This is a genomic window from Exiguobacterium sp. s91, from assembly GCF_018618915.1.
Lineage (GTDB): Bacteria > Bacillota > Bacilli > Exiguobacteriales > Exiguobacteriaceae > Exiguobacterium_A > Exiguobacterium_A abrahamii.
The window spans coordinates 1,256,392-1,312,915 of record NZ_JACSMZ010000001.1 but is presented as its reverse complement, the minus strand read 5'-3'; the positions used below and the strand labels follow the sequence as shown (position 1 = coordinate 1,312,915).

Below are 56,524 nucleotides of genomic sequence, written 5' to 3'. Positions count from 1 at the left end.
CTAAAGAAATGTTGATTATTTTTTCAAAAAGTTGGGAATAAGGGAATGTCTCACCAAATCAAAACATAGGGGGTCTATCATGAAACGATTCTTATCCGCATTGCTCGTAGCGGCTGTCATCGTTGGGGTACTCAGCCCTTCGTTGATCGCTGAGGCCGCGACGAAATTGACCGTGACGACGGATGTCTTGCGCGTCCGCGAGAAACCGTCGACATCGAGTAAGATTCTCGGTAACGTCTACAAAGGGAACGTCTACACATCAAAGGGAACGTCCGGCAGCTGGTATAAAATCAGCTACAAATCCCGCACAGGCTACATACACAAGAACTACGTCAAATCGTCCTCGTCGAAATATACGTCGACGGGAACGAAGTATACGACGGTCGGCACACTCAACGTCCGGACGGGTGCTGGAACGAAGTATAAAGTCGTAGGACAGCTGAATAAAGGGGTTGCCGTTGCGACATACGGCACGTCAGGGAGCTGGACACGGATTCTCTACAAGGGAAGCTACCGCTATATCTCGACGCAATACGTTTCGAAGTCAAAACCATCGACGACGACGAAAAAGTTAAATGTTCCGTACTACAACCAATATTCACTCGGGTATCCATCTGGTTGTGAGTTCGTCTCGTTGAAGATGGCACTCGAATACAAGAAAAAAGCCGTCTCTGCTGCGTCACTCTATAATCAAATGCCGAAAAGCATGAAGAACGCGACGTATAAGAACGGAAAGTATTACTGGGCAGATCCAGAAAAAATGTTCACGGGGAATCCAGCCGGAACGCTCGATTACTACAAGAACTGGGGCATCTATCCGAAAGGGATCCTACCACTTGCGAAAAAATACCGCAGTGGTGCCGTTGATATCTCGAAACAAGGCGTCTCGAAAATTGAGAGTGAGATTCGTAGCGGTAACCCGGTCATCGTCTGGGCAACGGTCGATTTCAAGAATCCATATGGCTACTTCTCTTGGATCAAACCGGACGGTAAAACATTTACTGGTTACCGGAACTATCACGTCATGCTCGTGACAGGTGTCTCAAGCGGTTCGTTCTACGTCTCGGACCCATACCGCGGCAAGTACAGTGTCAGTCGCTCGCAGTTCACATCCGTTTTCAATCAAACGGGACAATATGCGTTATCTGTTCGTTAAACCCTCATCCGGTCGCTCCCACGCGACCGGATTTTTGTCATTTTCAGGCATATCGATACGAAATCTACTGTAAAATGAAGGAGTTCACCTGCTAGGTGTGTAAAAGAATGACAATGTATCTATGAAAGGAAGTGAAGAGATGGAAGATCCACGGATCACGCGTCTCGAGCAGGAGGTCGCGGCGTTACGACAACGAGTAGCTGCCCTTGAAGGACAGCACACTTCGCCTGTCGCACCTGAACCGAGCGAACCAGAAGTAAGTACAGTCGCTCGCCCAGCTCCACGCCCTGCTTATACGAAACGAAAACCGGTTGTTCCTCCACCAACATTTAAGGAAAAACGCTCCCGCGAAGAATGGGAACAGGTCATCGCGACCGTTTGGTTACCCCGGATTGGAGCGATATTCGCTGCACTCGGAGCCTTGTTCCTGTTCTCCTACGCCTCGGTTGCCGGTCTGATCAGTCCGCCTGTCCGCATCGGAAGTGGGGTCTTGATCGGTCTACTCGTCATCGCCCTTGGAGAATACCAGTATGAGAAGAAACGACGTGAGCTCGGGGTCGGACTCGTCGCGACCGGTACGATCGTCGCGTTGGCGGCACTGTTCGCCGGGATGGCCTTATATCAATTCTATCCACCGTCTTTAGCCTTCTTACTTGAGCTCGTCGTCGTCTTCATCGCGTACGGTCTGATGCTCTGGATGCGATCGCAAGCCTTGCTCGTCCTCGTATCCATCACCGGTTTCTTATTACCGTATCTACAATTATCGGACGACCCGAACTTACCGCTCTTCTTATTGTACGAAGTCGTCCTGTTCGCAGCGATCTTCTTTGCGGTTGACCGACTGAAGGCCAAAAAAGCGTTCGTCTTCGCTTGGGTGATCTTTACGATCGCACTCGCGTTCGGCCTACTCTCGTTAGAGCTCTACTGGCTTGATGAACAGGTACCACGACTTGATGAATGGTCTCTCTTACTTGCGACATTCTTCGGTTACGGTGCGACATCGTTCGTCGGACGACGCATCCAGTTTCAGCCAAACGTGCCAAGCTGGCTTGCCGGGATTGTCGTCTTACTGACGTTACTGATCCTCGATTGGTCGTTCGGGACGCTTGTAGCGATTCTGTTCGCCGGAATTGCCTACGTGCTTGCGGATCGATTAAAGGATCCGGCTCAAAACGGCGTCGGTCACGTCGCCTTACTCGTCGCTGTCCTCTTGATTCCGGCAGATGCCCTCAGCTGGACGTATCAACTGCGCTACTTCTTGATTGCCGGGTTGATCGCCGCATTTTGGTTCGTTCCGCGGGCGCGAATGCCGCATCAACGGTTGTTTAACGTCGGGTTGTATGTCGTCTTTATCTTTTCAGCCGTCGTTGATTATGAATCTTATCAAAGCATAGGGCTGTCGTATGCGTTGACGGTGCTCGCGATGGTCATTGCTTCGACGGCATTCGTCTTGCTCCTCGTTCAGACACATCGTGATCCGGTTTGGAAAGGGTCGTGGCAACTTGTCCTCGTCTTAGCTGCAATCGGTGTCTTTACGACATACACGTTGATCATCATGGAGTTACCATTCTACCGCGGTCTTGAAGAGACGGCGCGTAGTACGACGTTGTCCGCGGCCTATATCGTCCTCGCACTCGTCCTTGTCGCGATTGGTCGGATGCGGACGTCGTCGACGTGGCGATTATCCGGGTTGTTGCTACTGACTATCAGTGCCGTCAAGCTTTTACTATTCGATTTGTCGTTCCTGAGCTTATTCCAAAAAGCATTCGTCTTCATTGGCTTCGGAATCGTCACGTTCATCATTTCACGGACGTACTTCAAAAAACGCAAAGAACAAGCCTGACAAAACGCTTGAATCGGTTGAAATGAACCGGTTCAAGCGTTTTTAATTGCTCAAAAATTTTTATTGATAACGATTATCATTGTCGTCTATACTATTTAAGGAACTGACTTAATTAGTAACAGGGGGAACTATACATGAAACAAGTATTATTGATGACAGGGGCGCTCGCCGTCGTTTTAGCAGGTTGCAGTGAAGCGAAACAAGCGGAGACACCAGCACCGAAAAAGACGAATTTTGACCAGGTCGTCACGGATTACCGGACGTATGCGATCAACGAAATCGATACGTTCGTCCGCGAGACGGAAAAGTTCACGGATGCCGTACAAGCGGGAAAGCTTGAAGAAGCGAAAGCGTTGTACGCACCGACGCGGATGTATTACGAACGCGCAGAACCAATCGCGGAAGTATTCGGTGACCTTGATCCGAAGATCGATGCGCGAGCAGGCGACGTGAAAGCGTCGGAGTGGGGTGGCTACCACCGGATCGAGCAAGGATTATTCGAAAAGGGAACGACAAAAGGTTATGAAGCATACGCGAAACAATTGATGAAGGACGTCCACTTACTGCGGGCAAAGGTCGAGACGGTCGAGGTGACACCAGAATTACTCGTCACGGGGGCGACGGATCTATTGAACGAAGTCTCGACGTCAAAAGTGACAGGGGAAGAAGACCGTTATTCGCATACCGATTTATATGACTTCGCGGCAAACGTCGAAGGGGCTGAAAAGATTTACGAACTGTTAAACCCGGCGCTAAAAAAACAAGATGCGGCGTTATCAAAAGAGATTGCTGCTCGCTTCAAGGATGTCCACGCGTTACTCGATGCGAAGAAACAGGGTGACGGCTATGTTCTCTATACGAGTCTCTCGAAACAAGACGTCAAACAGATGAGTGTCGCCATCAATGAACTCGCGGAACCGCTCTCGAAGATGGGCATCGTACTGGAGGGATAAGCATGAAACCAATCCAAGAAGGCGTCACGCGGCGTGACGTCCTGAAGGTCGCAGGCTTGACGAGTCTCGGGGCCGCCCTGTATGCCAGTGGTCTTGAGAAGTTTCTTCCACGGACATTGACTGTTGAAGCAAGTGATCAAGAGCCGTTCTACGGGACGTATCAAGCGGGAATTCTGACACCACCACAAAATCACGTCCAAGTCGTGGCGTTTGATATCAAGACGGAGCGCCGCGATGAATTGGTCGATTTATTAAAACGCTGGACGCGGTTATGTGCCAGACTTGCTGCCGGGTTACCATACGGCGATTCCGACTCCCGTTACGTGCCACCGGAAGATACGGGGGAAGCGGACGGACTATCGGCCGGTCACTTGACGTTTACGTTCGGGTGCGGTCCAAGTCTGTTTGACGGTCGCTTCGGCATCCGTCATAAACGACCGGATGCACTTCAACCGCTGCCGGCGTTCGACCTCGATCGTCTGGACGAAAAATGGAGTGGAGGCGACCTCGTCGTCCAAGTCTGTGGTGATGATGCCCAAGTCGTCTTCCATGCGATCCGTAACCTCGTCCGTGTCGGGCGCGGGACGGTCGCGATGCGTTGGTCCCAAGCTGGTTTCCAGCGCAGTAAAGCAGCAGATGCCTCTGGTGGGACGCCGCGCAATCTTTTCGGCTTCAAGGACGGCACGGGGAATCCTGACGTCTCGAAGAAGCAAGTCCGGAAAGAATCGGTCTTTTGTCAGTGGCAAGACGGTACACCGTGGTTGACGAACGGCTCGTTCCTTGTCGTCCGTCGCATCCAGATGCATCTCGAAGTCTGGGACCGGACGATCCTAAAAGAGCAAGAACGGACCTTCGGGCGCGAACGTGCTTCCGGAGCTCCGCTCGGCTCAACAGACGAATTCGCTTCCGTCACACCGGCGAAACGACAAGCTCGTGGCGAAGCTGCCTTACCGGTTGACTCGCATACCGCTGTCGCGCACGGGGACGGAAAGACAGCGATCTTACGCCGTTCCTACTCGTATCAAGACGGCATCGATGAGAAGACAGGTGCCCTTGATGCGGGTCTACTCTTCTTATCGTATCAGCGTTCACCGAAACAATTCATCGAGATTCAGCGCCGTCTTGCCGCACAGGACCGATTGAATGAATACATCACGCACCGTGGAAGTGCCATCTTCGCTTGCTTCGGTGGAATCTCGAAAGGAGGCTACATCGGTGATGCGTTATTTGCGTAATCTCGTCCTTGTACTTGTATTTCTTGTAGCTGGTCAACAAACGGTGCCTGTCCATGCTGCTTCGACGGATGATCTCTATGTCACGATCGGACAAGCCCTGTCTGCCGTCGCAAGTAAAGATCGCGCAGCACTGAATCAAGCGATTGATGAACTAGGACAAGCTGCTCAAGACTTACCTGATCAACAAGCGGCAATCACGAAAGCCGTCAAACAGGTCGATGCGAAACGGTCGGCAACGTTTCCGGAAGTCCGCGAGCAACTGACAGCACTCTCTGCTGCTGTCCGGAAGCAGGAAGAAGCAACGAAACCGAAGACGGACCCGATTGCGAAAGCAAAAGTGAAGCAATTGCTTTCGTTGACGAAAGAGATGCGGCAGGTCAAGGCGAGCGATCGTCCGGCAGCGGAGCAACGGTTGTTGACCGCATGGGCGACGCACGAGAGTCTTGTTCGCAACGACAGTGTCGGTCATTATGGCAACATCGAGATGGCACTTGCGTCGATCCGGATCGCGGCGGCGCGTGATTCCGCGGATACGAAGGAATGGAAAGCCGCACTTGATCAGTTCGATACGGCCGTTCAGTCTTTCCTCGACGGAGAGAAAGTCCAGGCGAAGAAAACGGGACTGCAGTCGCTGCTGACGCCACTCGAGGAGGCGCAAACCGCGCTAGCTGCAAATGATCTGCCGGAAGCAAAAGAAGCGCTAGAAGCATTTCTCAAGACTTGGCCGCGAGCGGAAGGTGAGGTCCGGACACGTAATGAAGGGCTCTATTCCCAGCTTGAATCAGACGTACCACTGTTACTTGCCCGACTGACGCCGGAAACTCGGGAAAAAACGGCACAAGAACTCCAGTCGTTTGAGAATGCTATCGCACAATTACAAACGAAGACGCATTATACGTTCGTCGATGCAATGCTCGTCATGCTGCGGGAAGGTCTCGAAGCATTATTGATCGTCAGTGCGCTTGTTGCCTTCGCGCGGAAAAGTCGATCGAAACAAGAAGGGAAGGTTTGGGCAGGCGCTGGGCTTGGTCTGATCGCAAGCGGTCTGTTAGCGCTCATCCTCCAGACCGTTTTTCAGGCCTCGTTCGCAGCGACAGGTCGGGAACAAATCGAAGGCTACACAGGAATCGTCGCGGTCGTTGTCATGTTGTTCGTCGGCTACTGGTTGCACTCGAAAAGCGCCGTCGCCAAACGAAAACACTTTTTGTCGACGCTTTCGACGACGTCCTTGTTCTTCGTCAGCTTCTTGACGATCTTCCGAGAAGGCGCCGAGACGTTGTTATTTTATATCGGAATGGCACCAGCGATGACGAAAACTGCCTTGTTATCCGGAATCGGTCTCGCGATCATCATCATCGGTCTCGTCTCGTATGCGGTCATTCAGATTGGTATTCGTTTACCGATTCATCGTCTGTTCCAAGTCGCGTCCTGGTTGATTTATGTGATGGCGTTCAAGATTCTTGGTACGAGTCTGCACGCGTTGCAGCTGACGAACGTCTTACCGATTCATCCGATCAATGGACTCGGAACCGCCGGCTGGATTGGTTTCTACCCAACGCTCGAGACGCTTATCCCGCAAGTCGTCCTGATGATTCTGATTGCCTTGTTTACGATCTGGCAAAAGCGGCGCACAGCAGAAATCCAGACTGCTGCTTGATCCATTTTTCAATTTCAGGTTTCAACTATTATGTTTCGGGTATAACTTCTTATCAGCAGCTTGCTGCATGAAAGAGAGGGATTTTTATGCTTGAAACACGCATCGTACGAAACATGACCGCTGTCGACGCAGAAGTGACGAGCCTCAAATCAAGTGGCTATTCGAATAAACAGATTTACATCTTTGCGAAAGACGAAGAACTCGCGGAACGGATCGCGAATGACACGCAGACGTTACCGTACCGCGTAACGAAGAAGTCATTCTTCGAGACGTTATTATCAGCCGTCCGCAGTAACCGTAATGATCGGATTGCTCAATTGTCCGAGCTTGGCATGACGAAGGATGTCGCTGAGGATCTAGAAGATGAAGTCCGACACGGGCGGATCGTCATCGTCGGTTCGAAGTCCGATTTACTGAATCCAGCGTTCGCGGCGTCTTACGTGACGGATGAAGCAACCGATTATGGTGCTGGCGTACCAAAACTTGAAGACGAGGAAACGACGACGACGTTACCAGCCGATCAAAACGTCAAGTTAAAAGATGAATGATACATAAGCCTCCTGTTTCTCAGCGTAGAGACAGGAGGCTTTTGTTTAGCCTTCTCATGGAAGGGAATGGGAAAATTGAGAGGAGGAAAGACAATGCAATTCTTATATGTCGGTTATTACGATGCTGAGCGGATGGATGCTTTATCGAAGGAAGAGATCGATGCTTTGATGTCGCGTTGTGATGCGTTGATGAACACCTTCAATGAACAAGTCGATGTCCTATCAGACTGGCACCCGGGACTTACGACACAAGCATTTTACTGGCAGGATGGGGTCGTACAGAAGAATGTAGAGCCGGATCGAACGCATGGAGAGCAGATTGGCAGTTTGATTGTCTTTGAAGCACGTGATTTGGATCATGCGATGGAACTGGCTTCCCTTCATCCGACGACTCAAGTCGCAGAAGGGGAATCTTACGGTTGGCGCGCAGAAATCCGTCCATTATCAGGTACCTCTTGATGTATGGATTATGGACGACATTTACGACTCAAGCCGGACAACGCGACCACGTCATCGCCCTGTTACTTGAAGCTGCGGCTTCTTTAGAAACTCATCCGAGTTGTCTACACTACATCATCAGTAGTTCTGACGAACCGGATGTGCTACATGTCCGTGAAATCTGGACGGATGCCGCTGCACACCTCGCGTCTTTAGAGTTACCGGTAACGCGGCGTTTGATTACGCAAGCGCGTCCGTTGCTCGAGCATGTTGAACGCGTGCTCGAAGACCACCCGCTCGGTGGCAAAGGACTCATGTAAACCAAAAACCCCTCCTCTAGTCGAGAAGGGGTTACATGCTGTTAGGTTGTCGTCCACTGGATATCGATGACGTCCGACGCTCGCACCATCCGGCGCATACCTGTCGATGTGACGAGTTCAATCGTTCCGCGGTCATGAAAAATCGCTTGGATCGAACCGGATACCGTATCGAGTTGTTTTAATCGGACGTGGACCGTCTGTCCGGTCCGGACTGCACGTTCCATGATGTGTTGTAAGGAGAGGCGATCACGAACAATCGTCTCTTCGCGTGATTGATACAGATGTTCAAGATGAAGGATATGCTGGCGTGAAGTCAGTTGTTTCCACTTGCGATTCGATCGTTTTTTAGATGCGAACATGGCTGACCACCTCCTGAATTGAGTCGTACGCTAGATAGTCGTGCGCTCTGCTTTAGTTATTTCCCTTCACGAACAGTGCTTAAACACGTGCTCCTGACATTTTTTCACGAAACGCCTCGATTGCGGCAATCGCTTCTTGATCGTACTCGACCTCACCTGGTGCATTTCCTTCGGCAAGAATCGCTGTCTCAAGCGTCGCGCCAAGGAACGATGCGATATGCTCGAACTGCGTGACGAGCGCTTGTCCTTTAACGCGTGGATTGTCTCCTCCGACCGCGATCAAGTGGAATCGTTTCCCCGCCATCCGGCTTTTGAAGTCGAGCTCTTCGTCGCGCAGTGACTCGCTGAATCGATCGATGAATAATTTCATCTTCGTCGACATCGAGTACCAATAAATCGGAGTGATGAACAGGATGTCATCGTGTTCAAGCATTTCTTCGACAATATGCCGATAGTCATCGCCAATCGGTAAAAAGCCTCCATGATGACGGCGGTCTTCAATCGGCTGAATCGAGACGTTCGCCAAATCGACAGCAACATGAGGGATTCCTTTCAATGCTTGTTCCCCGAGCCATTCACTGTTTCCTTTACGTGAGCTACCAAAAATCGTATACATATCGTGCATCTCCTTTTGAATTCGATTGTTCTATTCTATTCCAAACTGCACTGTCAATACACCGATATGCTCACAATTGGTTTTGAATAAGGGTTTTGCGGAAAAAGACAAGAAGACGAAAAACAAATAGGGGAGGAACGGTCGAATGGAGAGAAGCACGCTCATTGCGCTAGAAAAACACTTATATGCCATCCACCTCGAGATGGATGGACTGGCGCGACTCATTACGAAACAATTGATTCATTTGAGCCAAGTGGCTGCATCCGTCGAACATTTTCGACGGATGAGCTTTGATATCTATAAACATCGGACGTCACTCGAGCAGATCCCGTCACAAGTCTTGTATGAGACGGCACTCGACTACGAAGACTGGCTCGAGGAAGAGTTTGATGAGATTCCTGCTAGCTGGCAACTGGCGACGAAAGAAGAGGAGGCACTCGAGCAGCTTTGGTGGTTCGAATTCTCACGAATTCAAGCGGAGCTCGAAGAATGGCTTAGTCTCTATCTGATTCGCCGGATTCGAGAAGACGTTCGTTACATGCCACCGGTGATCGAGAAAAATGCCTATGCTTTATCAGAGGATGCCCGTCACGTCTTTTGGCGCCTCTTACAACGCTCCGTCGCGAAGCCTTCATCAAAGATCAAGGCGAACCAACTGTCATGTCGGATGGGCATCGCTGAGATTGCCCGCTGTGCCCGACTTAATCAAGACCGGACGCGTCGTGCGATTGGTGAACTAACGCGTCGTGGTCTGATTGCGATCGAGGAGGATGATGAGAAGCTAAAAATGCGGCTCCGCCTTCAAGTCATCTGATTAAAAGCGATGAACCGTTCGATCATCCGTTCATCCCGACGCGCGGATGGACCGATCCAAATCAGGTGACCGGGACTTTTCGATTCAATGAACTGCGCGTGAGGAATGCTCCGTCGTGCGTGTTCCGCATGCTCGAACGGAACAGCACGGTCTGACTTCGAATGGACGATCAAGACGGGACACGTGACGGCTTCAAGCCGTTCTCGTTCTAAGTCTTGCGTGATATCAAACAAGACACCTCGCCCAGGACCATTTTGAAGACCAACCTCATATAATAACGACGCATCCGTCTCACTAATGTGGGTACGGATCGTTTCACGTGGTAACAGACTCGTCATCTCGACCATCCGCACCGCTGCTTCTTCAGGAAACTTACGAATCTTATCCTTCACATACGTCCAAAGCCCCCACTGGATGAACTGCAGGGGACGTTGTAAGACCGGTTGGATCAAAAGACGGTGATACGGCAGCGAGATCCGGTGCGTCATCGCACACGCTAAGACGAGGGCATGAACGCCTGGATCCATTCCAGCAAGTGCAATTGCCGTCGGTCCACCGGCAGAGATGCCGTAAACGGTGTACTGTTCAATCTGGCGGGAAGCAAGCCACCCAGCGTAGAACGTTGCAAGCGCCTCTGGACTATCTGCGAGCTGAAGTGGTGTTCTTCCGTATCCCGGACGTGACGGTACGATAACACGATATCCTGCCGTGATTAACTTTTCGACATGGTAGACCTCCCGGTAATCCGACTGCGTACCATGAATCAAAAGAATGACGGGACCGCTCCCGCTATCTCGGTAATCAAAGCGCTGACCATTCCATTCTGCGATATAATGCATCCAAATTCTCCTATCTCTTAATTTTTACCATTTTATTGTTAATCTCGTGTTTATTTTCATGTATACTGTAAAGTATAACCAAACCATTGTGACTTAGGAAATGAGGATGCGTAGTGTCTAACGAAAAATTAACGAACCGTGACCGCTTACTTGCTGTACGAGAAATCTTCGAACGTCAGTCGGATGAAGACCATACGTTGACGCTTGAAGAATTGAGCATGGAACTCTCGAAACGAGGACTGATCGAGAAGCTATCCCGAAAATCGTTGAAGGATGATATTGCGGCACTTGCCAAATCAGGTTTTGACGTCGTGGCGGAAGAGACGAAGAATGGACTTGCCATTCCGTATCATCTCGTCAGTCGTCCCTTTGAGCATCATCAGCTCCGATTGCTCGTCGATGCCATCGCCAGTGCGAAGTTCATCTCGGAAAGTGAGACGACGTCGCTCGTTAAGACGATTCAGTCGTTGACGAGTGACAAGATGGCGGAGTCACTCCAACCGGTGCTACATACTGTCAAAAAACCAAAAGGAATGACGTCGCGCTCGATCGATACGATCCAGAAAGCAATTAGCGATGGGTTCGTCATCAGTTTCCAGTACCAAGGAAAGTTTAATGAACGGACGCGGAAGTTCGAGTTACGGAAGGATGGCGAGCATTACCTCGTTTCTCCGGCTCATCTGTTGATGGATAACGGAAATTACTATTTGATTGGACGCGATGAGCGGATCAAAGAGATCCGAACGTACCGAGTCGACCGAATCGTCGATTGTAAAGCGTTCGAACCGATGGAAGAACCGGTCCATGTCGAGCCGAGTTACTTAAGTAACATGTTCAACATGTACGGGGGAGAGAACGAGCAATTGACGCTTAAATTCCAGGAGAGTTTGATGCCAACCGTCGTCGACCGGTTCGGAACGGATATCCGCTGCCGTCGTCTCGATGACCTCTGGTTCGAGGTCAAGGTCGATGCGCTCTTTTCCGACGGTTTCATGATGTGGCTGATTCAGTTCGGCAACCAGGCGGAAATCATCGCGCCTGTCGAACGGCGGGAGACATTCAAGAACAAGGTGGCAGGTCTTGCGACGATGTACCAAGTCGAAACACCTGCTCTCTAAGGGCTGAAGCAAGGTTCACTTGACCGTGGATCTTGCTTTTTTTAATTGTCGAGAAAAAAACTTTTTGTCGTTTTTTGTCGGATATTCATATTTGAATATTTTAAGCGAATAGTTCCAGTTACTATTAAGGATATCTGATACTTATGTAGGAGGAACGACATGCAACAGATGGAAAAAAGCCAATCAAACGGGATGCGGAAACTAGCTGCTTTCCTCTTCTTCGTTTGTCTATCCTATACATCGTGGTACTTATTCTCACTTTTTGTCTTTCATCTCGTGTTTCCAGAAGATGTCGTGACATCCTTAGATATCGTCGTATTCGGATTCAGTCCGGTCGTCGCTCTTGTCGTCACCATCGGTTCGCTACGCTTGATCGAACGACGCATGAAACCTAAATTCACACCCCTTTTATTCATCGGATATACGCTCTCGACAAGTATCTTGATTTATTACGCGATCGTGAACGAACTTCTGCCCCGACTGTGACTTGCAACTCCCCAGCAATTGGCATATGCTACGCTTATAGCTTGCTAGGTAAGGGGGGATACGATGAACGCACAGTATATCCTCGACTGGATGCCGCTCGTGATTCCTGTCGGTGCCATCGTCTTTATTGTCGTCATTGCAAAAAAAGCTTCGAAAATCGATGCTGAAAAGTAAGGAGACTCCAATAAGGGAGTCTTTTTTTTGGCTTCTGTTGGTACTTTATTCACGCGATTTCCCTATTGTGCAAAAACATAACGTCACCCATTTCTATGGTATAAAGGAACTAGGCGAAAGACCTAATATTAGGAAATCATGGAGGGACAGATGAGACAAAGAACCGTCATGACTTTACTTGCACTCAGTCTACTGCTTACCGTATGTATGATGAAAAAACCAACGTTGACGCCAAAAGCCAGTACCATCGATCTCACCATCGCCGTCGTCGGAACTGCTCCAGTTCTTACGCAATCACCGGACTTCCACTCGATTGATCTGCAGGAGATCAAAGGAGATTTACGACGATACGACGCCGTCATGATTATGCCGGAGTACTTACATGAGGCAGCGGGACGTGACTATGCTACCGTCTACCGGAAGGCGCAGATTCCCTTTTTCTTTATCGGCTCTCAAAAATCCATCGAACCGTTTCTTGACCCGAGTCTATCCTATGAGGAAAGCATCTCGGTGCCGAATCCGACGTTTGCGGCTGGTATGCTCTATGACGATACACAAGAGACGACCTGGTTGTTTGGTGAGGGAATCGAACGACCGAATCGTTCAGAGCAACTGAAGATCTATCAATCAATCTTTCAAACGATTGAACAGAGTCACTTAGCAAAGTAACGCTTGAATGAAACAGACCGAAGCGCTCGGAAGTACATCTACTTCCAAACACTTCGATCTGTTTTTTCGTCAATCGAGTTGTTTCGTCGGGGCTAAGACGATTTCCCGGATGTTGACATGTTGCGGTTGCTCGAAGGCGAATAAGACAGTGTCCGCGACGACTTGCGGATCGAGTCCACCGTCAATCGACTGTTTCCATTCGTTGTAGCCGTCCTTAATCGCGTCATTTGTCGTATGACCGAGCAGTTCTGTCTCGACGACACCTGGTGCAATCGTCATGACGCGGACACCATGGGACGCGACTTCACCTCGGACGTTCTCACTCATCGCGTGGACGGCGAATTTCGTGCCGACGTACGCGGCGTGGTCTGCGAACGTCTTTTTACCGGCAATCGAGCTGATGTTGATGATCGTGCCGGTCTTCCGTTTCACCATCGAGGGAAGGACAGCTTGCATTCCGTGTAAGACACCGAGCGCGTTGACATCAAACATCTCTTCCCATTCTTCCGCATCTTGTGTCTCGATTTGACCGAGTAACATCCGACCCGCATTATTGATGATGGCTTCGACCGGTCCGAACGCTTCCGTCGCGTCTGCTAAAGCAGCATCGAGGGCAGCTCGGTCGGTGGCTGCGACTTGGCGAATCAAGACATCGTCTGAAGCAAGGCTCGCCAGACGATCAATTCGTCGTCCGAGCAATAAGACGCGGTACCCTTTCTGAATGAACGTTCGCGCAATCGCATGCCCGATTCCTGACGTCGCACCTGTGATGGCAATGAATCCTGTTTTCATGATATCGTCTCCTTATTTGATATGATAAATTGAAGATAACAGAGGGAAACCAATCCGAGAAGTACGCACTTTTAGGTCAGTCGGTTACCTTTTGGTAAGGGAGGGAACGGTATGCCGTATCTAAATGAGTTCGATGCGACGATGCGTCAGATTCAAGGCAAGTGGAAAGTGATGATCTTGTACGAGCTGCATGAGGAAGGTGCGGTACGTTTTAATACACTGGAGCGTTATATCCAGGACGTCTCACCGAAGACGCTGACACAGCAACTGAAGCAACTCGAACAAGATGGCTTGATTACGCGGACCGTCTACCCGGAAATCCCACCTCGTGTTGAGTATGCGTTAAGCGCGAAAGGTACGTCCTTGATTCCCTTACTCGATGCGATCTGCGACTGGGGTCTTGCGACGACACCACGCAACCAATTGATGCGCACCTTATGCGACGAGGAAGCCCCCGCTCCATGAGCAGGGGCTTTTCATTAGCGTTCGATTTGTTCGCGTACTTGACGGCGGAACGTCTGGATATCGTAGGCCGGTTCACTTGGACTGAACTCAATCCCGTCAATCAGACGAGCGTTTTGCACCGTATCCGGGAACTCGATCCGTGTCAGCCATTCAAGCGTCGTCTCTTCATGGCGTCTTGGGAAAGCTTGCTCGAGCTGAGAAGCAATCTTCAGAAGCGGATGATGACTATGCCGTTTTGGCGCATGTGCCCGTACTTGTTTGGAGTGCTTGACGGTTTGTTCTTTTTCGATCGCTATGACTTTTCGCTTCCGGATGACATAAAGCGTAACCGCAACTAAGATCACGGTCAGAAGTGTCGTTGCGATCCAAATCCAATCCGGTGTTCCTGCCTGGACGGCAGCTTGCTCCACGTCTTGAACACCTTTGATATTCTCTAGCCCCATTGCCCGGTTCGTCATCGTGTCCGCTTCCCGACCAAGTGGTTCCGTCCAAAGGAACAATGAACCGAATGCTTCAAATAGCGGACGAATCGCACTCGTGACGGATCCGACGAGCGCTTCTTTCGTGAGACGGAAGACAACAGCGATGATCAGCCCCGCGCTGAGGACTAACGCGATCGTCGGGAAGATACGCCGCCATTCTGTCATGTAGGTGACGACGAATGGATACGCAATGACGAAGACCAAAATTAAAAATGCGCCAATTGGTGGTGTCACTCCCGGGAACAATACCATCACGACGCCGATGACCATCGCACTCGTAGCGTAACGCCACGCCGAATCGACCGTATCAAGAAACGCGGTCCAGGCGACGAAGACAAGGGCTAAGACGCTAGCTACGGGAGAGAGGAAAAACAAGGATCCCGCCACGAGTAACTGTAATCCGATTCGAATCGAACGATGTGGCACGAAGGCGAGTGCCGGAAGAGCGAGCGCGAGATAGAACGGAACCGGTAACAGACTCGCAAGGAATATCCACCAGAGAATCATGCGCTCACTCCTTTCTGCCGGTGACCGAGATGAATCTCCGCCGTCGTCGACGGCACACTACGTTGCAGTCGCTTCGTGAAGTACCGGCGCTCGAGCGGTAGATCGTATTCGGAAATCCGGGCAAGGCATTCCATCGTCCGTAGGAATTGATGTTTTCCCATACCAGACGGAACATGGTACCACTGACCGGATCGATTGACCATCGAAATCCAGAGGCTGTAGGAAGCTCCTTGTTTCTCGAGTTCACGGATGATCGTCGCGGCACGCGATAGTAGTTTCTCGAAGTCCGAGCGGAGGGCGAGTCCGTCTGCGGACAAGCCATCGACGATGACGGCATAATCATGGTTACGTTTCCGATCATATTGATACGAGTACAGCTCATTCGTCTTCGCATAAGCGGACCAGTAGATCGACTTCGCATCTCCGGAGTAGGGGACGACGGAGTGGAAACTCGAGCGATCGGTGAACGGACTCGAGCGATCAATCGTCTCACCGGGAATCATCCGTTCATTCCACTCGACCGACGCTGGTGCAAAGTCAGGGAAGACGTGACCCAGCTCTTGGATATCAAGCGTCACATAGATTGTGATCAAATGAAACGGATCCGAGATCATGACGTCAAACGACTGAATTCGAATCGTTCCTCGGTGAGCGGCAATGACATCGATTGAAAACGGCACAATTGTCTGTTTGCTGACATATAAGTGTTGACGCCAAAATTGACTACTCGCATCAGGAAGCTTGATCTGATCCCCGAGCAAGCCAGAGATCGTGATGCGACCGAGTGGTAATTTCGTTGGGTTCGACAATTCGAACGGTATCTGGATCGTTTCCTCTCGAAAAGCGCGAACCGTCTCAAGGAGGCGGACGCGAATCCGCTTCGCAACGTATTCGAGATAATACGGCATCACCCAGCCATATAATGTATAGGCGAGTAATAAAGCCGCAATCCAGACAGGACCATAGAGTCCCACGATGACGCCGCTTGCACCTGTCATCGTAAGAATGATGAGGTTAAAGCCTTTTGGTATGATCAATTGCATGATTACACCTCAGTCGGAACAGTGAGTGAATCGAGGACCTGCTCGACGAGACGTTCGTTCGATAGCTTCAGCGTCGCTTCGAGCGTTAAGACGAGACGGTGGGCAAGCAATGGCGTCGCCAAGTGCTTGACGTCCTCTGGTGTGACGTACGTCCGCTCCTGCATCCAGGCCCGTGCTTTTGCTGCTTTTAAGAGTGCGAGCGTCGCTCGTGGACTCGGTCCGATCTCAACGTCACGATGGGCGCGGAGTGCGTCACAGACATCAAGTAAGTAGTTTTCGACGCTATCCTCGATTGAGACGGCAACGACTTCCTCTTTCCAGTCATTGAGTTGTTCGAGCGGAATCTGTAGTTCGGCTGCTGTTAAGTGCGCCCCGCGTAATAATGCTTTTTCCGCTTGACGTGTCAGCGGAGCGAACGACAACTTGAACAAGAAACGGTCGAGTTGGGCATGCGGTAATGGGAATGTACCGTGTCCATCGAACGGATTTTGTGTCGCGATGACAAGAAAGTGTTGCGGTAACGTATAAGATGTATCCCCGATCGTCACTTGCCCTTCCGCCATTGCCTCGAGCAATGCTGACTGTGTCCGTGGAGTCGTCCGGTTGATTTCATCGACGAGGACGATGTTCGCGAACAGCGGACCAAACCGTTGTTCAAACGATCCTGTCAGCGGGTTGAACAGCTCCATCCCAAGTAGGTCGGTCGGTAACGTATCCGCTGTACATTGAACACGTGAGAACTTCGCTTCGAGTGTCTGCGCCAGTGCTTTTGCTAATGTCGTCTTACCGGTCCCCGGACGGTCTTCGAGCAACACATGACCTTCTGCGAGCAAGCCCATCAATAAATGATCAATCACATCGTCCTGACCAAGGACAGATTGTTTGAGTGATGTACGTAACGTTTGAAACATGGATGATTCCCCCTTTAAGATGCATCGTATTTCTAAAGTGTACGAAAATTCAGAAAAAACTGCTAGTGATTTTCCAGGAATCACGCATAAAGAAATACGTCTATCTTTTATACTACCAGTTTCATCCAAAAGTTTCGTAAAATATCAAAAAAATTGAAACAGGATTATGAAGTTACTTAGCGAATAGAAGGATATAGTCATTGGAATAGGGAGGATGGACAGATGAAACCACATACTACCGAATCGAACTCTACTCTAAACCAGCAACAGGATGTTGCTCACAGTCCTATTGACGAGTATCAACGTATTGTTGCCGGAGGACCTCCGAATCGCCGAGCCTTTGCCGCGATTCGTCGGCTCCCATTCGGATTACGTTTGCTGACGTATACGCTCGGTTCCTTATTCACAGCAGGCATCATCGCTGGTCTCGTCATCAGTCTACTGGGTTAAAAAAGACTCCCTCAGCGTTCTAAGGGAGTCCCATCATTCTTCAAAGAGATCATCCATCAAATCGGTGATCTCTTTTTTACGTGCGTTCGTCTCATCGCGTAAGATCCGAATCGAGCGCCCGGTCCAGTCGAGTCGGTCGCCAATCGTCGCCTGGCGCGGCAAACGACTTTTCGGTAATGTGATCGTCTCGCGGTCGTCCGTCTCGCAAATCGCTAGATCGTCTTCAAAATCAGCTAGGGTCAATCGCATCTGATGCACCTCCACGTCTCGTTATTCTGGTCGTAAGTCGGTCCGGTTCGATTCCTTGATGCCGTCACCAGTCGAGATATACTGGATCGTTCCGCTTTGATCGGTTCGATCAATCGTGATCCGTTCTGTCTTCAGCTCCTGTAAGACGGAGGGACGTGGGTGACGATAGGCATTGTCCTTCCCGGCTGAGATCAACGCTCGCTTCGGATCAACGGCTTGTAGGAAGGGCAGGGAGGACGATGTGTCTGCTCCGTGATGTCCAAGCTTCAAGACATCGGCGCTAAGATCGACATCTGACTCAAGCAATTGTCGTTCCGTCCGGATCGGTGCGTCGCCCATGAAGAGGAACCGGTCCTGTCCATGTTCAACCCGCAGGACGGCACTCCAGCTGTTGAGATCCTGTGTCCCGTCCGTTAGGGGAGCAAGGAACGTAAAGCGTGCAGCTTCACTCGGTATCTCAAGACCTGCCTTAACCGACTTGATCGTCACCCCTTCGCGTTTGACGGCAAGGAGGAAATCGCGGTATGTCTCTGTCGTATGCGTGACACGCGGGGCATAGACGCTGTCGACTGGAAAGGCATCGAGGACGGTATCAAGTCCACCGATATGATCGGCGTCCGGATGTGTCGCAATGACTGCTGTTAAGCGTTTGACACCCAATTCTTGCAGGTAGCGGACGACATCCTCGCCTTTGCCGTTATTCCCGCCGTCAATCAAGATCGCGTCTTCCTTCGTCCGGATGAACGTACTATCTCCTTGACCGACGTCAAAACCGTAGACCTCCATCTGTCCCGCGGTTGGGGCTGGGGGCTCTTCGTCCCGTGTCGTATAGAAGATGACGATCAGGCAGAGTGCTAACAGAATCGTTGATCCCCATTTCAACATGTCGGTTCCTCTTTCTCGAACAGATACAGCATGCCGTTACGCGGATGACCGAACCGTGGCCCCCGGTAACCGCGCCGTTTCAAGGCAGCACGCATCAAAATCATCATACCGCCATGCCCGACGAGTAAGACCCGTTCATCATCCTCGAACATCAGTTGATTCAACAGGACCTCAATCCGTTCATTCGCTTCCTTGATCTCCGCTTGAATCCGTTTGCTGAACGGGGCTGCGAGTCGACCGAGGACCGCCCAGCCAAGAAACGGTAACCTTAGATTCGACTGAATCGTCGGAAACGGTACTTCCCGTAGTAGATCCGTCACGATGATCTCTTTATCGTAGACACTCTTCGCCGTCTGGACGGCACGCGGCATGCTACTGGCATAACAGACTGTCCAGTCGATCTGACCGAGCTCGACCGGTTGAATATCGATGTCTGACGTATCATACCGTTCAATCCATTTTTCAATATCGCTGGCGCTGATCCAGCCTTTCGTCGGGTATCCTTCCGTCACCCGGTGATGTCTCACTAATCCAATTTGTTTCATACTTCGTGCGACGGTCAAGACCGTCTCCCTCACTTTCATTCATCGTTTAGAGTGCGACGCGAATCGCGAGTCCACATAAAATCGCACCTAAGATACTGAGCAAGCTCCCGATGATGTAATATTCCGCAAAGCGGCGATCTTCAAACTGTTTAAAACGTGCCAGTGCCTTCAAAGCAATGATGAACCCGATGGCTCCGGTTGCGTTCGTGACGACGAGCAGGGTAATGATCGCCCGTTCGACGAGACCGATATAACGCCCGATTCCGTTTAATTCCGTCGTATAACTGCGCGCAGAATCTTCTACTTCATGTGTGACGGTCCGCGAAACGCCGTCTAATTGCTCCTTACGTGTCACTTTTCGCTCGAAATGCGCTTCGATCAAGCGCGGAGCAAATGGTGCGAGCATTAAAGCAATCCCGTGACCGAGTAACTCCGTCGTCACTAAACTAAAGCACAGAATCCACAAGACCTGCTCGGGTCGTGAGAACGACAACGACCAATCGATCGGGATGAATATCCATGTCAAAGCGATGATGGCAGCGATATGTAACGCTTGATCGATCCAGTACGCCGCCGCTTGCTTGACGCGACGTTTGAGCGGGGAGGCATCGAGTAGGGCGTGAAACACGAGAATACTTCCTCCAAGCCATCCGGCGATGTCGATGGTTAATCCCCCTCGGATGACGAAGAACGCAAGGACAAGTAGCATCAGAGCCGCATGAACGGCAATATGTTGGAATAAGATCCGTTGGTGTCGGTGTTTCAGTAGCGCCATCCGTCTCGTCTGTAATGGAAAATCAGCAAGTAGATGGACAAGTATAAGGCTAAGTAAGACGGTCACCGAATCGCCTCCCAGACTTGGAATTGCTCCAGTGCCTGTGTCAAGGCAGCTTCAAGACGCTTCCGTTGCTTTCGCTGCGAGCGGGAAACGAGTTTTGCGACATTCGCGCGGGCATCCTGTTCCTTAAAGCCCATCTTCAGACCAATCTCTTCATACGTATCATCCGGATATTGGTCCATCAACCGGTGCAGTTCAATCTGACGGTCCGTTTTCCCGAAATACGCCGGATAAAGCATTTCGAGATAGCCATTCAGCAGGGCGGTCGGTAAGTAGGGCGGTCCAGCAAAGGCGATCCGTGACGGAAGCGTCTTCGCCTGTTCTTGCGCTTCAAAAGCGTGAATGATCGCACTGCCATTGGCTTCTTCGGCTTGGGTCGTTGAAATCGTCTCATATTGACCAAATCCGATCCCAATGTAACCTGGTAATTCTTGATTCAATAAGTGCAGCATGACCGGATAACTAACCGGATAATCCGCAAATACCGCCAGTAAGCTATCACCGGATTTGATTTGGAACGGGACGATACTCGTAGGAAATGCCGTATTCAGATCATTCGCGAGTTCTCGGAGCGCTTGAAGTAATGCTTCTTTGCTCGGATAATCGCGGGAGCCTTTGACATCAAACGACAAGGCAACAGCTTGCATGACGATTCCTCCTGTTCATTTGTTGCCACAATCATGGAAACATTTTATTTGTTACCGTTAAACGGGTAACATTTGCAGTGTTACTGTTATTAGAGTAACAAAGAATGAAGAAGAAGACCAACAGGACAATAGACCGATTTTTACACGACAGGGGGGATGGATGAATCTGACTAAAAGATCATTTTTTTATTCAAGTTAACATAACATATATTATCAATAGTTATAAGATTTTGTCTCATAATCAGGGTAAACTTAAGATAGTGAGACAAAACAAAAAAACACGGAATTAACCGTGTTTTCGACAATCATACGGACGTGTCCGTTCCAATCGATGAATCAAACGATCCAGGAATATATGATGGCGGCGTTCAAGTTGCGTGATCCGATCAAGTGGCAACCACGCGAAATCAAAGAAATCACCGCAATCCTGACCGTCACCAGCCACACAATGCGTCCAGCGGTTCTCTTGGCATTCGATGTGCGCATGGTAGAAATACGTGTAATGCACCCGCATTCGCTCCGGATAGCGCATCTCTTCTTCGCCGATGTACTGGACGGATGCTAACGAGAGACCACTTTCCTCAAGCGTCTCACGGACAGCCGCTTCTTTTGCGATTTCAGCATCTTCGATCGTACCTGCGGGGATCTGCCAATCACTCTCAGGAGCCGATTGTGGATGAAAAACAAGTAGTTCCCATCCGTTAGGTTTTTCCCGAGTGATATAGATTGCTACTTTTTCGCGACGTCTGAATTTCATCTTCATCACCTCTCCAAGGTCGGCAGATTGCACAACAAGCAGCTAAAGGGACGGTCCCGTAGCTGCTTGATCAATTGACGCTATAAGCAAAGCTGCGGAGACGCGTGACCCGACGCTTGTTCGTGACGAATCGTGACCTGACTATTTCTTCTATTGTAGCCGTTATTGGTCAGTGTTTCAATTTGTAAACGATATTTATAGCGATAAATCTCAAAATTCCGAGCATTCGTCTCAAAATTCCCCTCTCCTGCCCCGCTAGATCTAAAAAAGCTCCCCCGTTATCCGGAGGAGCCTCGTCTTATCGTGTATACCAGTCGAGCAAGGGACCGAATTTCTCTTCATCGTAGGCAAATGAACCGTTCGATAAGCGGTCGAGGAACGATAACGAACCGATTTGGATCGTTTTCTCCTGCTCTTTTCCGCTGAGGACCAATTCTTTCGCTTGTGTGACGTCGATCAATGCTGCGACTTGGTGTGGTTTCGATTTCAAATCACGGAGTAACTGTAAGCCACGGAGCGCACGGCTCGAGACTTGGAACTGATCAGCGAGACGCATCTTCTTCAAGGCACCCCGTTGCGTCAAGAGAACGATCTGTGGTGCTTCCTTAAAGCCGATTGCACCCGCGACGACGTCTTGATCCTTCAGGTTGATCGCTTTAACACCAGCAGCCCGGACACCGACGACAGGAACGTCATCTTCCGTGAACCAAAGCCCGAAACCGTTCTGTGTCGCGAGGAACAGCTCCGTTTGCCCCGTTGAGACCTGAGCGTACAAGACTTCGTCGTCTGCCTTCAAACGGACACCTTGAAGTGGTTTTGACTTCCGCTGGGCGTTGTAGTCACTCAGTTTCGAACGCTTGACCATCCCTTGACGGGTGACGAACAAGCAATGGTGTGCTTCGTCGAACGAGCGGACGAGATCCGCTGAGAGGACCCGGTCGCCCGGTTCGAGTGGAACGAGGTTTGCGACGTGTTGACCGCCATCCTTCCATTTCGTATCCGGTAATTGGTGGACCGGAATCAGCAAGTAGTTCCCACGAACAGTCCAGACGATCAAGTGGTCGGTCGTCATCGCTTGCCCTTGGAGCAACGGACGATCCTGTTCCTTCAAGTCCGGCAAGTCGTTCGAGGCACCGAATGAACGAAGCGACGAGCGTTTGACGTAACCGTTTTTCGACAGGAAGACCATCGTTTCTTCGACAGCGATCATGACTTCCGTCTTCAGCTTCAGTTCTTCAACTTCCGCTTCAATCGTCGAGCGACGTTTGTCCGCGACTTGTTCCTTCAAGACTGTCAATTCCTTGATGATCAGACGATTCCGTGTCTTTTCATCGTTGAGGATCTTCTCGAGACGAGCGATCTCCTTCTCGAGTTTCGCTGCTTCTTCCTGCAACTCAACGATATCGGTGTTCGTTAACCGGTAAAGTTGAAGCATAACGACGGCTTCCGCTTGGCGATCCGTAAAGTTGAAGCGCGCGATCAGCTTCTCCTTCGCGTCTGCTTTGTTCGACGCAGATCGGATCAAGGCAAGCGTCTCATCGAGGACAGAGATTGCTGTCATCAAGGCAGAAACGACTTCCTGACGGCGTTTCGCTTGTTCGAGGTCAAATGCCGTCCGGCGGATGACGACTTCCTTGACGTGTGCAAGATAGGCATCAAGCAACGTCAAGACGCCCATTTGCCGCGGTGTCCGCTCATGGATCGCGACCATGTTGTAGTTATAAGCGATTTGTAGATCAGTCTGTTTGAGGTAGAAGTGTAAGACACCTTCCGCGTCCGCTTCCTTCTTCAACTCGATGACGACGCGTAAGCCGTCGCGGTCGGTCTCATCACGGACTTCCGCAACCCCTTCAACCTTTTTATCGAGACGGAGTTCTTCCATCCGTTTGACGAGATTCGCTTTATTGACCTCATACGGGAGCTCCGTGATGACGATTTGCTGACGACCGCCCCGCAGTGTCTCAATCGTTGAGCGCGAGCGGATGATGACTTTCCCGCGTCCTGTCTCGAACGCCTTCTTGATGCCGTCAAGCCCTTGGACGACACCACCAGTCGGGAAATCAGGACCTTGCATGTGCGTCAACAAGTCATCGACGTTCTGGACCGTACCGGAAATCCGACCAATCGCAGCATCGAGGACTTCTCCCGCGTGGTGCGGTGGAATCTCGGTTGCATAACCAGCGGAAATCCCCGTCGAACCGTTCATCAGCAAGTTCGGTAGGAGTGACGGTAAGACGAGCGGTTCTTCCGTCGTATCATCGAAGTTGAGCGTGTAATCGACGGTCTGTTTGTTGATCCCGTCGAGAATCAGACTCGAAACTTTTGATAAACGGGCTTCCGTATACCGCATCGCTGCCGCGCTATCGCCGTCGATTGATCCATTATTCCCTTGCATATCGATCAACGGGTAACGCAGTTTCCACTCTTGGCTCAAGCGGACCATTGCTTCATAGACCGATGAATCACCGTGCGGGTGGTAGTTACCGATGACGACACCGACCGTCTTCGCTGATTTCCGGTAAGCACGGTCGAACAGGTTCCCTTCCGTATGCATCGCATACAAGATACGGCGTTGAACCGGTTTCAGACCATCACGGGCATCCGGTAAGGCACGATCTTGGATGATATATTTCGAATAACGACCAAACCGGTCGCCGACGACTTGCTCGAGCGACAGGTTCAGGATGTTTTGTAGATTAGACATGTTCGTTCACACTCTCTTTCGTCACGTGCTCATTCTCGATGATCGAGAGGTCTTCCGCGAGACCGAAGGCGACATTGTCCTCGATCCACGTCCGGCGGTGCCCGACGTTATCGCCCATGAGGACAGAGACGCGTTTTTCAGCAACAGCAGCATCGTCGATCGTGACCCGAATCAACGTCCGTGTCTCAGGATCCATCGTCGTTTCCCAGAGCTGTGGTGCATTCATCTCCCCAAGTCCTTTGTAACGTTGGATCATATAACCTTTACCGAATTTCTTCGTCGTTTTCTTGAGTGTCTCTTCGTCCCAGACGTACTCAAATTTCTCCGATTTGCCTTTTCCTTTTGAGACACGATAGAGCGGTGGTAAGGCAACGAAGACCTTCCCGGCATCGATCAACGGACGCATGTAGCGGAAGAAGAACGTCAACAGCAAGACTTGGATATGCGCGCCATCGGTATCGGCATCCGTCATGATGATGACTTTGTCGAAATTACAATCCGACAAGTCAAAATCGGCTCCGACACCGCCACCAATCGCATGAATGATCGTATTGATCTCTTCATTTTTCATGATGTCAGCGAGTTTCGCTTTTTCCGTGTTCAAGACCTTACCACGGAGTGGCAGAATCGCTTGGAACGTCCGGTTTCGTCCTTGTTTCGCAGAACCACCGGCAGAATCACCCTCGACGAGGAACAATTCATTCTTGTCTGCGTTTTTCGAAGCAGCAGGTGTCAGTTTTCCGTTCAAGATGCTCGAACGTTTCTTCTTTTTCCCATTTCGTGCTTCTTCGCGGGCTTTGCGTGCTGCTTCACGAGCTTGCGCTGCGCGGATCGCTTTTTTGATCAACAGCGTCGCCGTTTGCGGGTTCTCTTCCAAGTACGTCGAGAGACGACGACTGATGACAGCGTCACAGCTCGTCCGCGCTTCCGGTGAACCGAGTTTCGACTTCGTTTGTCCTTCGAACTGAAGGAATTCTTCCGGAATTCGGATCGAGACGATCATGGTCAACCCTTCGCGGATATCATTTCCGTCAAGGTTCTTATCCTTTTCCTTCAAGAGCGTGTTCTTTCGGGCATATTCATTCATGACCCGTGTCATCGCCGTCTTCGCACCAACTTCGTGTGTTCCACCGTCGCGTGTCCGGACGTTGTTGACGAACGACAGGACGTTTTCCGAGTACGCATCCGTGAACTGGAAGGCGATATCGACTTCGATCTCGTTTTCCGTTCCTTCGAACGCGACCGTCGGATGAAGCGTATCTTTATCATCGTTCAAGTACTGGACGAATTCGCTGACACCGTCTTGGTACTGGAAGATATCTTGTTTATCAGACCGTTCGTCCGTCAGCGTAATCTTCAGACCTTTCAGCAAGAAAGCTGATTCGCGTAAGCGTTCCGCGAGCGTATCGTAGTTGTATGTCAACGTACTGAAGATCGAGCCATCTGGTTTAAAGTAAACGCTCGTTCCTTTTTGACGCGTCGTACCCGTTTCAAGCAACGTCGTCTTCGGAATCCCACCGTTTTCAAACGTTTGCTCATATTGTTTCCCGTCACGGAAGATCGTTACTTTCAAATCCGTTGATAAGGCGTTAACGACCGACGCCCCGACGCCGTGTAAGCCACCGGACGTCTTATAGCCACCTTGACCGAACTTACCGCCAGCGTGAAGGACCGTGAAGATGACTTCAGCAGTCGGCTTTCCCGATGCATGCATCCCCGTTGGCATTCCACGTCCATGGTCACGGACGGTGATTGCATTATCTTTATGAATCGTGACGTCAATTTGTTCCCCGAATCCTGCAAGTGCCTCATCGATTGCGTTATCGACGATCTCGTAGACGAGATGGTGAAGTCCACGGTGATCGGTTGAACCGATATACATACCTGGGCGCTTTCGGACTGCTTCGAGTCCTTCGAGCACCTGTATGGCATCATCATTGTAGTTATTTAAGTCTGTCGCCATTCATTTCACCTCAAAATTCGAAATTACGACGTCGTTTTTACAAACGTTCGTTCGTTATTTCGAGTAGTCTGTCTCTAATTGTAGGCATCTTCTTGCTTCCTGACAAGCATAACCTGTAAAGCGCATGAAAAAAGACACCTTCACGAACGGGTGAAGATGCCTGAAATCGTGCGATGACTCACAGATATTGATGCTCGATTTTGATGCAACGATTCTCAATATATGGAATACCAGCACCAAGTGCGAGGCTTTCTGCTTCGACACTCGAGAGACCAAGCTGATTCCAAATCATCCCGACGTCACCGTGAGCAACAGCATCTTTGGCGACATCCGCTAAAAACTCAGACCGACGGAAGACGTCGACGATATCGATGTGTCCTGGAATGCTTGCGACGCTCGGATAGACTTTTTGACCGTTCCACTCGTTTAACGTCGGATTGACTGGAATGACTTCGTATCCATGTTGGACTAAGTAGTCCGCAATCCAGTTCGCGGTCTTTCCGGAATCACTCGAGACACCGACGACGGCAATGCGTTTGGCATCCTTCAAATACTGACGTGCTTGTTGATCGGTAATCATCTAGAACTCCCCCTTATGAAAATAACTCTTACCTAACACTCTATACCCGAACCAAGATGAAGTATGCGAAATCGAGCACGTTTTCGACGTTTTTCAGAAATCGTCTTGAAATCAAATGAGTCGACCAATGACCCGTCGAACGACTTCTCGATGCAACTGAGAGCGAAATTGAATATTCATTCTTTTTTGATGATTTAGGTGACATAATACTATTATTGTTATTAAAGAGAATGTTGTAGCTCAAAAACCATAAAAATAGGCTAAATTCTCACGTGCATCGAGTTGATCAACGACCCGTCTGGTGCGTTGTCGATGCAACTGAGCGCTCCCTGTCTGACAATTTAACGTTGCGTGAAATAACTATTTCACGCAAACAAGTGTCTGACGTACCAACGTTTGGTATACTACTACTAGAGGGGTGATTGTCGGATGAGTTTATTTAAAAACCTAGGAAAAACGATACATAAAACGACCGTTTCGGCTACAGCACCAGCGATTCCTGGTTATGAGCGGATGCCACGCTTCATTCAATCCTATTTGGATCAGTTAGCAGCAAAACATTTCTCGTTAGCGACGATGCGTCGGTACGTCTATGACTACGAAGCGTTCTTTCAATTCGTCGCAACGGCGTCGGGTGAAGAAGTAACGGCGCGCGAGATTCCGCTTGAAGCGTTCGTCGAAATCGATGCAGCGGGGATCGAAGCTTACGCTGAATACCTTGCCTTAACGAAACAAAATGCACCAAGCGTCATCAACCGGAAATTATCAGCATTACAGTCGTTGTTCCGTTATTTGGTCGATACAGGTCAGCTGTCAGAAAACCCGGTCGCAAAAGTCAACCGACCAAAACAAGCGAAACGGGAACCGGTCTACCTGACGAAACGCGAGTGGGACGAATTGATTCAGTTGTTACCGTCGAACGTCGAGATGAATGCCCGGGAAGCGTCGCATTATGAACGTGATCGCGTCCGCGACGTGACGTTATTCCAACTACTCGGCTATAGCGGGATGCGTCTCAGTGAGATGACCCAACTCGTCTGGAATGATGTCGATTTCCATGAAAACACGCTCCGTGTCATCGGAAAAGGCAATAAAGAGCGGCTGATTCCACTCGCGAAACCAGCCCGGATCGCCTTACGCAAATACGCGATTCATTATCAGATGCCAACGAGTGGCGCCGTGCCTGTCTTCCAAAAACACGGGAAACCACTCAGTCCACGGGCAGTCCAGCATATTTTGCAGCGGCACACCGAACGATTAAAACCGGTCCTCCCCTTTTTAGAGCGCAAAAAAATTACACCGCATAAATTGCGGCATACGTTTGCGACACGTCTTGCGACCGGTGGGGTCGATGTCCTGACGATCCAGCAGTTACTTGGTCATGAATCCGTCGCGACGACACAAGTCTATGCCCATATCGGCGATTCGGAGAAAAAACGCGCCGTCGATTTATTCGATGGTGAACGATAATCACATTATGTTAACTAAAGGAGAAATGTCATGAATTACGGGCTCAGTGAACGCAAAATCAAACAGATGTCTGATGCCTATGCTTTTCGACGGGGAAAGAAGTATGTCGCCGCTCGAAAGGTCACGTTGCATAATTATCGAATGGGCGACGAGCTGATCGAAGCGAGTGTCGACGGTGAGGAACGATTCACGGTGACCGTCCGCGTCAAGGCGCACGGTGTCGACGCCGGCTGTAATTGTCCATCACTTGCGATGGATACATCGTTTTGTGGACATATCGTCGCCGTTTTACTAGCGATGCATCATGTTCAGGCGCACGGCACACCGACGCCGCTGTCACCACAGATTCGTCCCTTCACGGCGTTTCAAGTCGATGACGCTGGCGCGCGCCATTATTTACGCAGTCTCACACCGGATCGTCGGGTGGCGATCCATTTCGAACTGACAGGACCCGTCGTGACACTCAAAAGATTGACGGACAATCAGCAGCATCAACTGTCCCTGCCCTACTTCGATCGTCTCCTTGGACAGACGGAGTATTTGCAGCGACTCGCCGATGTTTCGTTCAGTCCTGATTTACAAGAACGAATCGTTTCCGGGACACCAATCGTCAAACTCCATCTCGACCGAACGGCTCAGGAAGTCGAAGTCCGCGTGTCGTTTGATTATCAAGGAATTCAGCTGAATCCGCTCGATGAGACGATTTACGCTGGACGGGATCAGGTAACGGAGCAAAGTGCCTTACGCTTCTTACGTGAATTCCAAGCAACACCACGAGACATGCGATACATCATCACGAGTGACGCCGCACAGTATGCCTTTTTGCGGAGTCTGCTTGACGAACGGGTTGCGCTCGGTCAACTGGAGTTATTTGCAACACAAGCGATCCGGACAACGTTACCAAAAGGTCCGTTCCATCCGCGAATCGAAGTCGACGTAACGGACCGCCTCGACTGGCTCGTGTTCAACTTTTCGATGGACGGGATTCCGGAAGATGAGCTGAAACGTGTCCTGAAGTCGCTCGTCTTACAAAAACGGTACCACCGCTTGAAATCCGGACAGTTCGTTTCTTTAGAAACAAGGGCTTTTCAGCAGTTACAACGGGTTCTCGCCCAGATGGAAGCAAGTGAACGCGACTTACGCGACGGACGGATCGTCTTACCTGCCGTCCGGAACATGAAGCATCTGATTGGCGCTTCCGTCCTCCATCTTCACGCCGATTTGCTCGAGAAATGGCTTGAATTGAAATCCGGACAAGGATTCCAGCTCGACTTGCCGAATTCGTTAGAATCACGACTCTATCCATATCAACGAACGGGCATTCAATTTCTGAAGAATTTAGACGCGCTAGGATGTCACGGGATTTTAGCCGATGAGATGGGGCTCGGGAAGACGATTCAAGCAATTGGTTATGTAGCAACGATCCCTGATTGCCTCGCGCTCATCGTCGCACCGGCATCACTGCTCCGAAACTGGGAGGCAGAACTGAAGCGCTTTTTACCCGGTCGACCGGTTCATGTCGTCACTGGTTCTCAAGCCAGCCGACTCCGCGAACTGGAGCACTTACCTGACGATACGGTGACGATCGTCTCCTATACGACGCTTCGGACCGACGTCCGTCGCCACCCTGTATATGACGTCGTCTTCTTTGATGAAGCACAGCACTTGAAGAATCCGCAGTCACAAACGGTCAGTCAACTACGGCATCTGCAAGCAAAACGCCGTTTCGCCTTAACGGGAACACCACTTGAGAATCGTCCGCGTGATATCTGGTCGATCTTCCATGTTCTGTTTCCAGAATTACTGCCGGATTTAGCGACGTTTGAGAAATGGTCATTTGATGACATGCAACAGTTCATCCAACCGTTCTTATTACGGCGTGAGAAACAAGATGTCTTACAGGATTTACCGAAGAAACAGATCGAGCATCATTATGTCGAGCTCGGTCCGAACCAAAAACGCTTATATGCGTCGTATCTCGCCAAATTGCAACTCGAGACGCTGCAACACTTAGACGAGACGAAACGCGAAGATCGTCTGAAATTACTGGCTGGGTTAACGCGGTTGCGGCAAATTTGCAACGATCCGGGATTATTCGTCGAGGAGTACACAGGGGAAGCAACAAAACGAACGCGTCTGCTCTCATTGATTGCCGAAAAACGGGCAGCCGGAAAGCGGATCTTGATTTTCTCGCAGTATACGCAAATGCTCGAGCGCATTCGCTCGGATCTCGCGCAACGTCATCTCCCCCACTTCCTGTTGACGGGTGAGACACCACTCGAAGACCGGGTGGCGTTATGCGACCGGTTCAATGACGGTGAAGTCGATCTCTTCTTGATTTCCCTGAAAGCCGGTGGAACGGGACTGAATCTCGCGTCTGCTGATACCGTCATCCTCTTTGACAGCTGGTGGAATCCGGCCGTCGAACAACAGGCAGCCGATCGCGCTCACCGGCTTGGACAACAGTCCGACGTGACGGTCATCAAACTGCTGACACGCGGAACGATCGAAGAAAAGATGACGGAATTACAAGATCGAAAAGCCCAGATGGTCGATGCCGTCCTGACGGCTCCAGACAGTGATGCCTTGACCGTCAAGGAACTCGTCCATCTCGTAGAAACAAAGGAGGAACATCGGTGATCCTTGATCTCCTGCTTGGTTACCTTATCGGTAGTATTCTTGGCGGTACGCTCTGGAAGTACATCAGCCGTACCGATTTGGCTCAGATCGGTTCCGGAAATATCGGTGCCCGCAACGCCCATCGCGCCGGTGGGCTCCCGGCTTTTTTATTCGTGTACCTGTTTGATGCCGCGAAGACGGTTCTTGCACTACAGCTAACAGACGCATTTTATCCCGTCGCTCTTGCCGTACTTATCGGTCACTTGTTTCCGTTGTTTCATCCGCGACGCGGCGGTAAAGGGTATGCCGTATTTTCCGGAATCGTCTTCGCCATCACGCCGTGGGCATATCTTGCCGGACTAGGCATACTCGGTCTGTCTTATCTCGTAACGAAAGATAGCGTCAAAGCGGGGCTGATTCCGGTTGTTCTGCTCCCGTTACTCCCTGTCTACTTTGACGCGGGGCCCATCAATATCTTGTGTACCGTTGCTGTAAGTCTACTTGTCCTGTGGGCTCATGATGCACTTCACAAGCCAGTCATTACATAAGGAGGACGTCTCATGATCGACTTTTCCATTGCCACCGCTTCGGACGCGGAAGCAATCCATGAACTGAACTACCTCACCTTCACGGAAGAGATTCCGCAACATCAACCGAACACCGAACGGAAACGGATTGACCGGTTTCATGATCAAAATACCTATCTGATCGGCAAGGAAGACGATCGACTCGTCGCGATGATTGCCATTCGGAAGCATCGTCCTTTTTCGCTTGAGGAAAAAGGCGTGACGCTAGATGAGACACTGACGGACCCAGCGGAAATCCGCTTACTCAGCGTTCGTCCCGAATACCGCAATAGTCGTACGTTCATGCAATTGATGCGTTTTTTGATGGTCTACTTGGAGCGGGAAACGATTGATCATGTCTATATCAGTGGTACGACACGGGAAGCTAAACTATATGCGCGGTTCGGCTTCACACCAATCGCAGCAACGCTCGGTAGTGGCGATGCCCAGTTCGTACCGATGTTGTTGTCGCGCGCAACATATGAACGATCCGTCATCGCGGACGTTTTACGTCCTCTGCATTTTCTAGCCGGTCCAGTCGAGGTTGCACCAACAGTCCGCCAAGCGGCACAACAAGCACCGCGTCCGCATCGGACGGCCTCGATGCGTCAGCTCGATCAAGATTTACGTGGTCGGATGTGTCAGTTGCTGGATTTGCCATATGTCTCGATGGCTGTTGGCAGTGGCACCCTCGCCAATGATATTGTCGCACAACAACTGAGTGGACATGGATTGATTCTAAACGGTGGCGAGTTCGGTCAACGCTTGATCGATCACGCGGCACGAGCAGGAAAGTCATTTGATATCCACCTGCTTCCGTCCGGTCACCCGATCGACTTGGAACAACTCGCAAGTCAACTGCATCAAACGGAGTACGACTGGATTTGGTTGACGCATTGTGAGACGTCTACGGGCGTTCTCTACGATCTCGATGCGGTAAAAGCGCTATTAGATCAACGAACCGCACTCATCGTCGATGCGATCAGCGCCGTCGGGACCGGACGTTTCTCATACGCTGGCTGCAGATTCGTCACGACCGTCTCCGGAAAAGCAATTGGTGGTTTACCGGGTCTTGCGTTCATCGGTCATACAGACAGCATCCTACCTTCTCCACGAATTCCACGTTATCTGGATCTCGGACTCTATGCGGAAGGCGTCGCCTTTTCCGGCTCATCGAACTTGTTGCTGGCTTGTCAGGCAGCGCTCGATGCCATTGATCTCGATCAAGCAGCCATCAAGATGACCTATCTCGAACAAGCCGTTCGCGCTACTGGTTTCAACCTTCTTGCGACTCAAGAAGCGCAAGCGCCGGGAATTCTGACGATCGTTCATCCGTCGGCAACCGCTTTAGGAGACGCTCTTCGGATTCAGGGCTATCATGTTCAATATGAAAGCGACTATCTCGTCCGTAATCAATGGCTCCAAATTTCAACGATGGGACAGACGACGATGCGGCACATCGAACGTCTCATCCGCGTGTTGGTCCGTGAAAACCAACGCATCACCATAAAAAATGAAAAAAACGAAAGACCTCTCAACCCTTGATTTCAAGCGGTTTGGAGGTCTTTCGACTTTAAAAAATAAAAATTAGAGGTTTAAGGATTTAAAACATAGGGGTATAAACTCACTAGCACCGCATCAAACGGTGACTTACTCACACATGTTTCTCAATATCAGCGTAATGACCTGGGAGAGAAATGCAAAGTCACGAAAGCGTCAGATTCAAAGCGAGTCTGAAACCGATTGTCTTAGCATGTTTCATATTGTTCAGGACTTGTCCTGCTCCTACATTCATTACCTTTTGAGGGCTATACCAAATTCAAGGGGGAAATGAACATGTCAGTTAAATTAACAGCCGAAAAACGCGAGGTACGTCCACGCTCACTCCGTAAACAATTACGTCATGAAGGAAAAGCTCTTGGTGTCGTGTATGGTTACAAAGTGGAAAGTACACCAATCGCATTTGAAGAAAAAGAATTACTTAAAATCGTTCGAGAAAACGGTGAGAACGTCTTGATTTCACTGAAACTCGACGGTAAAAATATTAACGTCTTGATCAACCGTCGTGATATGGATGTCTTCACACCAACTGTCGATCACGTTGAATTCATCGCTGTTAAAATGGATGAAGAGACAGAAGTCGAAGCAGACGTTGTACTCGTCGGCGAAGCAGCTGGCGCTAAAGTCGGCGGATTCCTGTCACAGACACTCTTTAAAGTAACAGTCGCAGCTACACCAGATAAATTACCAGAGAACGTCGAAGTCGACGTCACGAACCTCGAAATCGGCGATTCGATTTCTGTTGCTGATCTTCCAGAACAAAAAGATTTCCGTATCGTCACAGAAGGCGACATTCAAGTCGCAGCTGTCGTCGAATCAACGCTTGAACAAGAGCTTGAGGAAATCGAAGAAGCAGAAGCTGAGGCACAAGCGGAAGCTGGTGAAGACAACGAAGCGGAAGCTACGGAAGAGTCTTCAGAAGAAGCAAAAGAAGAGAACGAAGACAACAAATAAGTCGTTTAACGATACGCCCTTCGTGGCGTATCGTTTTTTTGTGTCTTGACAATAGACAGAAGATTGCCTAAAGTGAACAGCGTATCATCTATTACCATATCCACTAGGGGAGCCCATTTGGCTGAGACGATTCACTTCGGACCCTTCGAACCTGATCTAGTTCATACTAGCGTAGGAAAGTGGAGCGATCACATCCAATGACTCCTGCTGCGCGCAGTTTTTCTGAGGACCGCTCTCTTTTTTACGGAGGGCGGTCTTTTTTGGCGTCTCCCCCATTCTAAGGAGGACGTACCTAATGCAAAACTGGAAAATGAAAGAAATCATGGTCATGATGATGCTCGCCGTCGCTTGCGGGGTCATCTATCTTGGTTGGTCAACACTCTGGTTACCGATGTCTGCGATCTTCGGACCTGTCGGTGCCAACTGGATGTTTGGGATCTGGATCATCGCGAGCCCGCTCGTCGCAGCAATCATTCAAAAACCAGGTGCTGCCCTCATCGCGGAAATCGTCGCGGCAGCCGTCGAGCTGTTCACGGGTAGTCACTTTGGCTTATCGGCTCTACTGATCGGGGTCTGCCAAGGACTTGGTGCGGAACTCGTCTTCGCGATGACGCGTTATCGCCGTTATGACACCTGGACATTGATGTTATCGGGTGTTGGAGCCGCAATTGGTAGCATTGTCTATAGTCTGATCGCGAACGGATTCGGTTACTACACGACGACGACGTTGCTTGCGACAACTGGCTTACAATTGATTAGTGGCGCATTACTGGGCGGCTTGCTTGCAGCGATTCTCGTCCGTCGCCTTGTTGCGACCGGTGTCTTGAACGGGTTTGCGGCCGGACGTGCGAAACGGGAAGTCGCATGATTACTGTCGACGACCTCAGCATCCGCTATCCCGGTCAGATGAAATCGGTGCTCGATCATGTATCGCTATCAATCGAGCAAGGAACGACCCTTCTGCTCGGACGAAGCGGGAGTGGCAAGACGACACTACTTCATGCCTTAGCCGGACTGACACCGGAGACGATCGAAGTCGAACAGACTGGAACCGTTACCCGGTCCGGTTCGGTCGGAGTCTTATTCCAAAATCCAGAAGAACAGTTCTGCATGGAAACGATCGGACGCGAAATCGCTTTTAGCTTAGAAAACCGGTCGATTCCGCGTGCGGAGATGGAGGGACGAATTGAACACTTACTCACACTTGTTGGTCTCCCTCTCCCCTTCTCGACACCGATCGCGAGTCTATCCGGGGGGATGAAACAGCGCCTCGCACTCGCCGCGGTCCTAGCGCTCGAGCCGACGATTCTATTACTCGATGAACCAACGGCTCAGATTGACCCGATTGGGCAACACGAGCTGATGGCGTTGATCTTTCGGATTCAGAAAGAACATGATTTAAAAATCGTCTTGATTGAACACCAACTCGATGTCTGTTTGCCGTATGTCGATCAGATCATCTTACTTGAAGACGGATCGGTGACTGCGACGGCGCATCCGCAGGATTTGTTCCCGCAGGCGTATACAGAGCTTCAATCGAAAGGGATCGCTGTTCCCTCTTTGTATCCGTACACGTTAGAGACGTTACCCATAGATGGACCACAAGCAGCGCGACTTCACGTGCTTCCTCCAGTCGCTACAGCAGGCACTGCCTTGTTACACGTCGCTGCATTATCGACGAAAGCCCCTTACTCGCTGACCGATGCGACATTTTCCCTGAAGACGGGAGAATGGGTGATGCTGCTCGGGGCAAACGGATCCGGGAAAAGTACGTTGCTTGCAACACTCGGTCGGTTGCTCTCGCATCAAGGAACATATCGGTTCCAAGAACGTCCGGCTCAGCGTTACTCCCGGCGACGCTTTTATGAGCACGTTGGCTATGTCTTTCAACAACCGGATCTGCAGTTTCTCAAACTGACAGTCGAAGCGGAAATCGACTGGAGTCACCGGGCAGCTACGAGTGATGAGCGCACAGCGTTGCTCGAACGACTGGAACTCGCATCTGTCAAACAGCAGTCACCGCTTGCGCTTAGTACGGGGCAACAACGACGGCTCAGCGTCGCGACGATGCTCGGGCAGTCGAAGGATGTGTTGTTGCTCGATGAACCGACGTTCGGACAGGACGGATTGACGACACGGCGGCTCATGGAACAGTTGTTGACGGAACAACAGAACGGAACGACGCTCGTCATGGCAACACACGATATGGAACTCGTCGCCCGATACGCGGATCGTGTCCTCGTCATGGAGCAAGGGCGGATTGCTTTTGACGGGCGTCCGAGCGAGTTATTCGCTGACGTTCCGTTACTCGAACGCTGTCAGCTACAACGTCCACTTTCGTACCAATTCCAGGAGGTGAAGCGCAATGCAGACAAACGCGTCACCGTTCGCTAAACTCAATCCTGTCATCAAGGGGAGCGGATTGTTTTTGATCATGTTTGCCTTAATTGCAACGAACGACTGGATCAAGACGTTGGTGTTCCTGAGTTTTGCTATCGCTCTGCTACTCCTCTCCGGGTGGGGTCCTCGCGATTTCTTGAAACGACTCGCACCTTACAGTCTATTATTCTTATTGACGTTCTGGATGATGGCAGCCTTCGGCAAAGGAACGAATCCTCTATGGTCGTTTGGTTGGTTTCATGTCACATCGGAAAGTGTCATGCACGGCTGGTTACTTGCCTTACGGATGGCAACGTTCGTCTGCTTAAGTTTCGCTTTCGTCACGACGACCGATGCGACCCGGTTCGTGATGAGCTTGATTCACCAAGCAAAGGTGTCGCCTCGCTTCGCGTACGGATTTCTTGCCGGGATCCGCTTTCTTCCACATTTGATCGAAGAAGTTCGCGTCTTACGGCAAGTCCGGATGATTCGGAACGTTCACAGTCGCTTTCCTGGTGATGCGTTCCTATCAATCGGCTTACCGCTCTTCTCGCGATCGATCCAGCGGGCAGAACGGATGGCGATCGCTTTCGAAGCCCGTCATTTTTCAGCAGAACGGACATATTATGAAGTGCCAGTCGTTGAGCGCCAGGATGTTATCTATCTCATGGTCATCCTCCTGTTCATCAGTCTTGTCTTTTGGCTATGATTACCGCCACCCGTATCCGGGTACATTCTAGCAAGACAGATTGAAGGAGAACGACATGAAACGAATCCTCTTGATTGGTGCAGGACACGCTCACCTGCATTGCATTACCAATGGACCCACAGAAGACGTCGAGTGGCTGATTTTAAATGCCTCGACGTACCAATATTACTCGGGCATGTACTCCGGACTTGCTGACGGAACGTACGATATCGATGAGATCCGTATCGACGTCGCCGCACTGTGTCGCGCCTATGATAAACAGTTCATCGAAGAGACCGTCATCAAAATCGACCCCGATGAAAAAGTCGTCTTCGGTGCATCCGGCAGACACTATACTTATGACGTCGTCTCGACGAATATCGGCTCGTTCGATTGGTCGGAAGACACGACACGATTATCGATCAAACCGAACTACCGGTTACCGGATACATTAAAGCGTCTGCAAAAAGCAAAGCGTCCGGTCGTGATTGGAAGCGGCGCAGCGGCCGTCGAGATGGCGGCGTCCTTGAAAGTGGCGGATGTGCCGATCACACTGATCACGGATCCCGAGTTACTTTCAGGACACCCCGCAGCGGAAGCGATTGCGAGACGATTAAAAGAACTCGATGTGTATTGGATCCGGGAACGTCCAATAGATGACGAACCATCACTCCGCTTCAAGCATCACCCTCCAATCGAGTCGGATGCGATCATCCGCTTAACGGGTGCGAAAGCACCGGCATTGTTTGCAGACAGCAAGCTCTATACGGAAGACGGGTTCCTACTCGTCAATGAACAGTTGCAAGCGCTCAATCATCCAAGTCTGTTTGCTGCGGGTGACGCGGCGACCCTCGTCGCCTATCCCGATATTCCAAAGAACGGTGTCACAGCTGTCCGGCAAGCACCAATCTTACTAGCAAATCTCTTACGGTACGTCCAGGAAGAGGCACTGCAAACCTATCGTCCGCAAACGAACTATTTGACGATTTTATCGATGGGACCACGTCATGCAGTTTCAATGTATGGCAATCAGTATTCGACTCACCCGTTCGGTTGGTACCTGAAGCGCTGGATCGATCAACGGTTCATGCGGAAGTATCGCCCTTAAAAGTGTGCGCCGGCGCACGCTTTTTTCTGTACACAAAAACAAGCCATGGACGGGTGTCCATGGCTTGTTGGATTAGACGGTTTGATTTCCTTTAACGTACGAGAGTAACGTTTCGTTGAACTTCTCTTGTTCATCAAGCAACATACCGTGCCCACTCTCTTCGAAGACTTCAAGTCGTGCATGTGGGATTCCCTTTTGCATTTCTTCCGCGAACTCGAACGGACAAACTTGGTCTTTTTTACCGTGGATGATCAACGTATCGACTTTGATGTTCTCGAGTTTTCCACGTAAGTCTTCATCACGTAATGCGATTGCTGACTGAATCGTACCGTGGGACGAAGCGGCGATGCTAAGACCATGGAACCATTGTTGAAGTGGTTCTGGATGCTCCTTCGCAAAGAAGATTTCCCCAAATCCTTTGAGCATCGACGGACGATCTTGTTTCGTGTCGGCAATCAACGCATCGACTTCTTCTTTCGTCATCCCGTATGGATAGCCATCTCGCTGTGTAAAGACAGGTGCCGCAGCTCCTGCGAGGACAAGTTTACTAACTTTTGAATCTCCGTATTGCAAGAGATAGGACAAGGCGATTCCTCCTCCCATCGAGAAGCCAAGCAACGTGACATTCGTTAATTTCAGCTGTTCGATGACTTCATTGACGTCAGACGCCATTGTCTTATAATCGTATCCCATTGCCGGCGCATCTGATTTGCCATAACCGCGATAATCGATTCCGACGTAACGGTACCCTTCTTCGACGAGCAGATTCTTTTGATACTCGAACATGTTGTTGTTTGCCGGCCAGCCGTGTAAAAAGACGACCGGTTGACCCGACCCGACATCCTCGACATAAATTTTCGTGCCATCAACTGCTTGAATGAATGTACCCATCATAAAACCCCCATAGTAATAGATTGACCGTGCATGCATCTAATATTCCCGAGTCAAGATATGTTAAACATCTTAATGTTAAAGTATTATAGAAAATTCTGTCTATTATAGAAGTTATGGTAAAATATAGTCAATAGGATAAAGGAGGTTTTTCTTGAGACGCTATATACATACCGGTATTCTCGCAGGCGCAGTCTTACTTGCCGGATGCGGTAAAGAACAATACTTAGACCTTACATACGATGTTAATTACTGGGGCGGTATTTCGACTACCTTTGATGGGCAAGAGATACCGGATCTCCCGAAAAAACAAACCGCTGCTTTGTTGAAGGTTTGCCAGCAAAAACCAGACATGAAGCACTTACCTGATCGATATGTGCAACACGAAGGATTTGACTTATACTTCCTGCCCCGGAGTATCCAAGGGCGTGAGTTCCAACACGTCCGTTTCCTGTCAGACGAAAAAAAGGACTATCTGGCTTGTCAGCCGATTCGCCATGCGGATTATGCGGTCCATCAGATCAAGCGAAGTGATTATCCATTCGTCGATTGGTCAAAACAACCGGTTAAAGCTAAATCGACAGTCATTCGCTTTAAACCCGTTCCAAAAGAAGTGACAGATCAACAAAAACAGGAAAACGAAGATCGTAAAGAAGTAAAAGAGCTCGGACGGTACCTTTTCCCGTCCTATCAACTATCTTTGCCACCGGAAGGACAACTCGTCGTCTACATGAAAGAGAAAGGCAAAGATAAAGAACAAACACTCTTTGAGACGACCGAGTCACTATCCGGTTCCGAATTGAATTTAGCTTTTCGCGCTAGTCCGGATGGTGGTGTCCAACAATCGTCGATCGAGCTGATGTTCAGTGGTGACCGTGTCGGATTCCCTTCGACGATTCAAGAATATATGAATGGACAAGCCTATCAGATTGAGCGAAAGCAACTGCCGGATACGATTGCGACAGGTCAGACTGTCCAGTTCGCAACCGTTCGGAAACAAGAGGACGGAAAAGTCGTCCAAGAAACATCGATATATTTGCGTTTTAATAAAACCTACACAAAACCAGTGAATTACGATTATGGATTCCTTCAAGCATCCACAAGCGATTATGTCGGTTTCATCCATCAATCACCGAAACAGCTCATCGATAGCGATTATAAGTTCGTCTCAGCAATACCGGATAAACTAGCGAAAAAAATCGCTCAGGAATTAAAAGAGACCGACGTCATGGAGCCACAAGGCACAAAACTAAAGCAGAAAAAATTAACGTTGATGCGCGAAGGGAAAAGCCAAATGTTCGAGCTGTATGAACGCAAACGCGCTAAAAAGCTTGAAATCTATGTCGTCAAACCAGGATCAAAGAACGGTGCCAAGCTGTCGGGTACGACCAGTGAAGCACTTAGTGAGGTGCTTAATCAATGAACAAACGTTACTGGATCGGACTAACACTCGGTGCAACGCTAGCATTAAGCGGTTGCCAAAGTGACGCGCCGAATTTCAAATGGGATTACTTATCGCAAATGTATGACGGAGGGCAATTCAACGAAAAAGAATCTCGCACCTTGTCAGCTAAAGAACGAACTGTCATTCAAAAAACGTGCGCGTCTAAAGTGAGCGATGCACCTACCGATTACGCTGTCGGCGATATCTATTCCGTCATGATGACAAATCCGTTCGAGGATTATGAAGGTCAAACCGTTCGTTACGTTCAATCCGGAAAGAAGACTTACTTATATTGCGAAACGCCATTAAAAAGTGGATATTATCCGCTAGCAAAGAAAGACGATGTCTTCAAGAAGACAGCTCTGACTACACAACGACAGAACTTTAACATGAAGCCTACTGTATTAAAAAAAGACGATCGGTTCATTCGTAATGAGAAGGTTGCCGATCACTCCGCTCGAACATTAGAGCTCCCAGGTTCAGGTTACCTTGTCATCGACGCGACGGATGTCACGAAAAAAGATACACGGACGACGATCTTTACGTACACGCATTCACTCACGCCATTTACACGTGACGTCAAACTCTATCTCGTCTACAATCAACAATTCGGTTCGACTTATGACGTGATGGTGCGCTTACCTGAGTTATACGGTGGACGTCATGTGGAACGCCCGATTCATTCGATGAAACAACCGGGCAAGGTCCGGTTCATCCCGGGTGACGGGACACCGGAACATTACGGAACGCTCATCGCAACGGAGAAAAACGGACGCGAATTCCGCTATGAATTATCGATTCGACATACGATGGAACGACCGCCTGAACTTCAAGAGCCGGAACAGACAGCAGACGACGTCGTAGCGGATAACTTGGAAGTGACGCTATTCCATCAAGAGCAGTTCCAGCATGTCCGTTTTGAAGAAGATGATCAAGGAAATCGTATTTCGGAGAAAGGTCTCGATTGGGACAACATGATCATGATGACGAGTGATGAATCCGGAAAATTACAAAAAGCAATCAAGGCAAGTGAACAGGCTGACGTACGAGGAAAACGGGCGAAGTGGAAATATCTGACGTTCCGAGATGGAGTGAAAGGACAACAATACGAAGTTTATCTCGATAAGCGTCTCAAAAAGACCGATGTTTATTTAAAAGATTCGAAGCGTGACGTGTCGATTCACCTATCGGCGACAGGTCGTGACATCCTCCTTCCTTTGTTCGAGCAATACGAAAAATGATTCACGCCATGAAGACGAGATGCTGCAACAAATAAATCAAGGAACACCAGAAGATGAAAGCAATCCCCTCTCTTAACCACTCTGTACGCGTCAACGGTTCACGTAAGAAGGACACGCAAGCGAATAGTAAGACGAAGAAGTAGAGATAAATGAAGCCACCGCTCGTCAAGAAACCAAAGAGCAGGATCATACCCCCGAGGACGGACAGGCTAGAGACGACAGGTTTACGATATACCATACGGTGCCACCTCGTTTTATCTAGTTTGTTAGAATATACCCAGATTACGGAAAAACACTCTAATCTATAGTTACAAACAACACCCCTTGAGAGACTTCCTCCCAAGGGGTGTTGTTGGTTATTCCGTTGCGGCACTGTGATCAGCGACGATCGCATATTCCGTGACGGTATTCGACGTCACGAGCGGTTTGACTTCGGACGTTCCGTTATCCCGCTTATGGTGCACGCCTTTGTACGCTTGACTCTCTTGCCACGCATGGAATGCTGCTTGATTCGACCACGTCGTCATGATCGTGACGATGTCTTCTTCTTCCTGACTGATATCGACGAGGACTTGCATCCGGTGGAACCCTTCCATCCGTTCGATTCCCTTCGTCGTCTTAAAACGCGCTGCGACCTGATCTGCTGCACCTTTGATGACGTGTAACTGGTTCATGACGATCCACATGTTCTTTTCCCCCTTTTTTCGTCTTCAGTATACTAGAAGTCACGGGTCGTAGAAAACACGGATGCGTTATCGCTTGGTAACGTCAAGCGTTGGATCGTCTCTTTTCCGTCTACGCTCGTCGCGATCATCTCGAAGTAGAGCGAATGCGGGAACGCATCCGGTAACGGTTGGACGGTATGGAAACGTTCCTGATCTGCTACAGACAATGAGCGCTGCATTGGACGTAGTGGTGCGTCCCCATCAGCCGTCGTCTTATACGGCTCGAACCGGATCGATTTCATTTGTTGCGAACCATTCATACCGTAGGCGACAAGGTATCGACCTTCGTCCGTCGTCAACAAACGACCTTCGAACCAGTCCGTCTCCCTCGTCTGTTTCGAGCGAATGATTCGGTCGATTCGTTGTGCATCATCGGTTTGTTGCAGGAGCAAAAACAAGCGGTCGTGCTTCGCTTCAAGATACGCGACGGCATAATGGTCAGATAGTCGTTCGACGAAGTAGACGTCGCGCGCTTCGATTGGCGTGTTCGTCATCTGTGTATATAACCGAGCGACTTGCTTCGCCGTAAAAGAAGCGGTCTCTTGACGTGGTTGCATCCCCGTCAGCGTTCCGAGCACGAGACCGAACAATAAGATGAGGAAAAGACGCCGTTTCATCAGTCGACCTGTTTGACGAGCAGATGATAGCTCATCCCTGGTGGATAGTCATCGATTCGTCCGACTTCGACGAATCCTTGCCGCTCATAAAACGGAAGCGCTTGAAACGAGAACGTCTCGACGCGAATTCGCTGAACACCCGCTGCTCGTGCCCATTCCTCCAGTTGACGGAATAACTGAGTACCGAGCCCACTTCCCCGTTCCTCTTCGACGATGAAGAACCATTCAATATGTAACCAGCCCCAGTACATTTCCCCTGAGATGCCACCAATCGGTTGATCATCATGCGTCGCAAGTAATGTGACGGCTTGTGTTCCCTCGGAGCGTTTCGTCGCATGAAGCGGTGAACGCTCGACATTATATTGACGCACTTGCTGCCTAAGCCAGTCCTGTCCGTCCTCATTTTCATTGAGTTGAAATTTCAACATGACTAATCCCCTTTCTTGTTATAGTAGTAGTGGAGGTGAATCATATGGAGCCTACGTTCCAGATTGATTGTACGAAGTGTTTTGGTTTATGTTGTACCGCACTCGCTTTTTCGAAATCCAGTGATTTTGGTCATGACAAACCGGAAGCGACACCTTGTCGTAATCTTGACGCGGACTACAGCTGTCGCATCCATGACCGATTACGCGACAGCGGCTACAAAGGCTGCACCGTCTATGATTGTTTCGGTGCCGGACAGCATCTGTCACAGCAGACATTCGAAGGCGATGATGCACCCAAGCGACGCCAAGCGATCTATGCTGCCTTCCCGAAAATGGTTCATTTGTTTGAGATGATGTGGTACATAACCGACGGGAAACGCGATGTCACCCGTGACATTCACGATCAACTCGATGAGACGCTTGCCGCACTGACCCGGTACGCGGCATTACCAGCCGATCAATTTGAACGACTTGACTTGATACCGGTTCGTCAAACAGTCCGACCACTCCTTGAAATGATTGCATCGCGTGTTCAAGCTCAGTATAGCGGAAGACGCGACCAGGCACCACGCGACTGGGTCGGAAAACAGTTACCAAGACGTGATTTCTCAGGTGCCAGTGTTCAGAACCAGTGGTTGCTTTCGACGAACTTATCGCGCAGTAACCTGCGCGGAGTCAACTTTCTCGGGGCAGATTTGCGAGACTGTAACGTCAAAGACGCCGATCTGACGGATGCACTCTTTTTGACACAGGCACAAATCAATGCGGCAATCGGCAATGCAGCGACGCAGTTACCGCGTCGCTTACTCCGTCCGTCCCATTGGCGTTAAACAGAAGCGAACGATAAGGAGGCACGTTTTCGGTCGATTGATCCGAAAGCGTACCTCCTTTTGCTTGTTATCGTTTACCGAGCGTAAAGCCGTCAAAATAACGCCCTCCGAATGGTGCGAGATAATCATCGACTAACGCGACAACCTCTCGTCGGTCATCCGATTGATAGTACAACTCGAATGCCATTGTGTGTCGACTAGCATAATCTTCGTCAAACTCCGCAAGAGCACGGATCGCCCACTTCCCTTGTCCGATGTAGCAACGATTGGCGCGAAGAACGAACTCGATACTCTGTTCATATAAACGTGACACAATCGCTAGACCTTCCGCGCGGTTCGTCACACTCTCGAAATCGTCAAGCAAATCACTTAAAAAATAACGTGCGCGCTCTTGTTCCGAAGTCGTCCACGCAATCGGTCCGTCTACCAATTGTTGAGCCGCTTCCTGACGGATAGATGCAAGGTGTGGATGATCCTCGATCGTCCAACTGTCAGCAATCATTCGTTGCAGGGACGGGCGACCACGTTCCCGATCACTCTCGAAAAAATGTGCAATCGTCTCAAAGGAATGGACGAATGCTTCGACCGGGACACCGTCATGGATGAACGACTCCCGGTACGCCTGACCTCGACTTGCTTCAAAAATGATCACATCGACATCTGATTGTGCGGTCGCTTGCCCTCGCGTATGGCTGCCGACAAGTAAAACAGCACAGTGATTCGGGTAACGTGACGCAACGAGCGGCATGATCCAGTCGCACCACTCCATGCGTGTCCACTTAGTCTTCAACTTGTTCACCGATTCCGGAGAAGACGGCCAGTTCGTCACCCGGTACGGCAACGATCGTCGCGTCGGCTCGGTGTGGCGCGAGACCGATATCGATCGCCCACGATTCATAATATGTATCCGATCCGTTCAGGACGAGCGTTTGTCCGTTGCTAAACGTTAGGAATAAGTGCGGTGCCGTCTTTCCGATCCGGACACCGGTGATGCGTTCCGCGTGAAGTGAGACGATCAAATGTAACATCTCTTCTTTCGTCGCATGGCGGACGACCCAATCCTGTGTCGTCTCGACATCGCCGTAAAACAGACGGTCCGTCTCGATCCGTAGTCGTAGTTCAGGCGCTGTCGTATCGAATAAATTGATGAATTCGAGCGTGACGTAGCCTGCGACATGGACCGTCGCTAATTGTGTACCGATGAAATAGGTCGTCAAGAGCTGACGGGCGAGTTGATGATCTTCTTTGTTCATGATGAGCACCTCATTTAAAAAGAATGAATGGTATCGGGATGAGTCCGAGAAACTTACTTCCACTCAATTTACCACAAATTAGTCGATACGAACATGAGAAGAAAGGCATGTTTTCGGTTTTCTGCGGCACGGAGGTGAGAATACGGTATACTGATGAGGAACTGACGTCGATCGTGATCGACAGAGAGGAGCTCCATTCATGCAATATTTCTACATGAGACCCTATCCGGATGATCCAGACTGTTCTACACAACAAGAGGAAGCCGACAAGATTGATGTGACGACACGTGTCATCGAGACGCATGATTCGGCCAAACGACGGACGGAATTAGAACAGATGCTCGAGACACTTCAGACGGGAGACGAAGTCATCGTCACGCATCTCTACATCTTAGCAGACTCGACGCGGCACTTGATCGAGATGCTCGAGCACATGGAGACACGCGGTGCGACGCTGTGGTCACTCCGCGAACAGATTCGGACGAGCGAGCGTGCCTCGTTGTCGTTTCTTGAAACGGCACGCCACCTGGTCCAGCTGCAAAGTGATGTCATCAGCATGTCGACGCGTGCCGGACTCTCAAAAGCAAAAGAACAAGGAAAGCAGACCGGTCGACCGCGGAAGCCGGATGAAAATGTCCGCCGCGCGATCGCGATGTATCAAAGTAAAAACTATTCGCTCGCTGATATCCGCGAACAGACCGGTATTAGTAAAAGTACGTTGTACCGATATCTCGAAAGCGAGACAATCGATGCAACGGATAAAGGCTGACTCCATCATGGAATCAGCCTTTTTTTCAGCTATTTTGCTTTAAGGTGTTGCCGAGCCATTTTTGGAGGGCTTTTCCGCCTTCATAGAACGAGCTGTCTCGTAATTCATACGTATGACCACCTTGTTCAATCAAGTCGAGGAACGTATTCCCGACATCCCGGTTTTCCCATTTCCGCTGATCCGTCAAATACTTGAAACCGAAGTTACATTCGACGTTGAAGATGATGTGGAAGGGTTCCTTGAACGATTGGACGGCACGAATCATCTCGATCAAGATCATCCGTTTCGGTGATGACGCTTCGAACGTATCGAACAGTGTCGTCCGGCGTCCGTGAAACTCGATGACGCGGATTGCGCGACCGGTATCCGCTTTAAAATCATAACTCGTCCGAATCGAGACGATGATCTCGCGTTGGTCTGGTTGTACTGGCATGGTGTATCGCTTCCTTTCTCTCGGTCGATTATAGCATGGACCTGCTTGAATTTAATAGATATCAACGACTCGGTCTCAAGAAGGATTGTCGTAACCCAAAATTTGTCTTATACTAAAATTACCAAATACATAAAGGAGCGTTTTCGTGAAACATCTATTTTCGATACTCCTCTCGGCGAGTCTTTTGTTCACGGGTTGCTACTGCACTCTCGATGAACGGACGGATGAGCCGCACTTCAAATCACGTGCCCGCTCCATCTCCTCGTATCATACCTTCGACATCGAATACGCGAAAGGACTACGGAAGGAGCAAGTTTCGAACCGAACAGTCACCGTGACGGATTCGAACGGTGAACGGATGCAAACGGAGATTGAAGTCCTTGACGGCAAAGAAATCCGAATCAAACCACCGCGCTCTGGATACAAAAAAGGACGCCGCTACATCATCCACATTCGGGATTCGATCGACGCCCGGAAACAAGTCCATACGAATACGATTCGGGAACGAACCTTCACTGTCGACCGCTGACAGACAAGGTTCGTTTTTTTATTTGGATCGAGCCGGAAAGACGGTGTAACTCATCGAGATGATCCCATCGATCACGAGGACGAGCCCCCACAGTTGTAACGTCCGTAAGAGACTCTCCGTCTGCTCAGCATCTCCCAGCCAGAGAATCATGGCACCGAGTAACGTACCACCAATCAAAAAGGCCAGCATGTGCCGATAGAACCCGTTTCGCTCTTTACGTGCCTTTGAAATTCGCTCCCGTGATACTTGTTCTCTCAGGATGAACCGGCGATACATCCCGTCCGCCCAGGCAATCATTTGTTTCCCAAATGCAAGTGAGACGCCGATATAGATCGCAGCGAGACCGTGCGCGAGCGTTGCTGTATTGCCGCGACTTAAGTCAAACACCGTTAAGACCAGTAAGACGATATCAATCACCGGTGACATCGCCATCAATCGAAAACCGAGTCTTTCGCGCCTGAATCCATAACGCACGATCAGTCCGGCGACGATGAATACCCAAAATAGAATCTCACAACAGACGATTGCCCACGCGACGAGTTGCATATCAATCCTCTCCTTTTTTAATACGACTGTATCATAAAGATAACACCTCTTTCATCGCTTGACTAGTCTTTTTAATACATTCGTGCTAAAAAAGATGATATACTTGAGACATGCCAAAACAAGTCAATCACGAAGAACGCAAACGCCTCATCGCCGAAGCGACGTGGCGCACGATTTCTCAAGTCGGTATTGAACAAGCCAGTGTCCGGACGATCGCCAAGGAAGCGGGACTCTCACTGGGTGCCTTGCGATATTACTTCACGACCCAGGACGAGTTGCTCCGCTTCTCGATGGACCTCGTCCAAGAACGGGTCCAAGCACGCATCACAACTATTTTCGAGAAAGGAGGAACCCCGGAAGAAACGTTATGTGACGTCTTACTTGAGGTCTTACCTTATGCACCCGAGCATCAGCTCGAGATGCATGTCTGGTTTCAATTCATGATGTCCGCGTATTCATCGCAAGCGACGGAAAATCCGGACGATATCTACCATATGGTTCAAGTACTGTTGACACAGATTCCGGACGGTACACTTCGCGCGGGCTTAGACATTAAGCTTGAGAGTGAACGGCTCGCAGCACTCGTTGACGGGTTAGCCTTTCATGCTCTGTTTCGACCAGAACGATTACCAAAAGAACGCCTGCGTCATGTGCTCGTCCATCACTTGAACGCCCTCTTCGTCCGTCCTTTAGCGATCGACGACAAATAACCCGCTGTTCCCTTTGCGCGCGAGGGAAACAGCGGGTTTTTCATCGTCTTGCTTCTACGAGAATCAACGATAAGGAGCGAATCAAGAAGAACGTCAAAAACGCTGCCCAGACGCCCTGATTTCCAAAAGTCGGTGTCAGCAGGAGGACGACCGCAAAACCAATTCCTGCTTGAATCATCGAATTCCGAACGGGTGTTGCTTCAACCCGTCCGGCAAAGATTCCTTCATAGATCATCGCCCAACCGGCGAGGAGCGGTAGGATGATGATCCAGAAGTAATAATCGCGCGCTGCGTCTAGGATTGCCTCTTCTGAAGTGAACAACTGTAGGAGCGGTGTCTCAAGGAAGAGGAGCACCAGTGACCAGAAGACGACCGAGTAGAATCCAAACGTCCGTGCCAAACGGACACTCTTCCGGTATCCTGCCTGATCTTGATGCCCTCTCGCCCGACCGACGAGAACCGTTGACGCATGACCGAGTCCACCGAACCAGTAAGAAATCAGATACTGGATTTGTAGCAGGATCGCGTTGGCTGCGAGGACATCCGGTCCGAATTGTCCACCAGCACGTGTGAACCAGCCGGTGACGAGTAGAAGGAAAATCGTGCGAATGAACAAGTCACGATTGACTTGAAAGAATTGACGGTACGCTTGCCATGCCGTCAAGGCGCGCCATTCATCACGCGTCATCGATAAATGACCACGAATCAGGTACAGACTACAGACGACGATGCTGATCTCCGCGATGACGGTCGCAACCGCGATTCCAGCAACACCGGCATCCAATCCGTAGACGAATCCGATATCGAGAACGACATTGACTCCTGTACTAAACAATTGGACGAACAAGGCGTGCTTGACCTGACCGGTACCAATCAACCAGCCGAGTAACGCATAACCCATCAACACGAACGGTGCGCCAATCATCCGGTATGAAATATACGTCTTGACCGCATCTAGCAAGTCAGCGGGTGGTGCAAGTAAGTACAGTCCGATTTGCTCGAGCGGCTGTCGGAACAACAGGATGAGCAGACCGATACAAGCTGCTAGAAACAGCGGTCGGTAAAGTGACGTCCGTAAGGCGTGCACGTCATTCGCCCCACTTGCTTGGGCGCTGAATCCTGTCGTACTCACTTTTAAGAAACCAAACAACCAGTAAATCGTATTGAAGAAGACGGCTCCGACGGCGATGCCTCCGATCGCCCGCGGATCACCGGATTGACCGATGACGACGGTATCGGTTACACCAAGTAAGGGTGTCGCAATACTTGAGAGAATCAGCGGATAAGCGAGTAACCAGTACGTTTTGTGGGTCGGTTGTGCGTTCACCATGTTCCGGCCTCGACGAATCGTTGGGTATACGCGCTACCTGATTCCAATCGATCAATCAAGTCAACAGCGCGACCGTCACGTAAGACGAGTGTTTCCGAACAGAGGCGCCGGATGAAATCAATATCGTGCGAGATCAATACAAGACTGACACCGAGTGTCTGCTGCAGGCGTTCCAGTAGCTCGATGATCTGCGTCCGAGAGACGACATCAAGTCCGGTCGTCGGCTCATCCATCACGATGATGTCGGGTTCAATCGAAATCGCGCGGGCGATCGCGGCACGCTGAATTTGTCCCCCACTCAATTGATGGGGCAATCGATCGAATAACCGTTCCTCCAACCCGACAGCAAGTGCGAGGGCTGTAATGAGATTTTCTTCTGACGTCGCTGGGAAATGCCGCAAGATCGGACGATGCCGACGAAACGGTTCAAGAATCGATTCCCGCACCGTCCATTCTGGATTAAAGGAAGCGAGAGGATGTTGAAAGACGGCTTGAATAGCTCGTCGCTCGTTTCGGTGCCCACTCGGAAATGCCTTTTCATGTAAGGAAATCAAACCATGCGTGGGTTTGAGCAGACCGAGGATCAATCTTCCGAGTGTCGTCTTGCCACTCCCACTCTCCCCGATGATGCCAATTGACGCCTTTTTCGTCACGTGAAATGAGATATTCGACAAGATAGACTGACCCTTTATCTGATAAGTAAGATCTGTTACGGATAAGACTGGTGACATGAACTCTTCCTTTCTTCCAGTGATGTACGATGCGCTTGCATCAAGCTCATCGTGAACGGATGACGACTTTGCTCGATCATCTGTGGTGTTACCGTCTCGACGATTCGTCCATCCTGCATTAAGACGAGTTGCTCCCCATAATGTAAGGCAGGTCCTAATTCGTGGGTGACGAACAAAATCGTTGCCCCGTACTGGTGTTGGTATTCGGTCAACCAGTCGAGTAAACGACGTGTCAACACAGGATCGAGCGCCGTCGTTAGTTCATCCGCTAAAATCAATCGTGGTTTTAAGGTGACGGCAAACAGGATCGCGAACCGTTGCAATTGCCCACCGCTCAACTCTCCTGGATATCGGTCCAACCAGGTCGGGTCCAACTCAAGCGTTCGCAAGACGTCATCGATGTAAGGATGATCCATCTTTCGTCCATGTGCGCGATATGTATCCCGTAACATCTGACGCATCGTCAAAAACGGAAGAAACGCATCGGTATACTGCTGTGGTATGTAACCAATATCGAGACCACGCCGAAGAGGTTCGTCCGAGATGACTTCTCCGCTCGACGACATCCCGTCCGGCAATCGATCCAGTAATCGTTTAAGCAAGAGCGTCTTACCGCTCCCGCTCGCTCCGACGAGACAGATGAATCGATGAGCTGGTAACGATAGATTCATGTCATGCAGAAGGACGTGTTTCGCCCGAACGTGTAAGTTCCGAATCTGAATCATTTACTTGTCCTCCTTTTTTCTTCATCCACCGTGTCCATCCCATCGTCACAACGACGGTCAAGACGATGCACGCACCTGGCAAAAGCATGAGCCGGGGTGCGGAACTGAAATAAGGACGTCCTTCGTTCAACATTGCTCCCCACTCTGGCAGTGGTGCTTGGACACCAAGCCCGATATAAGAGAATGCCGATAAGAATAAGATGACTTTGCCGACATCCAAACTCATCAAGACGACGACTTGACGGATGATGGGTGGTAAGATGTGGCGTCGTAAGATCATGTTGTCTGTTAACCCGTTGATGCGTGCCATGCTAATGTATGGTTTTTGAATCGTCTCGGTCACGAGTGTCTCACTTAATCGCGCGTAGGAGATCCATTTGATGAGTAAAATCGCAAAGATCAAACTTTGAGGACTAGCACCAAATAGTCCGGCAATAACGAGTGCTAGAACGGTGTCTGGAAAAATCACGAGACCATCTTCTAACCGATGAATCCACCGCTTGAGACGTCCATCATAAAAGCCAGCTAGACAACCAAGGCAGGTACCGATGCACGCTGTGAGCAACACAGTAAGCAGGCTGAAACCTAAGGATATCAAACCAGCTAAAAAAAGACGAGCTGCGAAATCTCGTCCTAGACCGTCTGTTCCGAGCCATTGCTCGAATGAAGCGGGCTCAAGTCTTTTCGCTACGTTTGTATCAAAAGGATTAACACATACGGTATATGAAATAAATAGTAGTAGACATCCTCCGAAAATGAGCCATCTTTTTTTCATGTGTGTGTTCCCTTCTGCCAATCTGGTCGTAATGTTCGGTTCAGCGATCTTATACCTTGATGCAGGACGAGAATGATTCCTGTCGTCAGCAAGATGTACCCTTGGATCAGTGGGTAATCACGTTGTAGGATCGCATCGACCATCAACTTCCCGACGCCCGGGTAAGCAAATAAGACTTCGAGGACGACGACACCTCCAGCAAGACTGCCGAGCGTCAGACCGAACACGGACAGGACCGGTGGCAAACTGCCGCGTAGCGCATAACGCCAAAGGATCGTCCGCTCAGATATCCCACGCATCCGTGCCAATTCGATGTACGGTTGGTTCAGTTCACGGCGTAGATTCAGTCGAATCAATGGAATATAGACGCTCGCAAGCGGAAAGCCGAGTGATAGAGCCGGGAGAATGAGTGACGTCATCCCTTCCCGTCCCATCACAGGTAACCACCCGAGACGGACGGCAAACAGATCGACGAGCAACAGACCGATCCAAAAGCCTGGCACGGCCGCTCCGCTCATGCTGACAAGGTGGGCGAGACGGACGACGCTTTGGCGCGTCGTCAAGGCGCTCCCGATCCCAAGGGGTAAGACGATCAATAAGGCGATGGTAAGGCCGCCAAGTGCTAGTTCCGCCGTCACGAGATAACTCTCTAACAACATCTCGATGACCGGTCGCCCCGTCTGTAACGAGTTTCCGAGACGTAAGGTGAGTATGTCTTGCAGCCAACGGACGTACTGGACGAGCAACGGCTGATCGTATCCTAATTCACGGCGCGCGGCCTCGATTTGTTCGGGCGTCGCTGATAATTCATCGATATTCAATAACGTCAAGACCGGATCACCCGGCAGTAACCGCAGCAAGACAAAACAACCGAACGTGATGAGTAAAGTGAATAGACTCAGCGACAGCAGTCGTTTGACGATCGAACGCATCAATCGTTCACCTGCAACGTGTTCGTGATCATGTAGTATTCACTTTTTTCTGTTTTCCATCCTTTGACGCGTTTGCCGTCGTAGGCAACGAGTGTTGAAGGATGGAGCAAGAAGCTATTGTAGCGTTTCTCGTCGACATATCGCGCGATCTGCTCCGCAAGCCGTGAACGTTCCTCGATCTGAATCGTTTCATTTAACGTCTCGATCTGTTTCGTCAACTTCGGATCCGCGACACGACTGAAGTTCAGTCCCCCGTTCGGATGATAGGTCGCGTTCAAATAATATCCAGCATCCCCACGCGGAGCTGTCAGATTGCTGTACGTCGCGATATCCCAGTCCCGGTTACTTGCCATGTATTCTTCTGGGACATCGATCTGTTTAATCGTGATCGCGACACCAATCTTTTTCGCGTCATCTTGAATGACTTGAGCGATCAACGGCAGGTCTGGTCGAGCCGCATACGTCAATAACGTCAGCTTTAAAGGACGACCGTCCTTTTGCATCCGTCCGTTTTGTTTTGTATAACCAGCTTGTTTGAGCCATTCCTCAGGCGTCTTCTGCTCTTGTTGCGGATAATTCGGAGCAAATGGGAATGACGATAGGAATGGACCACGTGCTGGCACCGCATATCCTTGGAGGACATGATCGACGAGTTGCTTTCGATTGATCAAAGCATCCATTGCCTGTCGGACTTCAAGCGATTGCATCGGACCGTTCGCGACATTCATTGTCAACTGATGGACACGGAACGTATCCGTCGCTTGGACTGTTAATCCTTCAGACTTCAACTGCTTGATACTCTCGATTTCCGGTCGATAGACGATGTCCGCCTGTCCGGCACGCAAAGCGTTCGTCCGTGCGCCAGCATCTTCGTTGAAGATAAAATCAACGGAATCAAGTTTCGCTTGTTCTTGCCAATAGGACTTAAAACGTTTTAACTCGACTTTTGTTCCCGGAGCGAACCGCTCGACTTGGAACGGACCTGTTCCCATTGGTTCCTTCGTCACCCCGCTCGCTTTCGTGTCGATGATTGCTGTGTTCGGATTGACGAGTTCCGAGATGAACTCTGGATATGTCGTCTTCGTTTGAATGAGCAGATCGGGTCCGTCCGTTTTGATCGTCTCGATGTTCAAGGCATTCTTGACACCTGGATTTTCGTCGATTGAGCGTTCGAGAGACGATTTGACGGCTGCCGCATCAAGTTGTTTCCCATTATGGAACGTCACGTCTTCCTGTAAGACGATCCGCCATGTTCGCTTTCCTTCGTAGGACCATTTTTTCGCAAGCCACGGCTCGACCGTCAATCGTTCGTCATCAAGACGGACGAGCGTCTCTGTCACCCCTGCGCGAAGCGGAACATAACTGCTGTCGCGATGCGGATCGAGCGATTGTGTCGCAAAGTTATAGACGAACGTCAAATGGTTTTGCTCTTGTGGCGTATCAGAAGCAGCACAACCGGCAAGTGTCAAACCGAGGAAGACACTACCGATAAGGCTCGCAGTTTTATATGTAGACATTGTTCTCCACCTTTAATTCGGAATAATTACGTTTTACATCATATCGTAACGATTCCGATTTAACAAGCGTCTTTTCTATTTCTCTATATTGAATTCGCCATCAAAAAAATACCGAATCAACTACAAGCGAACAGCTCGTGTGATCCGGTATCGATGTGTGTCATAAGACATGGACGAATTGTTTTGCCTGACGCTCGAGTTGTTTCGCTGAATCAGCCAATTGATCGAACTCACTGACCGTATGTTCGAGTTGCCCCGTACTGTCCTTGACCTTAGAGGAAATCCGCTCGATGCTGTGCGAAACGTCTTCAATCCGTTCAACGATCCCTTCAATGTTGTTCTTGATCTCCCCGATTGAGTGCGACACTTTGTTCGACAGGTTTCGGACTTCGGTCGCGACGACATCGAACCCGCGTCCATGTTCACCAGCACGTGCCGCCTCGATCGCCGCATTCAAGGCGAGTAGATTCGTCTGCGCGGCGATATCACGGATCGTCTTGACGATGTCGGTGATCGAATTCGCATCCTTTCGTAAGGCAACGAGGCTCGACAAGTTCTCGACGGACTCCGCCTCGACTTGTTGAACGGTCGCCAGCACGTTCAGCCCGTCCTGACGACCACTCTCCGATTTGACCGTCAAGAACGCGGATGTCTCGTTGAGTTCAGCTGCCATCCGTAAGACGTCCTGTTGGCGAATCGTAATGTCCGATGCAATTTTCGAGACACCGACGACCCGGCGCCCGTCATCCGAATAGATCGGCATATACGTCGCTTCGAGCCATTTTTGTTGCCCATCGGCAGCCCGGCGTTCAATCTTGTCCTGATAGGTGATGCCTTGCATCAATTTGCGCCAAAATAACTCGTAATCTGGACTATTGACGTACGCTGGAAAGCAAAGGTCACGGTGGTATTTACCGATTAGCTCTTCCACTTCATACCCCATCGTCCGGGCAAACAACTCGTTGACATATGCGACTTTCCGTCGATCGTCGAAGCGAATGATTGCCAGATTTTGCTCGATTGCTCGAATGACTTGTGTGTCGGTGACGTGTGCTGCCTGTTCTTGCATCGACATGCCGATTCCTCCCCGGATTCAAACTCAAGGTCATAATGCTCCTATTGTCATATTATCCCTTATATCGACAAGTTCCTGCCATTTTAAACTGTAATCTAGTAAATAGGATATGATTTTTAATACGCACTCCATCCACCATCAGCGACGACGATCGCCCCGTTAATAAAACTCGCTTCGTCAGACACGAGGAACAGTGCCAATTTTGCGATCTCATCCGGCTGACCGGCACGTGGATTGAGTCCCATGCCGAGCATCGCGCGTCCCATTCCGAATTCATTCAGGTTCGTCATCGATTGTCCGATGTTCGTCTCGACGGCTCCAGGTGCGATCCCGTTACAGCGGATCCCCTCTCCGGCGTAAAAGAAGGCGGTATTCTTCGTCAGACCAATGACGGCATGTTTGGAAGCGGTATAGGCTGCTCCTGCCCGGGCACCGTTCAGACCACCGATCGAGATGTTATTCAAAATGACACCACCTTTTACTTCCTTGAAATGCTTGACCGCTTCGCGCATCAGACGCATCGTTCCTGTCGTATTGACGGCGAGAACGTGATCCCAGCGTTCATCGGAGATGTCTTCCACTCCCTGCATTCCGTCCATGATCCCAGCATTGTTGACGAGAACGTCCAGTTTGCCG

General features: G+C 50.2%; 62 protein-coding genes and 1 riboswitch (1 of these 63 cut by a window edge). Of the genes, 29 read left to right on the top strand and 33 right to left on the bottom strand.

What is annotated here, in order from left to right; translation table 11 throughout:
- Positions 1-79: 79 nt before the first annotated feature.
- From KNQ06_RS06705 to KNQ06_RS06670, 8 genes are all read left to right on the top strand, one after another.
- Entirely contained in the window at positions 80-1,156 is a 1,077-nt protein-coding gene (locus KNQ06_RS06705) for a C39 family peptidase (protein ID WP_058703424.1), read from the top strand.
- A 139-nt stretch (positions 1,157-1,295) separates the two neighbouring features.
- Positions 1,296-2,999, top strand: coding sequence for a DUF2339 domain-containing protein (locus tag KNQ06_RS06700; RefSeq protein ID WP_149427362.1), 1,704 nt, complete (start codon positions 1,296-1,298; stop codon positions 2,997-2,999).
- A 134-nt stretch (positions 3,000-3,133) separates the two neighbouring features.
- Positions 3,134-3,952, top strand: coding sequence for an iron uptake system protein EfeO (gene efeO, locus KNQ06_RS06695; RefSeq protein ID WP_214723197.1), 819 nt, complete (start codon positions 3,134-3,136; stop codon positions 3,950-3,952).
- A 2-nt stretch (positions 3,953-3,954) separates the two neighbouring features.
- Entirely contained in the window at positions 3,955-5,187 is a 1,233-nt protein-coding gene (gene efeB, locus KNQ06_RS06690; protein WP_251133488.1) for an iron uptake transporter deferrochelatase/peroxidase subunit, read from the top strand.
- Positions 5,171-6,844 (top strand): FTR1 family protein, encoded by a 1,674-nt coding sequence (locus tag KNQ06_RS06685; protein ID WP_215148258.1) that lies wholly within the window; start codon positions 5,171-5,173, stop codon positions 6,842-6,844. Before efeB ends, KNQ06_RS06685 begins: the two co-directional genes overlap by 17 nt.
- A gap of 86 nt (positions 6,845-6,930) precedes the next feature.
- On the top strand, positions 6,931-7,392 hold the full coding sequence (locus tag KNQ06_RS06680) for a YflT domain-containing protein (RefSeq protein ID WP_023468312.1): 462 nt from the start codon (positions 6,931-6,933) through the stop codon (positions 7,390-7,392).
- Between the two features lie 93 nt (positions 7,393-7,485).
- Positions 7,486-7,851: a YciI family protein gene (locus tag KNQ06_RS06675; RefSeq protein WP_149427365.1), complete on the top strand. Its 366-nt coding sequence runs from the start codon at positions 7,486-7,488 to the stop codon at positions 7,849-7,851.
- Positions 7,851-8,150 (top strand): putative quinol monooxygenase, encoded by a 300-nt coding sequence (locus tag KNQ06_RS06670; RefSeq protein WP_251133487.1) that lies wholly within the window; start codon positions 7,851-7,853, stop codon positions 8,148-8,150. Before KNQ06_RS06675 ends, KNQ06_RS06670 begins: the two co-directional genes overlap by 1 nt.
- Positions 8,151-8,191: 41 nt before the next feature.
- Here KNQ06_RS06670 and KNQ06_RS06665 read toward each other — a convergent pair whose 3' ends face one another.
- Both KNQ06_RS06665 and KNQ06_RS06660 read right to left on the bottom strand, forming a co-directional pair.
- Positions 8,192-8,509 (bottom strand): hypothetical protein, encoded by a 318-nt coding sequence (locus KNQ06_RS06665; protein WP_029341705.1) that lies wholly within the window; start codon positions 8,507-8,509, stop codon positions 8,192-8,194.
- Positions 8,510-8,588: 79 nt separating this feature from the next.
- Positions 8,589-9,125, bottom strand: a complete 537-nt coding sequence (locus KNQ06_RS06660) for a flavodoxin family protein (protein ID WP_215147666.1) — start codon at positions 9,123-9,125, stop codon at positions 8,589-8,591.
- 145 nt (positions 9,126-9,270) lie between these two features.
- On the opposite strand from KNQ06_RS06660, the gene KNQ06_RS06655 reads away from it, so the two are divergent.
- On the top strand, positions 9,271-9,939 hold the full coding sequence (locus KNQ06_RS06655; RefSeq protein WP_029341707.1) for a hypothetical protein: 669 nt from the start codon (positions 9,271-9,273) through the stop codon (positions 9,937-9,939).
- Here KNQ06_RS06655 and KNQ06_RS06650 read toward each other — a convergent pair.
- On the bottom strand, positions 9,927-10,778 hold the full coding sequence (locus KNQ06_RS06650) for an alpha/beta fold hydrolase (RefSeq protein ID WP_050677940.1): 852 nt from the start codon (positions 10,776-10,778) through the stop codon (positions 9,927-9,929). The two genes, KNQ06_RS06655 and KNQ06_RS06650, sit on opposite strands and share 13 nt — an antisense overlap.
- A gap of 113 nt (positions 10,779-10,891) precedes the next feature.
- Between KNQ06_RS06650 and KNQ06_RS17135 the strand changes: the two genes are divergently transcribed.
- The 3 genes from KNQ06_RS17135 (at position 10,892) to KNQ06_RS06635 (ending at position 13,225) form a co-directional block, all read left to right on the top strand.
- Positions 10,892-11,896: a helix-turn-helix transcriptional regulator gene (locus tag KNQ06_RS17135; RefSeq protein ID WP_050677941.1), complete on the top strand. Its 1,005-nt coding sequence runs from the start codon at positions 10,892-10,894 to the stop codon at positions 11,894-11,896.
- 159 nt (positions 11,897-12,055) lie between these two features.
- Positions 12,056-12,382: a hypothetical protein gene (locus tag KNQ06_RS06640; protein WP_050677942.1), complete on the top strand. Its 327-nt coding sequence runs from the start codon at positions 12,056-12,058 to the stop codon at positions 12,380-12,382.
- A gap of 324 nt (positions 12,383-12,706) precedes the next feature.
- Positions 12,707-13,225, top strand: coding sequence for a hypothetical protein (locus KNQ06_RS06635; RefSeq protein WP_215147665.1), 519 nt, complete (start codon positions 12,707-12,709; stop codon positions 13,223-13,225).
- 69 nt (positions 13,226-13,294) lie between these two features.
- Here KNQ06_RS06635 and KNQ06_RS06630 read toward each other — a convergent pair whose 3' ends face one another.
- Positions 13,295-14,017 (bottom strand): SDR family oxidoreductase, encoded by a 723-nt coding sequence (locus tag KNQ06_RS06630; protein WP_133207290.1) that lies wholly within the window; start codon positions 14,015-14,017, stop codon positions 13,295-13,297.
- A 111-nt stretch (positions 14,018-14,128) separates the two neighbouring features.
- Here KNQ06_RS06630 and KNQ06_RS06625 point away from each other — a divergent pair, with 111 nt between their 5' ends.
- Positions 14,129-14,482, top strand: a complete 354-nt coding sequence (locus KNQ06_RS06625; RefSeq protein WP_069940701.1) for a winged helix-turn-helix transcriptional regulator — start codon at positions 14,129-14,131, stop codon at positions 14,480-14,482.
- A gap of 14 nt (positions 14,483-14,496) precedes the next feature.
- On the opposite strand, the gene KNQ06_RS06620 is transcribed toward KNQ06_RS06625, so the two are convergent.
- Genes KNQ06_RS06620 through KNQ06_RS06610 form a run of 3 tightly spaced genes read right to left on the bottom strand, consistent with a single transcriptional unit; the run spans position 14,497 to position 17,425 of the window.
- On the bottom strand, positions 14,497-15,471 hold the full coding sequence (locus KNQ06_RS06620) for a hypothetical protein (protein ID WP_215147663.1): 975 nt from the start codon (positions 15,469-15,471) through the stop codon (positions 14,497-14,499).
- Complete coding sequence (locus KNQ06_RS06615; RefSeq protein ID WP_050677947.1) at positions 15,468-16,514, bottom strand: DUF58 domain-containing protein; 1,047 nt, start codon at positions 16,512-16,514, stop codon at positions 15,468-15,470. Before KNQ06_RS06615 ends, KNQ06_RS06620 begins: the two co-directional genes overlap by 4 nt.
- A gap of 2 nt (positions 16,515-16,516) precedes the next feature.
- The gene (locus KNQ06_RS06610; RefSeq protein ID WP_058265957.1) at positions 16,517-17,425 is read right to left on the bottom strand and encodes an AAA family ATPase; all 909 of its coding nucleotides are present in this window, start codon (positions 17,423-17,425) and stop codon (positions 16,517-16,519) included.
- Positions 17,426-17,647: 222 nt separating this feature from the next.
- Here KNQ06_RS06610 and KNQ06_RS06605 point away from each other — a divergent pair, with 222 nt between their 5' ends.
- Positions 17,648-17,875 (top strand): hypothetical protein, encoded by a 228-nt coding sequence (locus KNQ06_RS06605; RefSeq protein WP_050677949.1) that lies wholly within the window; start codon positions 17,648-17,650, stop codon positions 17,873-17,875.
- A 33-nt stretch (positions 17,876-17,908) separates the two neighbouring features.
- Here KNQ06_RS06605 and KNQ06_RS06600 read toward each other — a convergent pair whose 3' ends face one another.
- From KNQ06_RS06600 to KNQ06_RS06560, 9 genes are all read right to left on the bottom strand, one after another.
- Positions 17,909-18,124 (bottom strand): DUF3006 domain-containing protein, encoded by a 216-nt coding sequence (locus tag KNQ06_RS06600; protein WP_050677950.1) that lies wholly within the window; start codon positions 18,122-18,124, stop codon positions 17,909-17,911.
- Between the two features lie 21 nt (positions 18,125-18,145).
- Positions 18,146-19,006, bottom strand: a complete 861-nt coding sequence (locus KNQ06_RS06595) for a ComEC/Rec2 family competence protein (RefSeq protein ID WP_069941047.1) — start codon at positions 19,004-19,006, stop codon at positions 18,146-18,148.
- Entirely contained in the window at positions 19,003-19,572 is a 570-nt protein-coding gene (locus KNQ06_RS06590) for a histidine phosphatase family protein (protein WP_023468330.1), read from the bottom strand. The genes KNQ06_RS06595 and KNQ06_RS06590 overlap by 4 nt, the downstream gene beginning before the upstream one ends.
- 28 nt (positions 19,573-19,600) lie before the next feature.
- On the bottom strand, positions 19,601-20,395 hold the full coding sequence (locus KNQ06_RS06585) for a DUF3307 domain-containing protein (RefSeq protein ID WP_215147661.1): 795 nt from the start codon (positions 20,393-20,395) through the stop codon (positions 19,601-19,603).
- On the bottom strand, positions 20,392-21,039 hold the full coding sequence (locus tag KNQ06_RS06580) for a hypothetical protein (RefSeq protein WP_214804938.1): 648 nt from the start codon (positions 21,037-21,039) through the stop codon (positions 20,392-20,394). The genes KNQ06_RS06585 and KNQ06_RS06580 overlap by 4 nt, the downstream gene beginning before the upstream one ends.
- Positions 21,040-21,325: 286 nt before the next feature.
- A complete protein-coding gene (locus KNQ06_RS06575) occupies positions 21,326-21,796 on the bottom strand; it encodes an NUDIX domain-containing protein (protein WP_231681758.1) in 471 nt (156 codons plus the stop codon).
- Positions 21,797-22,094: 298 nt separating this feature from the next.
- Positions 22,095-24,500: a DNA topoisomerase IV subunit A gene (gene parC, locus KNQ06_RS06570; RefSeq protein ID WP_215147659.1), complete on the bottom strand. Its 2,406-nt coding sequence runs from the start codon at positions 24,498-24,500 to the stop codon at positions 22,095-22,097.
- Entirely contained in the window at positions 24,493-26,463 is a 1,971-nt protein-coding gene (gene parE / locus KNQ06_RS06565) for a DNA topoisomerase IV subunit B (RefSeq protein ID WP_035407952.1), read from the bottom strand. The genes parC and parE overlap by 8 nt, the downstream gene beginning before the upstream one ends.
- Before the next feature lie 178 nt (positions 26,464-26,641).
- Positions 26,642-27,043 (bottom strand): CoA-binding protein, encoded by a 402-nt coding sequence (locus tag KNQ06_RS06560; protein WP_023468336.1) that lies wholly within the window; start codon positions 27,041-27,043, stop codon positions 26,642-26,644.
- Between the two features lie 429 nt (positions 27,044-27,472).
- Here KNQ06_RS06560 and KNQ06_RS06555 point away from each other — a divergent pair, with 429 nt between their 5' ends.
- From KNQ06_RS06555 to KNQ06_RS06515, 9 genes are all read left to right on the top strand, one after another.
- Complete coding sequence (locus KNQ06_RS06555) at positions 27,473-28,513, top strand: tyrosine-type recombinase/integrase (protein ID WP_058703402.1); 1,041 nt, start codon at positions 27,473-27,475, stop codon at positions 28,511-28,513.
- 30 nt (positions 28,514-28,543) lie between these two features.
- Complete coding sequence (locus KNQ06_RS06550) at positions 28,544-31,153, top strand: DEAD/DEAH box helicase (RefSeq protein WP_215147658.1); 2,610 nt, start codon at positions 28,544-28,546, stop codon at positions 31,151-31,153.
- Positions 31,150-31,680, top strand: coding sequence for a glycerol-3-phosphate acyltransferase (locus KNQ06_RS06545; RefSeq protein ID WP_215147653.1), 531 nt, complete (start codon positions 31,150-31,152; stop codon positions 31,678-31,680). The genes KNQ06_RS06550 and KNQ06_RS06545 overlap by 4 nt, the downstream gene beginning before the upstream one ends.
- Before the next feature lie 12 nt (positions 31,681-31,692).
- Complete coding sequence (locus tag KNQ06_RS06540; RefSeq protein WP_149427377.1) at positions 31,693-33,243, top strand: GNAT family N-acetyltransferase; 1,551 nt, start codon at positions 31,693-31,695, stop codon at positions 33,241-33,243.
- Between the two features lie 291 nt (positions 33,244-33,534).
- Positions 33,535-34,212: a 50S ribosomal protein L25/general stress protein Ctc gene (locus tag KNQ06_RS06535; protein WP_023468341.1), complete on the top strand. Its 678-nt coding sequence runs from the start codon at positions 33,535-33,537 to the stop codon at positions 34,210-34,212.
- Between the two features lie 95 nt (positions 34,213-34,307).
- Positions 34,308-34,407, top strand: a riboswitch (TPP riboswitch).
- Between the two features lie 100 nt (positions 34,408-34,507).
- The gene (locus tag KNQ06_RS06530; protein WP_023468342.1) at positions 34,508-35,080 is read left to right on the top strand and encodes an ECF transporter S component; all 573 of its coding nucleotides are present in this window, start codon (positions 34,508-34,510) and stop codon (positions 35,078-35,080) included.
- Positions 35,077-36,606, top strand: coding sequence for an ABC transporter ATP-binding protein (locus KNQ06_RS06525; RefSeq protein ID WP_251133486.1), 1,530 nt, complete (start codon positions 35,077-35,079; stop codon positions 36,604-36,606). The genes KNQ06_RS06530 and KNQ06_RS06525 overlap by 4 nt, the downstream gene beginning before the upstream one ends.
- Positions 36,578-37,300: an energy-coupling factor transporter transmembrane component T family protein gene (locus KNQ06_RS06520; protein WP_215147651.1), complete on the top strand. Its 723-nt coding sequence runs from the start codon at positions 36,578-36,580 to the stop codon at positions 37,298-37,300. The genes KNQ06_RS06525 and KNQ06_RS06520 overlap by 29 nt, the downstream gene beginning before the upstream one ends.
- Positions 37,301-37,355: 55 nt before the next feature.
- The gene (locus KNQ06_RS06515; protein WP_214723231.1) at positions 37,356-38,387 is read left to right on the top strand and encodes an NAD(P)/FAD-dependent oxidoreductase; all 1,032 of its coding nucleotides are present in this window, start codon (positions 37,356-37,358) and stop codon (positions 38,385-38,387) included.
- Between the two features lie 72 nt (positions 38,388-38,459).
- On the opposite strand, the gene KNQ06_RS06510 is transcribed toward KNQ06_RS06515, so the two are convergent.
- On the bottom strand, positions 38,460-39,278 hold the full coding sequence (locus tag KNQ06_RS06510) for an alpha/beta fold hydrolase (RefSeq protein WP_215147649.1): 819 nt from the start codon (positions 39,276-39,278) through the stop codon (positions 38,460-38,462).
- A 154-nt stretch (positions 39,279-39,432) separates the two neighbouring features.
- Between KNQ06_RS06510 and KNQ06_RS06505 the strand changes: the two genes are divergently transcribed.
- Positions 39,433-40,701, top strand: a complete 1,269-nt coding sequence (locus KNQ06_RS06505; RefSeq protein WP_215147647.1) for a hypothetical protein — start codon at positions 39,433-39,435, stop codon at positions 40,699-40,701.
- Complete coding sequence (locus KNQ06_RS06500; protein ID WP_214804956.1) at positions 40,698-41,963, top strand: hypothetical protein; 1,266 nt, start codon at positions 40,698-40,700, stop codon at positions 41,961-41,963. Before KNQ06_RS06505 ends, KNQ06_RS06500 begins: the two co-directional genes overlap by 4 nt.
- 1 nt (position 41,964) lies before the next feature.
- Here the strand turns inward: KNQ06_RS06500 and KNQ06_RS06495 are convergent, their stop codons facing one another.
- The 4 genes from KNQ06_RS06495 to KNQ06_RS06480 all read right to left on the bottom strand — a co-directional run bounded on the left by KNQ06_RS06495 (position 41,965) and on the right by KNQ06_RS06480 (position 43,733).
- A complete protein-coding gene (locus KNQ06_RS06495) occupies positions 41,965-42,201 on the bottom strand; it encodes a hypothetical protein (RefSeq protein ID WP_214770144.1) in 237 nt (78 codons plus the stop codon).
- 118 nt (positions 42,202-42,319) lie between these two features.
- Positions 42,320-42,649, bottom strand: coding sequence for an antibiotic biosynthesis monooxygenase (locus tag KNQ06_RS06490; RefSeq protein WP_214770146.1), 330 nt, complete (start codon positions 42,647-42,649; stop codon positions 42,320-42,322).
- 32 nt (positions 42,650-42,681) lie between these two features.
- A complete protein-coding gene (locus KNQ06_RS06485; RefSeq protein WP_214770149.1) occupies positions 42,682-43,305 on the bottom strand; it encodes a hypothetical protein in 624 nt (207 codons plus the stop codon).
- Complete coding sequence (locus tag KNQ06_RS06480) at positions 43,305-43,733, bottom strand: GNAT family N-acetyltransferase (RefSeq protein ID WP_214770152.1); 429 nt, start codon at positions 43,731-43,733, stop codon at positions 43,305-43,307. Before KNQ06_RS06480 ends, KNQ06_RS06485 begins: the two co-directional genes overlap by 1 nt.
- A 44-nt stretch (positions 43,734-43,777) precedes the next feature.
- On the opposite strand from KNQ06_RS06480, the gene KNQ06_RS06475 reads away from it, so the two are divergent.
- A complete protein-coding gene (locus tag KNQ06_RS06475; RefSeq protein ID WP_215147645.1) occupies positions 43,778-44,563 on the top strand; it encodes a pentapeptide repeat-containing protein in 786 nt (261 codons plus the stop codon).
- 67 nt (positions 44,564-44,630) lie between these two features.
- Here the strand turns inward: KNQ06_RS06475 and KNQ06_RS06470 are convergent, their stop codons facing one another.
- Positions 44,631-45,461, bottom strand: a complete 831-nt coding sequence (locus tag KNQ06_RS06470) for a nucleotidyltransferase domain-containing protein (RefSeq protein WP_251133485.1) — start codon at positions 45,459-45,461, stop codon at positions 44,631-44,633.
- Positions 45,343-45,816, bottom strand: a complete 474-nt coding sequence (locus KNQ06_RS06465) for a hypothetical protein (RefSeq protein ID WP_029341746.1) — start codon at positions 45,814-45,816, stop codon at positions 45,343-45,345. Before KNQ06_RS06465 ends, KNQ06_RS06470 begins: the two co-directional genes overlap by 119 nt.
- A gap of 199 nt (positions 45,817-46,015) precedes the next feature.
- Between KNQ06_RS06465 and KNQ06_RS06460 the strand changes: the two genes are divergently transcribed.
- Positions 46,016-46,585, top strand: coding sequence for a recombinase family protein (locus KNQ06_RS06460; RefSeq protein ID WP_064299856.1), 570 nt, complete (start codon positions 46,016-46,018; stop codon positions 46,583-46,585).
- A 25-nt stretch (positions 46,586-46,610) separates the two neighbouring features.
- Here KNQ06_RS06460 and KNQ06_RS06455 read toward each other — a convergent pair whose 3' ends face one another.
- Positions 46,611-47,018, bottom strand: coding sequence for a hypothetical protein (locus tag KNQ06_RS06455; protein WP_023468357.1), 408 nt, complete (start codon positions 47,016-47,018; stop codon positions 46,611-46,613).
- A 145-nt stretch (positions 47,019-47,163) separates the two neighbouring features.
- Between KNQ06_RS06455 and KNQ06_RS06450 the strand changes: the two genes are divergently transcribed.
- On the top strand, positions 47,164-47,547 hold the full coding sequence (locus tag KNQ06_RS06450; RefSeq protein WP_029341748.1) for a hypothetical protein: 384 nt from the start codon (positions 47,164-47,166) through the stop codon (positions 47,545-47,547).
- Positions 47,548-47,565: 18 nt separating this feature from the next.
- Here KNQ06_RS06450 and KNQ06_RS06445 read toward each other — a convergent pair whose 3' ends face one another.
- Positions 47,566-48,093: a hypothetical protein gene (locus KNQ06_RS06445; protein ID WP_215147643.1), complete on the bottom strand. Its 528-nt coding sequence runs from the start codon at positions 48,091-48,093 to the stop codon at positions 47,566-47,568.
- Between the two features lie 110 nt (positions 48,094-48,203).
- Here KNQ06_RS06445 and KNQ06_RS06440 point away from each other — a divergent pair, with 110 nt between their 5' ends.
- Positions 48,204-48,803 (top strand): TetR/AcrR family transcriptional regulator, encoded by a 600-nt coding sequence (locus KNQ06_RS06440; protein WP_215147641.1) that lies wholly within the window; start codon positions 48,204-48,206, stop codon positions 48,801-48,803.
- Between the two features lie 40 nt (positions 48,804-48,843).
- Here KNQ06_RS06440 and KNQ06_RS06435 read toward each other — a convergent pair whose 3' ends face one another.
- The 8 genes from KNQ06_RS06435 to KNQ06_RS06400 all read right to left on the bottom strand — a co-directional run.
- On the bottom strand, positions 48,844-50,133 hold the full coding sequence (locus tag KNQ06_RS06435; protein WP_133207307.1) for an MATE family efflux transporter: 1,290 nt from the start codon (positions 50,131-50,133) through the stop codon (positions 48,844-48,846).
- Positions 50,127-50,807, bottom strand: coding sequence for an ABC transporter ATP-binding protein (locus KNQ06_RS06430; protein ID WP_215147639.1), 681 nt, complete (start codon positions 50,805-50,807; stop codon positions 50,127-50,129). The genes KNQ06_RS06435 and KNQ06_RS06430 overlap by 7 nt, the downstream gene beginning before the upstream one ends.
- Positions 50,808-50,842: 35 nt before the next feature.
- Positions 50,843-51,589 carry an ATP-binding cassette domain-containing protein gene (locus KNQ06_RS06425; protein ID WP_215147637.1) on the bottom strand — a complete coding sequence of 249 codons (747 nt, stop codon included), beginning with the start codon at positions 51,587-51,589 and terminating at the stop codon, positions 50,843-50,845.
- Positions 51,537-52,364 carry an ABC transporter permease gene (locus KNQ06_RS06420; protein WP_215147635.1) on the bottom strand — a complete coding sequence of 276 codons (828 nt, stop codon included), beginning with the start codon at positions 52,362-52,364 and terminating at the stop codon, positions 51,537-51,539. Before KNQ06_RS06420 ends, KNQ06_RS06425 begins: the two co-directional genes overlap by 53 nt.
- Complete coding sequence (locus tag KNQ06_RS06415; protein ID WP_215147633.1) at positions 52,361-53,296, bottom strand: ABC transporter permease; 936 nt, start codon at positions 53,294-53,296, stop codon at positions 52,361-52,363. Before KNQ06_RS06415 ends, KNQ06_RS06420 begins: the two co-directional genes overlap by 4 nt.
- Positions 53,296-54,813 (bottom strand): nickel ABC transporter substrate-binding protein, encoded by a 1,518-nt coding sequence (nikA, locus tag KNQ06_RS06410; protein ID WP_215147631.1) that lies wholly within the window; start codon positions 54,811-54,813, stop codon positions 53,296-53,298. Before nikA ends, KNQ06_RS06415 begins: the two co-directional genes overlap by 1 nt.
- A 160-nt stretch (positions 54,814-54,973) precedes the next feature.
- A complete protein-coding gene (locus KNQ06_RS06405; protein WP_251133484.1) occupies positions 54,974-55,888 on the bottom strand; it encodes a methyl-accepting chemotaxis protein in 915 nt (304 codons plus the stop codon).
- Between the two features lie 116 nt (positions 55,889-56,004).
- Positions 56,005-56,524, bottom strand: the 3' portion of a protein-coding gene (locus tag KNQ06_RS06400; protein WP_215147629.1) for an SDR family oxidoreductase. Its footprint extends 239 nt past the window's final position; the window shows 520 of its 759 coding nt (coding positions 240-759); its start codon lies beyond the right edge, outside the window — the gene reads right to left on this strand; its stop codon occupies positions 56,005-56,007.

Bases quoted from the DNA above. Each gene is read 5' to 3' on its own strand.
- KNQ06_RS06405 (WP_251133484.1), bottom strand. From the start codon at position 55,888: ATGTCGATGCAAGAACAGGCAGCACACGTCACCGACACACAAGTCATT.
- parC (WP_215147659.1), bottom strand. From the start codon at position 24,500: ATGTCTAATCTACAAAACATCCTGAACCTGTCGCTCGAGCAAGTCGTC.
- KNQ06_RS06515 (WP_214723231.1), top strand. From the start codon at position 37,356: ATGAAACGAATCCTCTTGATTGGTGCAGGACACGCTCACCTGCATTGC.
- KNQ06_RS06495 (WP_214770144.1), bottom strand. From the start codon at position 42,201: ATGGTATATCGTAAACCTGTCGTCTCTAGCCTGTCCGTCCTCGGGGGT.
- KNQ06_RS06670 (WP_251133487.1), top strand. From the start codon at position 7,851: ATGTATGGATTATGGACGACATTTACGACTCAAGCCGGACAACGCGAC.
- KNQ06_RS06655 (WP_029341707.1), top strand. From the start codon at position 9,271: ATGGAGAGAAGCACGCTCATTGCGCTAGAAAAACACTTATATGCCATC.
- KNQ06_RS06560 (WP_023468336.1), bottom strand. From the start codon at position 27,043: ATGATTACCGATCAACAAGCACGTCAGTATTTGAAGGATGCCAAACGC.
- KNQ06_RS06480 (WP_214770152.1), bottom strand. From the start codon at position 43,733: ATGTTGAAATTTCAACTCAATGAAAATGAGGACGGACAGGACTGGCTT.
- KNQ06_RS06650 (WP_050677940.1), bottom strand. From the start codon at position 10,778: ATGCATTATATCGCAGAATGGAATGGTCAGCGCTTTGATTACCGAGAT.
- KNQ06_RS06530 (WP_023468342.1), top strand. From the start codon at position 34,508: ATGCAAAACTGGAAAATGAAAGAAATCATGGTCATGATGATGCTCGCC.
- KNQ06_RS06535 (WP_023468341.1), top strand. From the start codon at position 33,535: ATGTCAGTTAAATTAACAGCCGAAAAACGCGAGGTACGTCCACGCTCA.
- KNQ06_RS06485 (WP_214770149.1), bottom strand. From the start codon at position 43,305: ATGAAACGGCGTCTTTTCCTCATCTTATTGTTCGGTCTCGTGCTCGGA.
- KNQ06_RS06455 (WP_023468357.1), bottom strand. From the start codon at position 47,018: ATGCCAGTACAACCAGACCAACGCGAGATCATCGTCTCGATTCGGACG.
- KNQ06_RS06445 (WP_215147643.1), bottom strand. From the start codon at position 48,093: ATGCAACTCGTCGCGTGGGCAATCGTCTGTTGTGAGATTCTATTTTGG.
- KNQ06_RS06630 (WP_133207290.1), bottom strand. From the start codon at position 14,017: ATGAAAACAGGATTCATTGCCATCACAGGTGCGACGTCAGGAATCGGG.
- KNQ06_RS06685 (WP_215148258.1), top strand. From the start codon at position 5,171: ATGCGTTATTTGCGTAATCTCGTCCTTGTACTTGTATTTCTTGTAGCT.
- KNQ06_RS06470 (WP_251133485.1), bottom strand. From the start codon at position 45,461: ATGAATCGTGGGCGATCGATATCGGTCTCGCGCCACACCGAGCCGACG.
- KNQ06_RS06525 (WP_251133486.1), top strand. From the start codon at position 35,077: ATGATTACTGTCGACGACCTCAGCATCCGCTATCCCGGTCAGATGAAA.
- KNQ06_RS06425 (WP_215147637.1), bottom strand. From the start codon at position 51,589: ATGATTCAGATTCGGAACTTACACGTTCGGGCGAAACACGTCCTTCTG.
- KNQ06_RS06660 (WP_215147666.1), bottom strand. From the start codon at position 9,125: ATGTATACGATTTTTGGTAGCTCACGTAAAGGAAACAGTGAATGGCTC.
- KNQ06_RS06510 (WP_215147649.1), bottom strand. From the start codon at position 39,278: ATGGGTACATTCATTCAAGCAGTTGATGGCACGAAAATTTATGTCGAG.
- KNQ06_RS06440 (WP_215147641.1), top strand. From the start codon at position 48,204: ATGCCAAAACAAGTCAATCACGAAGAACGCAAACGCCTCATCGCCGAA.
- KNQ06_RS06575 (WP_231681758.1), bottom strand. From the start codon at position 21,796: ATGAAATTCAGACGTCGCGAAAAAGTAGCAATCTATATCACTCGGGAA.
- KNQ06_RS06705 (WP_058703424.1), top strand. From the start codon at position 80: ATGAAACGATTCTTATCCGCATTGCTCGTAGCGGCTGTCATCGTTGGG.
- KNQ06_RS06675 (WP_149427365.1), top strand. From the start codon at position 7,486: ATGCAATTCTTATATGTCGGTTATTACGATGCTGAGCGGATGGATGCT.
- KNQ06_RS06665 (WP_029341705.1), bottom strand. From the start codon at position 8,509: ATGTTCGCATCTAAAAAACGATCGAATCGCAAGTGGAAACAACTGACT.
- KNQ06_RS06625 (WP_069940701.1), top strand. From the start codon at position 14,129: ATGCCGTATCTAAATGAGTTCGATGCGACGATGCGTCAGATTCAAGGC.
- KNQ06_RS06635 (WP_215147665.1), top strand. From the start codon at position 12,707: ATGAGACAAAGAACCGTCATGACTTTACTTGCACTCAGTCTACTGCTT.
- KNQ06_RS06435 (WP_133207307.1), bottom strand. From the start codon at position 50,133: ATGGTGAACGCACAACCGACCCACAAAACGTACTGGTTACTCGCTTAT.
- parE (WP_035407952.1), bottom strand. From the start codon at position 26,463: ATGGCGACAGACTTAAATAACTACAATGATGATGCCATACAGGTGCTC.
- KNQ06_RS06555 (WP_058703402.1), top strand. From the start codon at position 27,473: ATGAGTTTATTTAAAAACCTAGGAAAAACGATACATAAAACGACCGTT.
- KNQ06_RS06640 (WP_050677942.1), top strand. From the start codon at position 12,056: ATGCAACAGATGGAAAAAAGCCAATCAAACGGGATGCGGAAACTAGCT.
- KNQ06_RS06620 (WP_215147663.1), bottom strand. From the start codon at position 15,471: ATGATTCTCTGGTGGATATTCCTTGCGAGTCTGTTACCGGTTCCGTTC.
- KNQ06_RS06415 (WP_215147633.1), bottom strand. From the start codon at position 53,296: ATGCGTTCGATCGTCAAACGACTGCTGTCGCTGAGTCTATTCACTTTA.
- KNQ06_RS06500 (WP_214804956.1), top strand. From the start codon at position 40,698: ATGAACAAACGTTACTGGATCGGACTAACACTCGGTGCAACGCTAGCA.
- KNQ06_RS06465 (WP_029341746.1), bottom strand. From the start codon at position 45,816: ATGAACAAAGAAGATCATCAACTCGCCCGTCAGCTCTTGACGACCTAT.
- KNQ06_RS06520 (WP_215147651.1), top strand. From the start codon at position 36,578: ATGCAGACAAACGCGTCACCGTTCGCTAAACTCAATCCTGTCATCAAG.
- KNQ06_RS06580 (WP_214804938.1), bottom strand. From the start codon at position 21,039: ATGCAAGCTGTTGCCTTGTCGTTTGATGTCAAAGGCTCCCGCGATTAT.
- KNQ06_RS06475 (WP_215147645.1), top strand. From the start codon at position 43,778: ATGGAGCCTACGTTCCAGATTGATTGTACGAAGTGTTTTGGTTTATGT.
- KNQ06_RS06540 (WP_149427377.1), top strand. From the start codon at position 31,693: ATGATCGACTTTTCCATTGCCACCGCTTCGGACGCGGAAGCAATCCAT.
- KNQ06_RS06610 (WP_058265957.1), bottom strand. From the start codon at position 17,425: ATGTTTCAAACGTTACGTACATCACTCAAACAATCTGTCCTTGGTCAG.
- KNQ06_RS06420 (WP_215147635.1), bottom strand. From the start codon at position 52,364: ATGAAAAAAAGATGGCTCATTTTCGGAGGATGTCTACTACTATTTATT.
- KNQ06_RS06700 (WP_149427362.1), top strand. From the start codon at position 1,296: ATGGAAGATCCACGGATCACGCGTCTCGAGCAGGAGGTCGCGGCGTTA.
- efeB (WP_251133488.1), top strand. From the start codon at position 3,955: ATGAAACCAATCCAAGAAGGCGTCACGCGGCGTGACGTCCTGAAGGTC.
- KNQ06_RS06550 (WP_215147658.1), top strand. From the start codon at position 28,544: ATGAATTACGGGCTCAGTGAACGCAAAATCAAACAGATGTCTGATGCC.
- KNQ06_RS06600 (WP_050677950.1), bottom strand. From the start codon at position 18,124: ATGCGATTGACCCTAGCTGATTTTGAAGACGATCTAGCGATTTGCGAG.
- KNQ06_RS06615 (WP_050677947.1), bottom strand. From the start codon at position 16,514: ATGCAATTGATCATACCAAAAGGCTTTAACCTCATCATTCTTACGATG.
- KNQ06_RS06605 (WP_050677949.1), top strand. From the start codon at position 17,648: ATGAAACCACATACTACCGAATCGAACTCTACTCTAAACCAGCAACAG.
- nikA (WP_215147631.1), bottom strand. From the start codon at position 54,813: ATGTCTACATATAAAACTGCGAGCCTTATCGGTAGTGTCTTCCTCGGT.
- KNQ06_RS06680 (WP_023468312.1), top strand. From the start codon at position 6,931: ATGCTTGAAACACGCATCGTACGAAACATGACCGCTGTCGACGCAGAA.
- efeO (WP_214723197.1), top strand. From the start codon at position 3,134: ATGAAACAAGTATTATTGATGACAGGGGCGCTCGCCGTCGTTTTAGCA.
- KNQ06_RS06460 (WP_064299856.1), top strand. From the start codon at position 46,016: ATGCAATATTTCTACATGAGACCCTATCCGGATGATCCAGACTGTTCT.
- KNQ06_RS06490 (WP_214770146.1), bottom strand. From the start codon at position 42,649: ATGTGGATCGTCATGAACCAGTTACACGTCATCAAAGGTGCAGCAGAT.